The organism is Pseudocitrobacter sp. 2023LY-00077 (assembly GCF_055796175.1).
The window spans coordinates 1-57671 of the sequence record NZ_JBSPEI010000022.1 but is presented as its reverse complement, the minus strand read 5'-3'; the positions used below and the strand labels follow the sequence as shown (position 1 = coordinate 57671).

The 57671-nt window shown below is 55.1% G+C and carries 53 protein-coding genes and 4 tRNA genes (1 of these 57 running past the window's edge); 42 read left to right on the top strand and 15 right to left on the bottom strand.

What is annotated here, in order from left to right; all coding sequences use genetic code 11:
• The 10 genes from rffA to ACWWFX_RS22115 form a co-directional block, all read left to right on the top strand.
• On the top strand, window positions 1-174 hold the 3' portion of the coding sequence (gene rffA, locus ACWWFX_RS22160; protein WP_276223133.1) for a dTDP-4-amino-4,6-dideoxygalactose transaminase. It extends 957 nt beyond the left edge of the window; the window shows 174 of its 1131 coding nt (coding positions 958-1131); its start codon lies beyond the left edge, outside the window; it ends in the stop codon at window positions 172-174.
• Window position 175: 1 nt separating this feature from the next.
• A complete protein-coding gene (gene wzxE / locus ACWWFX_RS22155) occupies window positions 176-1426 on the top strand; it encodes a lipid III flippase WzxE (protein ID WP_473224790.1) in 1251 nt (416 codons plus the stop codon).
• Window positions 1423-2502 (top strand): TDP-N-acetylfucosamine:lipid II N-acetylfucosaminyltransferase, encoded by a 1080-nt coding sequence (locus ACWWFX_RS22150; protein ID WP_473224789.1) that lies wholly within the window; start codon window positions 1423-1425, stop codon window positions 2500-2502. The genes wzxE and ACWWFX_RS22150 overlap by 4 nt, the downstream gene beginning before the upstream one ends.
• On the top strand, window positions 2499-3839 hold the full coding sequence (gene wzyE / locus ACWWFX_RS22145) for an ECA oligosaccharide polymerase (RefSeq protein ID WP_276223127.1): 1341 nt from the start codon (window positions 2499-2501) through the stop codon (window positions 3837-3839). Before ACWWFX_RS22150 ends, wzyE begins: the two co-directional genes overlap by 4 nt.
• Window positions 3840-3850: 11 nt before the next feature.
• The gene (gene wecG / locus ACWWFX_RS22140) at window positions 3851-4591 is read left to right on the top strand and encodes a lipopolysaccharide N-acetylmannosaminouronosyltransferase (protein WP_276223125.1); all 741 of its coding nucleotides are present in this window, start codon (window positions 3851-3853) and stop codon (window positions 4589-4591) included.
• Between the two features lie 215 nt (window positions 4592-4806).
• Entirely contained in the window at window positions 4807-6192 is a 1386-nt protein-coding gene (gene thrP / locus ACWWFX_RS22135) for a bifunctional threonine/serine APC transporter ThrP (RefSeq protein WP_276223123.1), read from the top strand.
• A gap of 102 nt (window positions 6193-6294) precedes the next feature.
• A tRNA-Arg gene (locus tag ACWWFX_RS22130) sits at window positions 6295-6371 on the top strand.
• Between the two features lie 56 nt (window positions 6372-6427).
• Window positions 6428-6503 (top strand) — tRNA-His (locus ACWWFX_RS22125).
• A 21-nt stretch (window positions 6504-6524) separates the two neighbouring features.
• Window positions 6525-6611 (top strand) — tRNA-Leu (locus ACWWFX_RS22120).
• 41 nt (window positions 6612-6652) lie between these two features.
• Window positions 6653-6729, top strand: a tRNA-Pro gene (locus tag ACWWFX_RS22115).
• Between the two features lie 422 nt (window positions 6730-7151).
• Here the strand turns inward: ACWWFX_RS22115 and hemY are convergent.
• Genes hemY through hemC form a run of 4 tightly spaced genes read right to left on the bottom strand, consistent with a single transcriptional unit; the run spans window position 7152 to window position 11240 of the window.
• The gene (gene hemY / locus ACWWFX_RS22110; protein WP_456146699.1) at window positions 7152-8348 is read right to left on the bottom strand and encodes a protoheme IX biogenesis protein HemY; all 1197 of its coding nucleotides are present in this window, start codon (window positions 8346-8348) and stop codon (window positions 7152-7154) included.
• Between the two features lie 2 nt (window positions 8349-8350).
• A complete protein-coding gene (gene hemX / locus ACWWFX_RS22105) occupies window positions 8351-9541 on the bottom strand; it encodes a uroporphyrinogen-III C-methyltransferase (RefSeq protein ID WP_473224788.1) in 1191 nt (396 codons plus the stop codon).
• Between the two features lie 20 nt (window positions 9542-9561).
• On the bottom strand, window positions 9562-10302 hold the full coding sequence (gene hemD / locus ACWWFX_RS22100) for a uroporphyrinogen-III synthase (RefSeq protein ID WP_473224787.1): 741 nt from the start codon (window positions 10300-10302) through the stop codon (window positions 9562-9564).
• Entirely contained in the window at window positions 10299-11240 is a 942-nt protein-coding gene (gene hemC / locus ACWWFX_RS22095) for a hydroxymethylbilane synthase (protein WP_473224786.1), read from the bottom strand. The genes hemD and hemC overlap by 4 nt, the downstream gene beginning before the upstream one ends.
• A 360-nt stretch (window positions 11241-11600) precedes the next feature.
• Here hemC and cyaA point away from each other — a divergent pair, with 360 nt between their 5' ends.
• Both cyaA and ACWWFX_RS22085 read left to right on the top strand, forming a co-directional pair.
• Entirely contained in the window at window positions 11601-14147 is a 2547-nt protein-coding gene (cyaA, locus tag ACWWFX_RS22090; RefSeq protein WP_276223113.1) for a class I adenylate cyclase, read from the top strand.
• Window positions 14148-14251: 104 nt separating this feature from the next.
• A complete protein-coding gene (locus ACWWFX_RS22085) occupies window positions 14252-14602 on the top strand; it encodes a hypothetical protein (RefSeq protein ID WP_473224785.1) in 351 nt (116 codons plus the stop codon).
• A gap of 501 nt (window positions 14603-15103) precedes the next feature.
• Here ACWWFX_RS22085 and cyaY read toward each other — a convergent pair.
• On the bottom strand, window positions 15104-15424 hold the full coding sequence (gene cyaY / locus ACWWFX_RS22080) for an iron donor protein CyaY (protein ID WP_276223111.1): 321 nt from the start codon (window positions 15422-15424) through the stop codon (window positions 15104-15106).
• A 47-nt stretch (window positions 15425-15471) separates the two neighbouring features.
• Window positions 15472-17499, bottom strand: coding sequence for a hypothetical protein (locus ACWWFX_RS22075; RefSeq protein WP_473224802.1), 2028 nt, complete (start codon window positions 17497-17499; stop codon window positions 15472-15474).
• 186 nt (window positions 17500-17685) lie between these two features.
• Between ACWWFX_RS22075 and lptM the strand changes: the two genes are divergently transcribed.
• From lptM to corA, 8 genes are all read left to right on the top strand, one after another.
• The gene (gene lptM, locus ACWWFX_RS22070; protein ID WP_015966433.1) at window positions 17686-17889 is read left to right on the top strand and encodes an LPS translocon maturation chaperone LptM; all 204 of its coding nucleotides are present in this window, start codon (window positions 17686-17688) and stop codon (window positions 17887-17889) included.
• A 35-nt stretch (window positions 17890-17924) separates the two neighbouring features.
• A complete protein-coding gene (dapF, locus tag ACWWFX_RS22065) occupies window positions 17925-18749 on the top strand; it encodes a diaminopimelate epimerase (protein WP_015966432.1) in 825 nt (274 codons plus the stop codon).
• The gene (locus ACWWFX_RS22060; RefSeq protein WP_015966431.1) at window positions 18746-19453 is read left to right on the top strand and encodes a DUF484 domain-containing protein; all 708 of its coding nucleotides are present in this window, start codon (window positions 18746-18748) and stop codon (window positions 19451-19453) included. The genes dapF and ACWWFX_RS22060 overlap by 4 nt, the downstream gene beginning before the upstream one ends.
• Window positions 19450-20352: a tyrosine recombinase XerC gene (gene xerC / locus ACWWFX_RS22055; protein WP_149464884.1), complete on the top strand. Its 903-nt coding sequence runs from the start codon at window positions 19450-19452 to the stop codon at window positions 20350-20352. Before ACWWFX_RS22060 ends, xerC begins: the two co-directional genes overlap by 4 nt.
• Window positions 20352-21068: a 5-amino-6-(5-phospho-D-ribitylamino)uracil phosphatase YigB gene (gene yigB, locus ACWWFX_RS22050; RefSeq protein WP_276223101.1), complete on the top strand. Its 717-nt coding sequence runs from the start codon at window positions 20352-20354 to the stop codon at window positions 21066-21068. Before xerC ends, yigB begins: the two co-directional genes overlap by 1 nt.
• 141 nt (window positions 21069-21209) lie before the next feature.
• A complete protein-coding gene (uvrD, locus tag ACWWFX_RS22045) occupies window positions 21210-23372 on the top strand; it encodes a DNA helicase II (RefSeq protein WP_015966428.1) in 2163 nt (720 codons plus the stop codon).
• A 148-nt stretch (window positions 23373-23520) separates the two neighbouring features.
• Window positions 23521-23577 (top strand): YsgD/CorL family protein, encoded by a 57-nt coding sequence (ysgD, locus tag ACWWFX_RS22040; RefSeq protein ID WP_350435819.1) that lies wholly within the window; start codon window positions 23521-23523, stop codon window positions 23575-23577.
• A 153-nt stretch (window positions 23578-23730) separates the two neighbouring features.
• Window positions 23731-24681, top strand: coding sequence for a magnesium/cobalt transporter CorA (gene corA / locus ACWWFX_RS22035; protein ID WP_015966427.1), 951 nt, complete (start codon window positions 23731-23733; stop codon window positions 24679-24681).
• A 102-nt stretch (window positions 24682-24783) separates the two neighbouring features.
• On the opposite strand, the gene rarD is transcribed toward corA, so the two are convergent.
• Both rarD and yigI read right to left on the bottom strand, forming a co-directional pair.
• Window positions 24784-25677, bottom strand: coding sequence for an EamA family transporter RarD (rarD, locus tag ACWWFX_RS22030; protein ID WP_473224784.1), 894 nt, complete (start codon window positions 25675-25677; stop codon window positions 24784-24786).
• A gap of 50 nt (window positions 25678-25727) precedes the next feature.
• Window positions 25728-26195 (bottom strand): acyl-CoA thioesterase YigI, encoded by a 468-nt coding sequence (gene yigI, locus ACWWFX_RS22025; protein WP_149464887.1) that lies wholly within the window; start codon window positions 26193-26195, stop codon window positions 25728-25730.
• Between the two features lie 161 nt (window positions 26196-26356).
• Between yigI and pldA the strand changes: the two genes are divergently transcribed.
• The 3 genes from pldA (at window position 26357) to rhtC (ending at window position 29853) form a co-directional block, all read left to right on the top strand.
• Entirely contained in the window at window positions 26357-27223 is an 867-nt protein-coding gene (gene pldA, locus ACWWFX_RS22020) for a phospholipase A (RefSeq protein ID WP_015966424.1), read from the top strand.
• A gap of 119 nt (window positions 27224-27342) precedes the next feature.
• Window positions 27343-29172: an ATP-dependent DNA helicase RecQ gene (gene recQ, locus ACWWFX_RS22015; protein ID WP_276223094.1), complete on the top strand. Its 1830-nt coding sequence runs from the start codon at window positions 27343-27345 to the stop codon at window positions 29170-29172.
• 60 nt (window positions 29173-29232) lie between these two features.
• The gene (gene rhtC / locus ACWWFX_RS22010; protein ID WP_015966422.1) at window positions 29233-29853 is read left to right on the top strand and encodes a threonine export protein RhtC; all 621 of its coding nucleotides are present in this window, start codon (window positions 29233-29235) and stop codon (window positions 29851-29853) included.
• Window positions 29854-29894: 41 nt separating this feature from the next.
• On the opposite strand, the gene ACWWFX_RS22005 is transcribed toward rhtC, so the two are convergent.
• A complete protein-coding gene (locus ACWWFX_RS22005) occupies window positions 29895-30791 on the bottom strand; it encodes an Rpn family recombination-promoting nuclease/putative transposase (RefSeq protein ID WP_473224783.1) in 897 nt (298 codons plus the stop codon).
• Between the two features lie 157 nt (window positions 30792-30948).
• Window positions 30949-31569: a homoserine/homoserine lactone efflux protein gene (gene rhtB / locus ACWWFX_RS22000; protein WP_108476899.1), complete on the bottom strand. Its 621-nt coding sequence runs from the start codon at window positions 31567-31569 to the stop codon at window positions 30949-30951.
• A 110-nt stretch (window positions 31570-31679) separates the two neighbouring features.
• Between rhtB and pldB the strand changes: the two genes are divergently transcribed.
• The 3 genes from pldB (at window position 31680) to bioP (ending at window position 34499) form a co-directional block, all read left to right on the top strand.
• Window positions 31680-32672 carry a lysophospholipase L2 gene (gene pldB / locus ACWWFX_RS21995; protein WP_276223088.1) on the top strand — a complete coding sequence of 331 codons (993 nt, stop codon included), beginning with the start codon at window positions 31680-31682 and terminating at the stop codon, window positions 32670-32672.
• Between the two features lie 41 nt (window positions 32673-32713).
• Window positions 32714-33514: a sugar/pyridoxal phosphate phosphatase YigL gene (gene yigL, locus ACWWFX_RS21990; protein ID WP_276223086.1), complete on the top strand. Its 801-nt coding sequence runs from the start codon at window positions 32714-32716 to the stop codon at window positions 33512-33514.
• Window positions 33515-33599: 85 nt separating this feature from the next.
• A complete protein-coding gene (gene bioP, locus ACWWFX_RS21985; protein ID WP_276223084.1) occupies window positions 33600-34499 on the top strand; it encodes a biotin transporter in 900 nt (299 codons plus the stop codon).
• On the opposite strand, the gene metR is transcribed toward bioP, so the two are convergent.
• The gene (gene metR, locus ACWWFX_RS21980) at window positions 34387-35340 is read right to left on the bottom strand and encodes an HTH-type transcriptional regulator MetR (protein WP_015966416.1); all 954 of its coding nucleotides are present in this window, start codon (window positions 35338-35340) and stop codon (window positions 34387-34389) included. The two genes, bioP and metR, sit on opposite strands and share 113 nt — an antisense overlap.
• Before the next feature lie 117 nt (window positions 35341-35457).
• Between metR and metE the strand changes: the two genes are divergently transcribed.
• Window positions 35458-37719 (top strand): 5-methyltetrahydropteroyltriglutamate--homocysteine S-methyltransferase, encoded by a 2262-nt coding sequence (metE, locus tag ACWWFX_RS21975; protein ID WP_473224782.1) that lies wholly within the window; start codon window positions 35458-35460, stop codon window positions 37717-37719.
• Between the two features lie 43 nt (window positions 37720-37762).
• Here metE and ACWWFX_RS21970 read toward each other — a convergent pair whose 3' ends face one another.
• On the bottom strand, window positions 37763-38572 hold the full coding sequence (locus ACWWFX_RS21970) for a dienelactone hydrolase family protein (RefSeq protein ID WP_473224781.1): 810 nt from the start codon (window positions 38570-38572) through the stop codon (window positions 37763-37765).
• A 261-nt stretch (window positions 38573-38833) separates the two neighbouring features.
• Here ACWWFX_RS21970 and udp point away from each other — a divergent pair, with 261 nt between their 5' ends.
• The 9 genes from udp (at window position 38834) to tatD (ending at window position 46729) form a co-directional block, all read left to right on the top strand.
• Window positions 38834-39595, top strand: a complete 762-nt coding sequence (gene udp, locus ACWWFX_RS21965) for a uridine phosphorylase (RefSeq protein ID WP_015966413.1) — start codon at window positions 38834-38836, stop codon at window positions 39593-39595.
• 137 nt (window positions 39596-39732) lie between these two features.
• On the top strand, window positions 39733-41142 hold the full coding sequence (gene rmuC, locus ACWWFX_RS21960) for a DNA recombination protein RmuC (RefSeq protein WP_473224780.1): 1410 nt from the start codon (window positions 39733-39735) through the stop codon (window positions 41140-41142).
• Window positions 41143-41237: 95 nt separating this feature from the next.
• The gene (gene ubiE / locus ACWWFX_RS21955) at window positions 41238-41993 is read left to right on the top strand and encodes a bifunctional demethylmenaquinone methyltransferase/2-methoxy-6-polyprenyl-1,4-benzoquinol methylase UbiE (RefSeq protein ID WP_015966411.1); all 756 of its coding nucleotides are present in this window, start codon (window positions 41238-41240) and stop codon (window positions 41991-41993) included.
• 12 nt (window positions 41994-42005) lie between these two features.
• On the top strand, window positions 42006-42611 hold the full coding sequence (gene ubiJ / locus ACWWFX_RS21950; RefSeq protein ID WP_276223073.1) for a ubiquinone biosynthesis protein UbiJ: 606 nt from the start codon (window positions 42006-42008) through the stop codon (window positions 42609-42611).
• Window positions 42608-44248, top strand: a complete 1641-nt coding sequence (gene ubiB, locus ACWWFX_RS21945; protein ID WP_231825699.1) for a ubiquinone biosynthesis regulatory protein kinase UbiB — start codon at window positions 42608-42610, stop codon at window positions 44246-44248. The genes ubiJ and ubiB overlap by 4 nt, the downstream gene beginning before the upstream one ends.
• Window positions 44249-44327: 79 nt before the next feature.
• Entirely contained in the window at window positions 44328-44582 is a 255-nt protein-coding gene (gene tatA, locus ACWWFX_RS21940) for a Sec-independent protein translocase subunit TatA (protein WP_015966408.1), read from the top strand.
• A 3-nt stretch (window positions 44583-44585) separates the two neighbouring features.
• Window positions 44586-45122, top strand: a complete 537-nt coding sequence (gene tatB, locus ACWWFX_RS21935; protein WP_015966407.1) for a Sec-independent protein translocase protein TatB — start codon at window positions 44586-44588, stop codon at window positions 45120-45122.
• 2 nt (window positions 45123-45124) lie between these two features.
• Window positions 45125-45907: a Sec-independent protein translocase subunit TatC gene (gene tatC / locus ACWWFX_RS21930; protein WP_473224779.1), complete on the top strand. Its 783-nt coding sequence runs from the start codon at window positions 45125-45127 to the stop codon at window positions 45905-45907.
• Between the two features lie 39 nt (window positions 45908-45946).
• Window positions 45947-46729 (top strand): 3'-5' ssDNA/RNA exonuclease TatD, encoded by a 783-nt coding sequence (gene tatD / locus ACWWFX_RS21925; RefSeq protein WP_276223068.1) that lies wholly within the window; start codon window positions 45947-45949, stop codon window positions 46727-46729.
• Here tatD and rfaH read toward each other — a convergent pair.
• Window positions 46726-47223, bottom strand: coding sequence for a transcription/translation regulatory transformer protein RfaH (gene rfaH, locus ACWWFX_RS21920; protein ID WP_276223066.1), 498 nt, complete (start codon window positions 47221-47223; stop codon window positions 46726-46728). The genes tatD and rfaH overlap by 4 nt on opposite strands.
• Before the next feature lie 175 nt (window positions 47224-47398).
• On the opposite strand from rfaH, the gene ubiD reads away from it, so the two are divergent.
• Window positions 47399-48883 (top strand): 4-hydroxy-3-polyprenylbenzoate decarboxylase, encoded by a 1485-nt coding sequence (ubiD, locus tag ACWWFX_RS21915; protein ID WP_015966403.1) that lies wholly within the window; start codon window positions 47399-47401, stop codon window positions 48881-48883.
• A gap of 85 nt (window positions 48884-48968) precedes the next feature.
• Entirely contained in the window at window positions 48969-49670 is a 702-nt protein-coding gene (gene fre / locus ACWWFX_RS21910; RefSeq protein ID WP_108476882.1) for an NAD(P)H-flavin reductase, read from the top strand.
• A 95-nt stretch (window positions 49671-49765) separates the two neighbouring features.
• Here the strand turns inward: fre and fadA are convergent, their stop codons facing one another.
• Together fadA and fadB are read right to left on the bottom strand one after the other, a co-directional pair.
• Window positions 49766-50929 (bottom strand): acetyl-CoA C-acyltransferase FadA, encoded by a 1164-nt coding sequence (gene fadA / locus ACWWFX_RS21905; RefSeq protein WP_473224778.1) that lies wholly within the window; start codon window positions 50927-50929, stop codon window positions 49766-49768.
• A gap of 9 nt (window positions 50930-50938) precedes the next feature.
• Window positions 50939-53128, bottom strand: a complete 2190-nt coding sequence (fadB, locus tag ACWWFX_RS21900; protein ID WP_456146683.1) for a fatty acid oxidation complex subunit alpha FadB — start codon at window positions 53126-53128, stop codon at window positions 50939-50941.
• Between the two features lie 190 nt (window positions 53129-53318).
• On the opposite strand from fadB, the gene pepQ reads away from it, so the two are divergent.
• From pepQ to hemG, 4 genes are read left to right on the top strand one after another with little or no spacing between them, the layout of a single operon-like run.
• On the top strand, window positions 53319-54650 hold the full coding sequence (gene pepQ / locus ACWWFX_RS21895) for a Xaa-Pro dipeptidase (protein WP_276223059.1): 1332 nt from the start codon (window positions 53319-53321) through the stop codon (window positions 54648-54650).
• Window positions 54650-55264 carry an IMPACT family protein gene (locus ACWWFX_RS21890; RefSeq protein ID WP_276223057.1) on the top strand — a complete coding sequence of 205 codons (615 nt, stop codon included), beginning with the start codon at window positions 54650-54652 and terminating at the stop codon, window positions 55262-55264. Before pepQ ends, ACWWFX_RS21890 begins: the two co-directional genes overlap by 1 nt.
• Before the next feature lie 38 nt (window positions 55265-55302).
• Window positions 55303-56754 carry a Trk system potassium transporter TrkH gene (gene trkH / locus ACWWFX_RS21885; protein ID WP_276223055.1) on the top strand — a complete coding sequence of 484 codons (1452 nt, stop codon included), beginning with the start codon at window positions 55303-55305 and terminating at the stop codon, window positions 56752-56754.
• Between the two features lie 12 nt (window positions 56755-56766).
• A complete protein-coding gene (gene hemG, locus ACWWFX_RS21880) occupies window positions 56767-57300 on the top strand; it encodes a menaquinone-dependent protoporphyrinogen IX dehydrogenase (RefSeq protein WP_253899081.1) in 534 nt (177 codons plus the stop codon).
• Window positions 57301-57671 lie beyond the last annotated feature (371 nt).

Genomic DNA, 57671 nt, shown 5'->3' with positions numbered 1-57671 from the left:
CATTACATTCCGCTGCATGCTTGCCCGGCAGGTGAGAAGTTTGGTGAATTCCATGGGGAAGATCGTTTCACCACCCAGGAAAGCGAGCGTTTGCTCCGTCTGCCGCTGTTCTACAATCTGGCGGCGGTCAATCAGCGTACGGTGATCAATACGCTGCTGAATTACTTCGCCTGATATGTCGCTGGCTAAAGCTTCCGTGTGGACCGCCGCGTCCACGCTGGTAAAAATTGGCGTCGGCCTGCTGGTGGTCAAACTGCTGGCGGTGTCATTCGGGCCGTCGGGCGTGGGGCAGGCGGGCAACTTCCGTCAGATGGTTACCGTACTTGGCGTGCTGGCGGGCGCAGGGATTTTTAACGGCGTTACGAAATTTGTTGCCCAACATCATGACGACCCGGCGCAGCTGCGTAAAGTGGTTGGTACCTCGTCGGCGATGGTGCTGGGTTTTTCCACGTTGCTCGCCATCGTTTTCCTGCTGGCTGCCGCACCTATCAGCCAGGGCCTATTTGGTCACACGGATTATCAGGGGTTGGTGCGTCTGGTTGCGCTGGTGCAGATGGGCATCGCGTGGGCGAACCTGCTACTGGCATTGATGAAAGGCTTTCGCGATGCGGCGGGCAATGCGCTTTCGCTGATTGCCGGGAGCGTTATCGGCGTCGTGGCCTATTACGCGTGTTATCGCTTTGGCGGCTATCAGGGCGCGCTGCTTGGCCTGGCGCTGGTGCCGGCGCTGATTGTTATTCCGGCGGCGGTAATGTTGACGCATCGCGCTACCCTTCCGTGGGGATATCTGAAGCCGCAGTGGGATAAGTGGCTTGCCGGGCAATTAGGTAAATTCACCCTGATGGCGCTCATCACCTCGGTCACGCTCCCCGTGGCGTATGTGATGATGCGAAACCTGATGGCGGCGCATTACAGCTGGGATGAAGTGGGGATCTGGCAAGGGGTGAGCAGTATCTCCGACGCCTATCTGCAATTTATTACCGCGTCTTTTAGCGTCTATCTGCTGCCCACGTTATCGCGCTTAACGGGCAAATCGGAGATCACCCGCGAAATTCTTCGCTCGCTGAAGTTTGTCTTACCCGCTGTTGCGGCGGCGAGCTTTACCGTCTGGTTACTGCGCGATTTTGCTATCTGGCTGCTCTTCTCCGCGAAGTTTGCCGCCATGCGCGATCTTTTCGCGTGGCAGCTGGTGGGCGATGTGCTGAAAGTCGGCGCTTATGTATTCGGTTATCTGGTGATTGCCAAAGCGTCGCTGCGCCTGTATATCCTTGCGGAAATCAGCCAGTTCACGCTACTTACCGCGTTTTCACACTGGCTGATCCCGGCGCACGGTGCGCTGGGCGCGGCACAAGCCTATATGGCAACCTACATTGTTTATTTCGCCCTTTGTTGCGGCGCGTTTTTAATCTGGCGTAAACGGCTATGACAGCACTGATACATGTACTGGGATCGGATATCCCTCACCACAACCAGACCGTACTGCGTTTCTTTGCCGAAGAACTGGCGAGCGTAAGTGAACATGCGCGTCGGTTTATGGTGGTGAGTCGCGACGAAAGCCTTGCGGCGGCATTTCCCGCCCTGGCCATCGAGTGTTACCCCGATAAAGCGACGCTGGCGAAAGCGGTAGTGGCGCGGGCGAAAGCGTCACGCGCGCAGCATTTCTTTTTCCACGGTCAGTTCAATACTGGCCTGTGGTTGGCGCTGCTGAGCGGCGGTATCAAACCCGCACAGGTTAGCTGGCACATCTGGGGAGCGGATCTCTACGAGGTCTCTCAGGGGCTGAAGTTCCGTCTGTTCTATCCGTTACGCCGCATGGCGCAAGGGCGGGTGGGGCGCGTGTTCGCGACGCGCGGCGATCTCAGCTATTTTTCCCGTTTGCACCCACGCGTGCCCGGCGAGCTGCTCTACTTCCCGACGCGCATGGACCCGGCGTTAAACACGCTGGCGTCGGATGCGCTGCGTAGCGGGAAACTCACCATTCTGGTGGGGAACTCTGGCGATCGCAGTAACGAGCATGTCGCCGCGTTAAAGGCGGTTCATCAGCAGTTTGGCGACACGGTCACGGTGATTGTGCCGATGGGATATCCGGCCAATAACGACGCGTACATTAACGAAGTTCGTGCCGCTGGCCTGGCGCTGTTCAGCGAAGAAAATCTGCAAATCCTCAGCGAAAAGCTGGAATTTAACGACTATCTGGCGTTATTACGCCGCTGCGACCTGGGCTATTTCATTTTTGCCCGCCAGCAGGGCATTGGCACGCTGTGTCTGTTGATCCAGGCGGGTGTACCCTGCGTGCTCAACCGGCAGAATCCCTTCTGGCAGGATATGACCGAGCAGCACATCCCGGTGCTGTTTACCGAAGATGCGCTGGATGAAGCGGTCGTGCGCGAAGCCCAGCGCCAGCTGGCGCTGGTCGATAAAAGCGCGATCGCTTTCTTCCGCCCGAACTATCTTGAGCCCTGGCATCGTGCCCTGCGTTTAGCCGCTGGAGAGCCGACATGACGGAAATGCAATTCACCGGTCTGTTTGTCGTCTGGCTGCTGTCATCGCTGTTTATCGGCACGCTCACGTGGTTTGAATTCCGCCGGGTGCGTTTTAACTTCAACGTTTTCTTCTCGTTGCTGTTTTTACTGACGTTCTTCTTCGGCTTCCCGCTCACCTGCACGCTGGTGTTCCGCTTCGACGTTGGCGTTGCGCCCCCGGAAGTTCTGCTGCAAACGCTGCTGGCCTCGGTCTGTTTCTACGCCGTGTACTACGTCAGTTACAAAACCCGTCTGCGTCCGGCTGCGTCCCGCGCACCGCGCAGGCCGCTGTTTACCATGAACCGGGTGGAAACTAATCTGACATGGGTCCTGCTGATGGGGCTGGCGTTGCTGACGGTCGGCATCTTCTTTATGCATAACGGCTTCCTGCTGTTCAAGCTGCGTTCCTATAGCCAGATTTTTTCCAGCGAAGTTTCCGGCGTGGCACTGAAGCGTTTCTTCTACTTCTTTATCCCGGCGATGCTGGTGGTTTACTTCCTGCGCCCTGGCTGGAAAGCGTGGATCTTCTTCCTGCTAAGCACCGTGGCATTTGGTTTACTGACTTACGCCATCGTCGGCGGCACGCGCGCGAACATTATTATCGCCTTCGCCATCTTCCTGTTTATTGGCATTATTCGCGGCTGGATCTCTCTGTGGATGCTGGCGGCGGCGGGCGTGATGGGGATTGTCGGCATGTTCTGGCTGGCGCTGAAGCGCTATGGCATGAACGTGAGCGGCGATGAAGCGTTCTACACGTTCCTTTATCTGACGCGTGATACCTTCTCGCCGTGGGAAAACCTGGCGCTGTTGTTGCAGAACTACGACAAAATTGATTTCCAGGGGCTGGCGCCGATTGCGCGCGACTTCTATGTTTTCATCCCGACCTGGCTTTGGCCTGATCGCCCTGGCATTGTGCTTAATACCGCTAACTACTTCACCTGGGAAGTCCTGAATAACCACTCCGGGCTGGCGATTTCGCCGACGCTGATTGGTTCGCTGGTGGTGATGGGCGGCGTTTGGTTTATCCCGCTGGGTGCGGTCGTGGTCGGGCTTATCATTAAGTGGTTCGACTGGCTCTACATGCTCGGCAATGAAGAGACCAACCGCTATAAAGCCGCCATTCTTCACAGTTTCTGTTTTGGCGCTATCTTCAATATGATTGTGTTGGCAAGGGAAGGGCTGGATTCATTCGTTTCGCGCGTGGTCTTTTTCCTGGTTGTTTTCGGCCTCTGTTTACTGGTGGCAAAATTGTTGTACTGGCTGTTTGAAAGTGCGGGGCTGGTTCACCAGCGATTTAAACAGTTTAAGCATGTTTGAAAAGGATACTCATGACTGATTCACATACCGCGCCAACCTACGAGCTGCGCGGTCTGAAGCTTGTCGGCTGGCGCAACATGCAGCATGCGCTGGACTTTCTGTATGCCGATGGGCAGCTCAAAAGCGGCACGCTGGTAGCGATTAACGCCGAGAAGATGCTAACGGCGGAAGATAACGCCGAAGTTCGCGCGCTGATTAACGCGGCGGAATATAAATATGCCGATGGCATTAGCGTGGTGCGCTCGGTACGCAAAAAATACCCGCAGGCGGACGTGTCGCGCGTGGCTGGCGCCGATCTCTGGGAAGCCTTGATGGAACGCGCGGGCAGAGAAGGTACGCCGGTCTTTCTGGTGGGCGGCAAACCGGAAGTGATGGCTCAGACGGAAGCGAAGCTGCGTCAGCAGTGGAATGTAAATCTGGTCGGCACGCAGGACGGCTACTTTAAACCGGAACAACGGCAGGCGCTGTTTGAGCGCATTCGCGACAGCGGGGCGAAAATCGTCACTGTTGCCATGGGCTCGCCTAAGCAGGAGATCCTGATGCGCGACTGTCGCGAAATCTATCCGGATGCGCTCTATATGGGCGTGGGCGGCACCTACGATGTCTTTACCGGCCACGTGAAGCGCGCGCCGAAGTTCTGGCAGAATCTGGGGCTGGAGTGGCTTTACCGCCTGCTTTCACAGCCAAGCCGCATTACCCGCCAGCTTCGCCTGCTGCGCTATCTGCGCTGGCACTACACCAATCAGCTGTAATCCCTTCCTGAAAATGTGAATGGTTGCGCAATATTTGCGCGATTCATTCACATATTTAATACTTTATTTGCCATTTATCAAAAATTGTTAAACCATTCGCCCCCTTGATGGAAAATCCGTCTGTTTTTTGATATCCCCCTACCTGTAAGCGTTATGCGTTTTACACATAAAAATAACCGGCAATGACCGGAAATCATGCAAACACAAGAGGATTTATGGCAGAGAAAAAACCGGAGCTCCAGCGCGGTCTGGAAGCCCGTCACATCGAATTAATCGCCCTTGGCGGCACCATTGGTGTCGGCCTGTTTATGGGCGCCGCAAGCACGCTGAAGTGGGCAGGTCCGTCCGTACTGCTGGCCTATATTCTGGCTGGCGTATTTGTCTTCTTCATCATGCGATCAATGGGTGAAATGCTGTTTATCGAGCCGGTCACCGGGTCGTTCGCTGTTTACGCACACCGCTATATGAGCCCGTTCTTTGGTTATCTCACGGCCTGGTCCTACTGGTTTATGTGGATGGCAGTGGGGATCTCGGAAATTACCGCTATTGGCGTCTACGTACAGTTCTGGTTCCCGGATATGGCGCAGTGGATCCCGGCGCTGATTGCTGTCGGGCTGGTGGCGCTGGCGAACCTGGCGGCGGTGCGTCTGTACGGCGAAATCGAATTCTGGTTCGCGATGATCAAAGTCACCACCATCATTGTAATGATTGTGATTGGCCTCGGCGTGATCTTCTTCGGCTTCGGTAACGGTGGCCATTCGATTGGTTTTGAAAACCTGACGGCACACGGCGGCTTCTTTGCGGGCGGCTGGAAAGGCTTCCTGACGGCGCTCTGTATCGTGGTCGCCTCGTATCAGGGCGTTGAATTGATCGGTATGACAGCGGGTGAAGCGAAAAACCCGCAGGTCACACTGCGCAGTGCGGTAGGTAAAGTGCTGTGGCGCATCCTGATTTTCTATGTTGGCGCTATCTTTGTCATTGTCACCATCTTCCCGTGGAATGAAATCGGCACCAATGGCAGCCCGTTTGTTCTGACCTTCGCCAAGATTGGTATTACCGCGGCGGCGGGGATTATTAACTTTGTGGTGCTGACGGCGGCGCTCTCAGGCTGTAACAGCGGGATGTATAGCTGTGGGCGTATGCTCTACGCGCTGGCGAAGAACCGTCAGCTTCCGGCGGCGATGGCGAAAGTATCGCGCAGCGGTGTTCCGGCGGCGGGCGTGGCGCTTTCTATTGTGATTCTGCTGATTGGCTCCTGCCTCAACTACATTATTCCTAATCCGCAGCGCGTGTTCGTTTACGTGTATAGCGCCAGCGTCCTGCCGGGGATGGTACCGTGGTTTGTCATTCTGATTAGCCAGATTCGCTTCCGTCGTGCGCACAAAGAAGCGATTGCCAGCCATCCGTTCCGCTCGTTGCTCTTCCCGTGGGCCAACTATTTAACGATGGCGTTCCTGGTTTGTGTGCTGATCGGCATGGGAATCAACGAAGATACCCGCATGTCGCTATTTGTCGGCATTCTCTTTTTGGCGCTTGTCACGCTGGTTTATAAAGTTTTTGGCCTGAATCGGGGCGTAGATCTGCAAAAAGTGGAGAAATAAGCGACAAAACGCACAAACCCTGAGCAAACGATAATTTTCTTTAAAAAGGCACTAGACAGCGGGGTAGGAAGTCCGTAATATCCGACCCCGCAACGGCGCTAAGCGCCCGTAGCTCAGCTGGATAGAGCGCTGCCCTCCGGAGGCAGAGGTCTCAGGTTCGAATCCTGTCGGGCGCACCACTTACCCGGTGCTGGAGCTGCGGTGGTTTTGATAACCGCGTAAAAGATTTGCAGTGGTGGCTATAGCTCAGTTGGTAGAGCCCTGGATTGTGATTCCAGTTGTCGTGGGTTCGAATCCCATTAGCCACCCCATTATTTAAAAGTTGTGACAATGCGAAGGTGGCGGAATTGGTAGACGCGCTAGCTTCAGGTGTTAGTGTTCTTACGGACGTGGGGGTTCAAGTCCCCCCCCTCGCACCACGACTTTAAAGATTGAACTAAAAATTCAAAAAGCAGTATTTCGGCGAGTAGCGCAGCTTGGTAGCGCAACTGGTTTGGGACCAGTGGGTCGGAGGTTCGAATCCTCTCTCGCCGACCAATTTTGAACCCCGCTTCGGCGGGGTTTTTTGTTTTCTGCGCCTCTGTACTTCCCTCGTTTTCCTTCAATACCCTGATTACTATGATGTAAATCTGCCTGCTGACAGTTTGAGCAGAAAATTCCCAATCCTTAATAAAGTAGATGTCTTTGTGTCAAAGTGTGTGCAATAATGCGCGCCGTAGATGCTCATTCCATCTCTTATGCTCGCCTTCTGGCCTCATAAACTCAGGAATGACGCAGAGCCGTTTACGGTGCTTATCGTCCGATGACAGATGTCGCTCAGGCCTCATCAGACACCATGGACATAACGTTGAGTGAAGCACCCATTGTTGTCATAAAGACCTGTTTTAACGCCTGCTCCTGTGAGCAGGCGTTTTTTTATGGATAAAAAAAGGGGGCCCGATGGCCCCCTGAAGCAGTGATTATTGCGGCGGGTTATTTTGCAACGTCAGCATCAACCCATCGCGGCGCATGGCCGCTGCCTCTTCCGGTTTTTTCAGACGGTCAAGCGTGTCGGCAAGCCAGGCGTAGTCGAAGGCATCGGGACGTTGTTTAAGCGCGGCGCGGAATGCAATGCTGGCTTCCTGCCACTCGCCGTGTTTCATCAGCGACTGGCCCAGCGTGCTCCACAGCAGCGGGCGATCGCCCACGCTCTTGATCTGCTGGCGCAGCATTTTTTCCAGCTGTTCCGGGTTATTGGTACGCAGGCGAGGAATCAGCATCACCAGGCGGTCGTCATACTGACGTTTCAGCCCGTCGATGATGATCTGCTGCGCGGTATCATGATCGTCACACTCAATTAAGTGCTCCGCCATGGCCACCTGAAGCGGCACTTCGTGGCGAGTTTTACGGCTCTGATTTTTCCACCAGTTCCGCAACCCTTCGCTTCCTTCGTCAGCACGCGCTTTATCCATTAAGCCAATCCACGCCTGTTGCTCCAGCGCCGCGCGATGAGCTTCATCGCCCACGTTCGCTTTCGCCATCGACGGGATGATGTCCAGCAGCGAGCTCCAGGCGCCGGTACGGATGTAAGCCTGCTCGGCGAGACGTAGGACTTCCGGATGACGCGGCGTAATTTCCAGTAACTTATCGATGCCGTGGCGAGCGGCGTGATCTTCATTACGTGCCAGCTGTAAACGCACGCGGGTGATTTCGACCGGAATCAAATCGTTGCCGGCATTCTCTTCCGCGCGTTGCAGATGCTGGTTGGCACGCGCTTCATCACCGCGCTGTTGAGCGGCCTCGGCGGCCAGCAGATAGTTAACCACCGGCTGTTCTGCGTGATCGGCATTTTTCGCCATCAGCTTCTCAACCTGCTGATAATCACCTTCTGCCAGTTTGAGCAGCGCCTGTTCCGTTTGCTTACGCGCGCGGCGACGTTTGCGGCCCACGAACCAGCCGCGCGTATGCGCACCGGTGCGGAAAATGCGGCGCAGCACCCATTCGAGGGCAAACAGCACCACCATGATAAGGATCATGATGATCACTAACCCGGTGACGCTGGTTTCTACGTTGTAGTTATCCGTTTGGATCAGGACGTAACCCTGGTGCCCGGCGATCATCGGGCCGACGACGATCCCGGCGATCAACAGTGCGAAGAGTAATAAGACTTTCAACATAATTACTCTCCTTGAGGCGCGGCAGGGGCGGGCGCGGGCGTTTCAGCCTGTGGAGCCGGTGCCGCCGCAGCGGGCTGCGCCATCAGATTACGCACGCGCGTCTGCATCAGTTTTTCCAGAATCGGCTGGCTTTGCAGTGTTTCCGGCACGTTCATGGTGATGCTCTGCTGGCTGAGTTTGTCCACGTCATCGAGGAAGCTTTTGGTGGTGGCATCGTCGGTGTCGTAGTAGGCGCGAACCCACGTCGAGACGTTATCCAGCGCCTGTTTGTAAGTCTCTTCCTGATGACGCGGTACAGCCTGTGCTGCAACCAACAGACGCGAGCGAATGTTTTCGCGCAGGTAAACGTCCTGATTGGGCGCTAACAGCGGCACGGCGGTTTCATCACGACGGCGGATGGTGATAAAGCTGTCCATAAAGTTCTGCCAGCTTTTTTGCAGATTTACCCGCCACTCGCCAATTGAGCTGGAGAGCTCATCGCTATCGGAATCCATCGGGGAATCATCGGTGTTGTTATCCGCCAGACGCAGGTTATCCACCTGATTCGCCAGCTGATTCACTTTCAGGATGATGCCATCGTAGTCCACCTGAGAAACCGCGCCCAGGCTGGCGATATCTTCGGTGATGGCGCGACGGGCGCTAATCAGACTTGGGTCGTTCATGTCGGCCAGACTGGCGTCGGCGCTTTTCAGCAGCGCGGCGGAGGTGGTGACATCCTGATCGCTCCACAGCTTGCGGCCAGCCAGCTTCACGAGGAAGTCGGACTGTGCCAGCAGCCAGGTTTTCGCATCGGTACCGGAGATGGCCGCTACCTTTTGCTGCACTTCATCCAGCTGCTTCGCCAGCGTATCGCGTTGGTTCTGCGCCTCGGCAAGCTGTGCGGCCTGCTGTTTCAGCAGAGTGTCGAATTGCGTTTTCTGGTCGTCCTGCGCTTTTTGCAGCGCGACGAGTTGATTCGCCAGCGTGTCATTGGCGGTGGTTTGATTTACGGCCTGCTGTTTTCCCCAGCCATACAGACCCACGCCCGCCGCCAGCGCAATAGCGATCGCCACGGCGCTCAGCACCAGGCTGGTTTTCGCGCCGCCGGTTTTCTTTTCGGCGTCAGTGGGTTTTTGTGCTTCTGGCTGTGGCATGGTCTCCACGGCCTCCCTGGTCTCTTCAACCACGGCGGAGTTTTCTTTTTGATCCGTCATTATGGCTTCCAGTTTTGAAGTTATTGTAGTGCGCGCAGCAGCGCATCGTTGTCAGCGCTATCGGCAACCTGAATTTCCTGCCAGCCCAGCTCCCGGGCCAGTTGTGCAAGACGCTCACTGACAACCAGCAAACGGCAGCGCAGCAGCCAGTGCTCGCGATACCATTGCGGAATGAGTGCCCAAAGTTGGTGTAACATTTCCCCGCTGGTGACGACGAGAGTCGACACCTCACGTTTCTGCCAGCGCATGGCTTCTTCCGCGCCATCATAATGGACAGCGCTGCGTTGATAACATTCACAGAATGTGACTTCAGCGCCGCGTGCGGCCAGCGTTTCGCCTAACAGTTCACGCCCGCCATTGCCACGTAAGATGAGCGCTTTCTTACCCGCAATATTTTGTAATTCAGGTAATTGTAGCAAGACTTCGCTGATTTCCCGATCCAAAGGATACCGTACCTGGCAGCCGCTCACCTGATGCAACGCCAGCGCGGTGCTGCGCCCAATGGCGAAACAGGCCGCCTGCTGCGGCCAGCGCTGGCCCTGTTGCTGCAATTGAGACTGGGCAAATGACACAGCGTGCGGCGATAACGCGAAGAGCAAATCGTCAGAGCTTAGGGCGTTCAGTGCGGGAGAGAGGCGCGCAAGTTCGCGACCGGGGGTGATTTCAATCAGTGGAAAGCTCCAGGCCACTCGCCCCAGTGCGCGCAAACGGCTCACTAATTCTTCTCCTTTTGGAGACGGGCGGGTGACCAGGATACTCATTCGGGCTTCTCTCCGTTGTAGACGGCGGTGAGGATCTCGCGCGCACCGTTGTTCAACAGTTCCTCAGCGAGCTCAACGCCCATGCGTTCAGCGTCTTCCGGCTTGCCGCGTCGTTCGCCGCGCACCATCTGTGAACCATCCGGCGCGCCAACCAGCGCACGCAGCCACAGTTCGCCGTCAGTCAGTTCGGCGTAGCTGCCAATCGGCACCTGACAGCCGCCTTCCAGACGCGTGTTCATGGCGCGTTCCGCCTGTACGCGCGTGGCCGTTTGCGCATCGTTAAGCGGTGCCAGCAGCGTCCGCGTAACGTCATCATCCAGGCGACATTCGATGCCGACGGCACCCTGGCCGACAGCCGGTAATGATTGCTCAGGCGGCATCGCCTGTCGAATGCGATCGTCAAGTTTCAGACGTTTCAGACCGGCGACGGCCAGAATAATGGCGTCGTAATCGCCGTTATCCAGTTTTCCAAGACGCGTGCCGACGTTACCGCGCAGCGAACGAATCTCTAAATCGGGACGATATTCCGCAATCTGGCACTGGCGACGCAGGCTGGAGGTGCCGACGATGCTGCCTGTCGGTAAATCGTCCAGCGAGGCATAGTGGTTAGAGACGAATGCATCGCGCGGATCTTCACGCTCGCAAATGGTCACCAGCCCCAGGCCTTCAGGGAAATCGACGGGAACATCTTTCATGGAGTGAACGGCGATATCGGCCCGGTTTTCCAGCAATGCCAGCTCAAGCTCTTTTACAAAGAGCCCTTTACCGCCCACTTTTGCCAGCGGGGTATCAAGGATCACATCGCCGCGCGTCACCAGCGGCACGAGTTCAACCGTCAGCCCTGGATGACAGGCCATCAGGCGGTCTTTAACATAGTGTGCCTGCCAAAGTGCAAGAGGACTTTGGCGTGTGGCAATTCTCAAAACTTTGTCTAACATGCTTGTTACCGTCATTGTCGTCCACGGCCCATCCTAACATTGTTGCTTTAATGATGTTAGTTTTCACGGTGTTTGCGCAATGTCTGGGTTGCCCGTATTTTCTGGAAGTTTCCAATATAGACCTAAACGTATTGTGGAATTTACAGATAACAAACGGTGCTACACTTGTATGTAGTGCAACTTTCTTTACGGTCAACCAGCAAGGTGTTAAATTGATCACGTTTTAAACCATTTGTTCGTCCGCACCACCATAATCATAAGGACGGGCGACAAAGGCCACGATTCTTGTTGAAATTCTAAAAACCTCCGTACTTCCCTTCACGGGCGCTACGCCAGGTTTTGAACATCAGGCGATATGTCTTGTACCTCTATATTGAGACACTGAAACAGAGACTGGATGCCATCAATCAACTGCGTGTGGATCGCGCGCTTGCTGCCATGGGACCTGCTTTCCAACAGGTTTACAGTCTGCTGCCGACATTATTACATTATCATCACCCACTGATGCCGGGTTACCTCGACGGTAACGTTCCCAAAGGCATTTGCCTCTACACGCCTGATGAAACCCAACGCCACTACCTCGACGAACTTGAACTGCACCGTGGTATGCCGCCGCAGGCCTCGCCAAAAGGCGAGCTGCCGATAACCGGCGTCTACTCAATGGGCAGCACCTCGTCCGTTGGGCAAAGCTGCTCTTCTGACCTCGATATCTGGGTTTGTCACCAGTCCTGGCTCGATAACGACGAACGTCAACTTCTGCAACGCAAATGCAGCCTGCTGGAAAGCTGGGCCGCTTCGCTGGGCGTGGAAGTCAGCTTCTTCCTGATCGACGAAAACCGCTTCCGTCATAACGAAAGCGGCAGCCTGGGCGGCGAAGACTGCGGCTCCACGCAGCACATCTTGCTGCTGGACGAATTTTATCGCACTGCCGTGCGCCTCGCGGGGAAACGTATTCTGTGGAATATGGTGCCGTGCGAAGAAGAAGAGCATTACGACGACTACGTCATGACGCTCTACGCGCAGGGCGTGCTGACGCCGAACGAGTGGCTCGACCTTGGCGGGTTGAGTTCGCTGTCGGCGGAAGAGTACTTTGGCGCCAGCCTGTGGCAGCTGTATAAGAGTATCGACTCACCGTACAAAGCGGTGCTGAAAACTCTGCTGCTGGAAGCCTACTCCTGGGAATATCCCAATACGCGCCTGCTGGCGAAAGATATCAAACAGCGCCTGCATGATGGCGAGATCGTTTCATTTGGTCTCGACTCCTACTGCATGATGCTGGAACGCGTTACCGACTATCTCAAAGCGATTGACGATGATACGCGTCTTGACCTTGTACGCCGCTGCTTCTATCTGAAAGTGTGCGAAAAGCTGAGCCGCGAACGCGCGTGCGTCGGCTGGCGTCGTGAAGTGGTCAGCCAACTGGTGAAAGAGTGGGGCTGGGACGAAGCGCGTCTCGCCATGCTGGATAACCGGGCAAACTGGAAAATCGATCAGGTGCGCGAAGCGCACAACGAATTGCTCGACGCGATGATGCAGAGCTACCGTAACCTGATCCGTTTCGCGCGTCGCAACAACCTGAGCGTCTCCGCCAGCCCGCAGGATATCGGGGTACTGACCCGTAAACTGTACGCGGCGTTTGAAGCGCTGCCGGGCAAAGTGACGCTGGTGAACCCGCAGATTTCACCGGATCTTTCCGAGCCGAACCTGACCTTCATCCACGTGCCGCCGGGCCGTGCCAACCGTACCGGTTGGTATCTCTACAACCGCGCGCCGAATATGGAATCGATTGTCAGCCATCAGCCGCTGGAATATAACCGCTATCTTAATAAGCTGGTGGCATGGGCCTGGTTTAACGGCCTGCTGACCTCACGCACCCGCCTGTTTATTAAGGGCAACGGTATTGTCGACCTGGCAAAATTGCAGGAGATGGTGGCGGATGTTTCCCATCATTTCCCATTACGCCTGCCTGCGCCGACACCAAAAGCGCTTTACAGCCCGTGTGAAATTCGCCATCTGGCGATTATCGTTAACCTGGAATATGACCCAACGGCGGCTTTCCGCAATCAGGTCGTCCATTTCGACTTCCGTAAGCTCGATGTCTTCAGCTTTGGCGAAGAACAAAACTGCCTCGTCGGCAGCGTTGACCTGCTGTATCGCAACTCGTGGAACGAGGTGCGTACGCTGCACTTCAACGGCGAGCAGGCGATGATTGAAGCGCTGAAAACGATTCTCGGCAAAATGCACCAGGACGCCGCTCCGCCGGATAGCGTGGAAGTTTTCTGTTACAGCCAACATCTGCGCGGCCTGATTCGTACCCGCGTCCAGCAGCTGGTTTCGGAATGTATCGACCTGCGCCTTTCCAGCACGCGCCAGGAAACCGGGCGCTTCAAAGCGCTACGCGTCTCCGGCCAAACCTGGGGCCTGTTCTTCGAACGCCTGAACGTCTCGGTGCAGAAACTGGAAAACGCCATCGAATTCTATGGCGCTATCTCGCACAACAAACTGCATGGTTTGTCGGTGCAGGTGGAAACCAACCACGTCAAACTGCCGCAGGTGGTGGATGGCTTTGCCAGCGAAGGGATCATTCAGTTCTTCTTTGAAGATTCCGGCGAAGAGCAGGGCTTTAACATCTATATCCTGGATGAAACCAACCGCGCGGAAGTGTATCACCACTGTGAAGGTAGCAAAGAGGAGCTGGTGCGCGACGTCAGCCGCTTCTACTCGTCTTCGCACGATCGCTTTACCTACGGCTCAAGCTTTATCAACTTCAACCTGCCGCAGTTCTACCAGATTGTGAAAGTTGATGGCCGCGCGCAGGTTATTCCTTACCGCAGCCAGGAGATTGGCACGATCCCGCCGAGTAATCAGGATAACGACGCGCCGCTGTTGCAGCAGTATTTTTCGTAATACCGGATAGCAATACCTGTCGGTTTTCCCGCCACGCACTTCACGCAGACTTCATTTTACCACCCTAAAGTTACTCTCTGTGATTTAACCACGGAGAGGGCTTTATGGGGCGCGAGTTATTTTTTGTCTGGCTGGGGATGCTGGCGGTGTTGACCAGCCTTATTTATCTATTCTCTGGCGGACGGTTTCGGATCTTGTGGGGAGGATGTTTATTCTCTTTTTGCGTTAGTTTGGTGCTCTTTATGATATGGCCGCAATCCTTTTTTTGGAGCAATCTGTTCTGGAATAGCAAACCCAATGAGTGTTCTGATTTGGCCATCGTTGATGGGAGTAGCCCGCTTCATTGTGAATTGGGCTGGTGGTTTATTGAGGCAGGTTTGTTCTTTTTTATTCTTGCTGTGCTCACAGGCTTTATTGCTGCCACGATAAAATATTACGCCCGATTACGAGGCTAGCCAATTTATCGCCACGCACTTCACGCAGACTTCATTTTTCCGCATTACTGTCACTCTGAAACGGATCGGGAGGATAGAATAATGCGTAACGGTTTCGGCGGTGACGCGCTATGCGCCATTCTGGGGGTTATCGTCGTGATAATCTGCTTTTATCTTGTATGCTTTGATAAACGTTTCCGCTTTGTATGGGGTGGGCTTTTGTTATTGTTTTGCGCCAGTGTGGTGAGCTTTGGCATATGGGACGCATCTTACTGGGGACGGTGGGGGGAAGAATGTCTCGGCTTAGATGTGATAATCTCCTGCGACAATTACCATTTTCTATACACATTGGGTTGGTGGCTTTATTGTATCGCGATTCTGCTTTTTATTGCCTCAGGGTGGGTCAGAATCGTTTTTGCTGTCGTGAGCGCATGCGCCGGATGGCGACGCTAGCGCGTCTTATCCGGCCTACGGATCGCATTGGTGGGCCGGATAAGACGCAGCCGCATCCGGCAATAAAACTCAGCGGAAACTCACTGCTTCACCCGCCTGATGCGTCGCCGCCTGCTCCAGTAAATCCCAGAAGGTTTCGCCGCTGCGATCGCAAATCCACTCATCGCCTTTCAGGTCAAAATGGTAGCCGCCCTGCTTGGTCGCCAGCCACACCTGATGCAGCGGCTCCTGACGGTTGATAATGATTTTGCTGCCGTTCTCAAAACTGATGGTCAGCACGCCGCCGTTGATTTCGCAGTCGATATCGCTGTCGCCATCCCAGTCGTCCAGACGCTCTTCAATGGTCATCCACAGGGTGTCGGCAAGGCGATGAAATTCACTGTCGTTCATTGTTGTATCCTGTTTTTAAGTGATGGCGGCAGTATAGCGGCATGGGGTCAGGGCTTCAAAGTTTGCTCAATGTCTGGTGTTTTGCGGCACTCTTCCTCCGTCTTCAAGATGATGATGTCATCATTGGATGAAAACATGTTCTGATTCAAATTACGTGTCTTTGCCGGACAGGGCGATGCGGTTCGATAAAGTTGGCTGCCGATCCAGGTATAAACATAGCGATTGTCATAAGCGAAACGTTCGGTGGTCTTCAATGGTCCATCAATAGCAAAAATTTGAATATCGTCGCGTAAACGGGAAGAGCGCATAAAGTAGCCATGGTCTTTCCCGGCGTTAATTCGTTGGTTCAGGAAAGGTGCAGAAGAGTCGAGCGTTAGAGTTTCCAGTGTGTCTTCACCAAAAGGAGACAATTTTGCAATGTACAGATGATTTTTGTACTGCGCGACACGATCGGTGATGGGAAGAAATGCTTTTGGGTCAATATCGGGGAGTTTCTCCCATTGACTCCATTGCTGGTCTGTAGAGCGAAGCTTACGCCAGCTAACATCGGTTTCGCCGACGAGAAAAGCGCTTTCGCCATCAGAATATTGAGCAATGTTAACGGATGAGTTATAGGGGATTCCCGTTGGAATAAACGCACCATCTTCAAGAAGTCTGCCGTCCAACTCTCCACTACGGTAGTCTGCCCAGTAGCCATAACCTGAATGTTCGATTTCCCATTTCACCCGCACGGCTTTGGTATTGGGTGTTGGGTAGCGCCACAGCTGTGAGCCATCGAATGCGTAAACATAACGATCGTCGTGTGCATACCATTTCTTGTAATGGGGGCTATCGCTAAGGTGAGCCTCATGCTCGTCAGGAACACGATAATCCATCAGGATAAGCGGCCCGGAAGACTCGAATACCTGGAGGCCATCTTCTTCTTCACCATTAGCTGGTAATTTGGTCAATAAATAGCCGTGAGTTCTTCCCGCGTTAAAGCGTTTATCTATCACCAAACCAGGATTATCCAGCGTGACGATATCCAGCCTATTTTCGCCAAATTCCGTTTTTTTGATGGTGTACAGCTTGTCCTGATACTGCGCGACGGTATTACTAAGAGGGTGAAATTGTTCTGGATCGAGGCCGGGTAGGACTTCTTGCTGGCATTCTGGCCCTTTGCGCCATGAAACATAGTGTTCCTGTAAATTGAACGCTGCGCAGCTATTTGCCCTATCTTTGTCCAGATTTCCCTGACTCAGCACCTCTCGGTGCAGGCCGCTTTTATCTCGCCAGCTCAATAACGAACCGGGCATCCAGCGCACGACAGTAAATGTCTCTGGGTCGGCTTTAAGCTGTTCGCCATTGATTATGATTTTGGTCCGTGTACGGGCTAATGTATCCCAGGGGCCAAATGGTACAGCAACGCAGGGGTTAAACTCGGCGTAAAACTTTCCTCGCCGATCCCTGGACTTCTGCGCCAGCACGCGGAAACTCTCGGGGTCAGCGAGGCGATGCCCATCAACATATAAGAAATTAGCGTCACGTAATATCAGCCCCAGAAAGTCAGGTTTCCAGGGGGAACGGAATTTAACCTTCTGCAGCGTATTGATATCTAAACTATTTTCTCCGCCATTGTCATCGGTGCGCTTGCCTTCGAAATAGAGACTGTGTTTATCCGCGGCAAAATCACCCCATGCCTTGAACGAGGCGACATCGACGGGAGGTTTGTCTGGCGGGTTTTGCACAACTTTACCCGCATAGAGAATATTGCGACCATCGCTATGCCAGGAATAATGAGGATACCAGGCCTGTGCGCCCTCATAGAGGTAGTCGGTTGTCAGATCGGTCAGAGGCGGTTCTATATACCATTCGTCCAGTGTTGCCGGGTCTATTAATAAATTGGGTAACCGACGCAATCTCTTGTAATTCACGCCAGGAAGAGAAAGATTTGTTTCCTGATAAGGGCGCAGGTAAACCACGCCTTTGCCTTGTTTCTGGTAAATATTATGCTCAGGCGCGGAAAGTTTACATCCCCATGCCGATGATAAGAACAATGAACAAGACAACAAACAAACCACGTTTAGATATCGCATAAAGCCATCCTGGCGAGGCACACCACCCACAAAACCCCAAGTAAACCCTATTCCCCAACCTGAATACGTTACAATCATGACAATCCGCTGCTTTTCGGATTCCATAAAGAGATGCTAAACGCTTGCTTTTACGCCTTCTCCTGCGATGATAGAAAGCAGAAAGTCTTGAACTACAGGTACCCTGGAATGAAGAACATTTTCCGACCGCTGGCCGTGTTGGCTGTGCTGTTTAGCCTTACCGGTTGCGGCCTTAAAGGCCCGCTCTATTTCCCACCGGCTGATAAAACGGCGCCAACGCCGACTAAACCCGTGGATAGCCAGATCCAAACGGATTCGCCGGATCGTAACGATCGCGGTGACGACGGCGGCCCGACGCAAGTCAACTATTGATATCACCGTTCTGTTCCGCGTAACTGGAGTAGATAATGCAGTTCTCTAAAATGCATGGCCTTGGCAACGATTTTATGGTCGTCGACGCGGTGACGCAGAATGTGTTTTTCTCGCCGGAATTGATTCGTCGTCTGGCGGACAGGCATCTGGGCGTCGGCTTCGACCAACTGCTGGTCGTCGAGCCGCCTTACGATCCCGATCTCGATTTCCACTATCGCATCTTTAATGCCGACGGCAGCGAAGTGTCGCAATGTGGCAACGGGGCGCGCTGCTTTGCGCGTTTCGTGCGTCTGAAAGGCCTGACCAATAAACGTGATATTCGCGTCAGCACCGCCAACGGGCGTATGGTATTAAGTGTGACAGATGACGATCTGGTTCGCGTGAATATGGGCGAGCCGAACTTCGAACCTTCGCAGGTGCCGTTCCGCGCCAACAAAGCGGAAAAGACCTATATTATGCGAGCGGCCGAGCAGACAGTATTGTGCGGCGTGGTCTCAATGGGTAACCCGCACTGCGTGATTCAGGTCGATGATGTTGAAACGGCGGCGGTTGAGTCGCTGGGCCCGGTGATGGAAAGCCACGATCGCTTTCCGGAACGCGCCAACATCGGTTTTATGCAGGTGGTTAAACGCGATCACATCCGTTTGCGCGTCTATGAGCGCGGCGCGGGTGAGACGCAGGCTTGCGGCAGCGGCGCTTGTGCGGCGGTGGCTGTGGGTATCCAGCAGGGGCTACTGGACGAAGAGGTTCGCGTGGAGTTACCGGGCGGACGTCTGGATATCGCCTGGAGAGGCCCGGGTCAACCGTTGTATATGACTGGCCCGGCGGCACACGTCTATGACGGATTTATTCACTTATGAAACAAGTCGGGGAAGAACAGCAGGAAGCATTAAGCGCGCTCGACGATCGCGCCGTCGTGGATTATCTGTTGCAACATCCTGAATTCTTTATACGTAATGCCGCGGTTGTGGAACAGATGCGTGTTCCACACCCGGTGCGCGGTACGGTGTCGCTGGTTGAGTGGCACATGGCGCGCGCGCGTAATCATATTCATACGCTTGAAGAGAACATGTCGCTGCTGATGGAGCAGGCCACGGCCAACGAAGGGCTGTTCTACCGTTTGCTGCATCTGCAAAATCGCCTGGCGAGCGCGGAAAGTCTCGACGATTTGCTGTTGCGCTTTCACCGCTGGGCGCGCGATCTGGGCCTTGCGGGCGCATCAATACGTCTCTTTGCCGATCGCTGGCGTTTGGGCGCGCCGTCGAAATACACCCAACTGGTGCTGTCGCGCCAGGCGTTTGAACCGCTGCGTATTCAGCGTCTTGGTCAGGAGCGCCACTATCTGGGCACGCTGAACGGCCCTGAGCTGCTGGTGGTGCTGCCGGAAGCGAAAGCCGTTGGGTCGGTGGCGATGTCGATGATGGGCAGCGACGCTGACCTCGGCGTGATTCTGTTTACCAGCCGCGATGCGCATCACTATGAAGCCGGGCAGGGTACGCAGCTTCTGCAGGAAGTGGCGCTGATGCTGCCAGGTCTGCTGGAGCGCTGGATTGAGCGCGCATGAATGACGAACTTCTCTCTGCGGCAGTAACGCGTTTTCTGCGTTATCTGGGCGTCGAGCGCCAGCTTAGCCCGATTACGCTTCTCAATTATCAGCGTCAGCTTGATGCCATCATTGAACTGGCCCAGCAGATGGGCCTGAAGCGCTGGCAACAATGTGATGCTGCCATGGTGCGCAGCTTTGCCACCCGCAGCCGCCGAAAAGGGCTGGGGGCGGCCAGCCTGGCGTTACGCTTGTCGGCGTTGCGCAGCTTTTTTGACTGGATGGTGAGCCAGGGCGAGCTGCCCGCGAATCCGGCAAAAGGGATCTCCGCGCCAAAAGCCCCGCGCCATCTGCCGAAAAATATCGACGTTGATGACGTCAATCGCCTGCTGGATATCGATATTAACGATCCGCTGGCGGTACGCGACCGCGCGATGCTGGAAGTGATGTACGGCGCCGGTCTGCGTCTTTCTGAACTGGTGAACCTGGATATCAAACATCTCGACCTCGACACCGGGGAAGTGTGGGTGATGGGCAAAGGCAGCAAAGAGCGCCGCCTGCCCATTGGCCGCAACGCGGTGGCGTGGATTGAGCATTGGCTCGATTTACGTGGGCTGTTTGGTAGCGACGATGACGCGCTGTTTCTTTCCAAACTGGGGAAACGTATCTCGGCGCGTAACGTCCAAAAGCGGTTTGCCGAGTGGGGTATCAAGCAGGGCCTGAACAGTCACGTGCATCCGCACAAACTGCGTCACTCATTTGCGACCCACATGCTGGAGTCGAGCGGCGATCTGCGCGGTGTGCAGGAGCTGTTGGGGCACGCCAATCTCTCGACCACCCAAATCTATACCCATCTTGATTTTCAACACCTCGCCTCGGTGTACGATGCCGCGCATCCACGCGCTAAACGGGGGAAATAATGCGTTTTTACCGACCACTGGGCCACATCGCCGCACTGACGTTTGACCTGGACGACACCCTGTACGACAACCATCCGGTGATTGATCGCACCCAGCAGGAATCGCTGGCATTTGTGCGCAGCTATCATCCGGCACTGCGCCATTTCGAAAACCGCGATTTACAGCAACTACGCGACGCGCTGCGCAAAGCGGAGCCGGAAATTTATCACGATGTCACCGAATGGCGTCGCCGCGCACTGGAACTGGGCATGCTCAACGCGGGCTTAACCGCGCAGGAAGCGGCGATTGGCGCAAATGCGGCGATGGCCAATTTCGCGCAATGGCGCAGCCGAATTGATGTTCCGCAGGAAACGCACGATACGCTGGCAAAGCTTGCGGAAAAATGGCCGCTGGTGGCGATCACCAATGGTAATGCCCAGCCGGAGCTGTTTGGCCTGAACGATTATTTTAAGTTTGTGCTGCGCGCCGGGCCAGATGGGCGCTCGAAGCCGTTTGCCGATATGTATCATCTGGCCGCTGAAAAGCTGGATGTGCCGCTTAGCGCCATTCTGCATGTGGGCGATGACCTGACGACGGACGTCGCGGGCGCGATTCGCAGCGGGTTACAGGCATGCTGGATCAAACCGCAAGATGCAGACCTGATGCAGGTGGCTGATAGCCGTTTACTGCCGCATATCGAAATTTCCCGGTTGGCATCGCTGACCTCGCTGATATAATCCTCAATAGTTCTGTATAAAATTCCAGGGGTTTTGGCGGATGGCGCTACGCTTATCCGCCCTACGGTAACGTAGGCCCGGTAAGCGAAGCGCCACCGGGCATTTCGCAGTTTATCTATTCTTAACGCGGCGGTGCCATCAATGGACGTTTCTTACCTGCTCGACAGCCTTAATGACAAACAGCGCGAAGCCGTCGCCGCTTCGCGCACCAACATGCTGGTGCTGGCTGGGGCGGGCAGTGGTAAGACGCGCGTACTGGTTCACCGTATCGCCTGGTTGATGACCGTGGAAAACTGCTCGCCGTATTCCATTATGGCGGTAACGTTTACCAACAAAGCGGCGGCGGAGATGCGTCACCGTATCGGGCAACTGATGGGCACTACGCAGGGCGGCATGTGGGTCGGCACCTTCCACGGGCTGGCGCACCGCTTACTGCGCGCGCACCACCTGGACGCCAATCTGCCGCAGGATTTTCAAATCCTTGATAGCGAAGACCAACTGCGCCTGCTGAAACGCCTGATCAAAGCGATGAACCTCGATGAGAAGCAGTGGCCGCCGCGTCAGGCGATGTGGTACATCAACAGCCAGAAAGACGAAGGGCTGCGTCCGCACCACATCCAAAGCTACGGCAACCCGGTTGAACAAACCTGGCAGAAAGTTTATCAGGCTTATCAGGAAGCGTGCGACCGCGCAGGGCTGGTGGATTTCGCCGAACTGCTGCTGCGCGCGCATGAACTGTGGCTTAACAAGCCGCACATTCTTCAGCACTATCGCGAGCGCTTCACGAATATCCTGGTGGACGAATTCCAGGATACCAACAACATTCAATACGCGTGGATCCGCCTGCTGGCGGGCGACACCGGTAAAGTGATGATCGTCGGCGATGACGACCAGTCAATCTACGGCTGGCGTGGTGCGCAGGTGGAAAATATCCAGCGCTTCCTCAACGATTTCCCCGGTGCCGAAACTATCCGTCTGGAGCAGAACTACCGTTCTACCAGCAATATTCTGAGCGCGGCGAACGCCCTGATTGAGAACAATAACGGTCGTCTCGGTAAAAAACTGTGGACTGACGGTGCCGACGGCGAACCTATCTCGCTCTATTGCGCCTTCAACGAACTCGACGAAGCGCGTTTTGTGGTTAACCGTATCAAAACCTGGCAGGACAACGGCGGCGCGCTGGATCAGTGTGCCATTCTCTATCGTAGCAACGCCCAGTCGCGCGTGCTGGAAGAGGCGTTACTGCAGGCGAGCATGCCGTACCGTATTTACGGCGGTATGCGCTTCTTCGAACGTCAGGAAATCAAAGATGCGCTCTCGTATCTGCGCCTGATTGCCAACCGCAACGACGACGCGGCGTTTGAGCGCGTGGTGAACACGCCGACGCGCGGCATCGGCGATCGCACGCTGGATGTGGTGCGCCAGACCTCGCGCGATCGTCAGCTTACGCTGTGGCAGTCGTGCCGCGAGCTGTTGCAGGAAAAAGCGCTGGCAGGACGCGCGGCGAGCGCATTGCAGCGCTTTATGGAACTGATTGACGCGCTGGCCCAGGAAACGGCGGATATGCCGCTGCACGTGCAGACAGACCGCGTGGTGAAAGACTCCGGCCTGCGCATGATGTACGAGCAGGAAAAGGGCGAGAAGGGACAGACGCGAATCGAAAACTTAGACGAACTGGTGACGGCGACGCGCCAGTTCGCGTACAACGAAGAAGACGAAGATTTAATGCCGTTGCAGGCGTTTCTGTCTCATGCCGCGCTGGAAGCGGGCGAAGGGCAGGCGGACACCTGGCAGGACGCGGTGCAGCTGATGACGCTGCACTCGGCGAAAGGGCTGGAATTCCCGCAGGTGTTTATCGTCGGCATGGAAGAGGGCATGTTCCCGAGCCAGATGTCGCTGGAAGAAGGTGGGCGTCTGGAAGAGGAGCGCCGTCTGGCCTACGTTGGCGTGACGCGTGCGATGCAGAAACTGACGCTGACCTACGCCGAAACGCGCCGCTTGTACGGTAAAGAGGTCTATCACCGTCCGTCGCGCTTTATCGGCGAGCTGCCGGAGAACTGCGTGGAAGAGGTACGCCTGCGCGCCACCGTCAGCCGCCCGGTAAGCCATCAGCGCATGGGGACGCCAATTTCCGAAAATGACACCGGTTATAAACTCGGCCAGCGCGTGCGCCACGCTAAGTTTGGCGAAGGTACTATCGTCAATCTTGAAGGCAGCGGCGAGCACAGCCGCTTGCAGGTCGCGTTCCAGGGGCAGGGGATCAAATGGCTGGTTGCGGCATACGCCAAGCTGGAAACAGTCTAACTGTCCGAAAAGTATCGTTATTTTCTGAGAGTCTGCTAGCCTTACAGTGAATGAGGTAAATCTTACCATTTAGCATTCCGTTGCGTGTTGACGCGGTTTTTTTGCTGGCGTAACATGCGCGCACGATTACGCTAAGAGGACAAATGCCTTGGACACACCCAGTAGATGCTGGCTCACTCTCCTGTCATTCAGGAACAACTCCTAAGGCTATCCTCTTATGCTGATAGCCTTAGCGGTTGTCGGCGACTCGTGTCATTTCCCCGTCGCAATGAGTCAGGCTGTTTAATGGTCTGAAACCCAATTTGTTTCTGTGTGCCCACCGGCTGTCCGATAATTTTTTGCATTGGGAGTCCCGGTCATGCTGAGCGCATTTCAACTGGAAAAAAATCGTTTAACGCGTCTTGAAGCGGACGAAATCAGCCATCTCGCCAGCTCGGTGTGGGTTGATTTAGTCGAACCCGACGATGAAGAACGAAACCGTGTGCAAAAGGAATTGGGCCAGAACCTGGCCACGCGCCCTGAACTGGAAGACATCGAAGCATCCGCGCGTTTCTTTGAAGACGAAGACGGTTTGCACATCCACTCCTTCTTCTTCTATGAAGATGCAGACGATCACGCAGGTAACTCCACCGTGGCGTTCACCATCCGCGAAGGGCGACTCTTCACCCTGCGCGAACGTGAGCTGCCGGCGTTTCGTCTTTATCGCATGCGTGCCCGTAACCAGTCGATGGTTGACGGGAATGCTTATGAGCTGCTGCTCGATCTCTTTGAAACTAAGATTGAACAGCTGGCGGATGAAATTGAAAACATCTACAGCGATCTGGAAAAACTCAGCCGTGTCATCATGGAAGGTCATCAGGGCGATGAATATGACGAGGCGCTTTCCACGCTGGCAGAACTGGAAGATATCGGCTGGAAGGTGCGTTTGTGTCTGATGGATACCCAGCGCGCGCTTAACTTCCTGGTGCGTAAAGCGCGTTTACCGGCGGTGCAGCTGGAGCAGGCGCGTGAAATTCTGCGAGATATCGAATCCCTGCTGCCGCACAACGAATCACTGTTCCAGAAGGTCAACTTCCTGATGCAGGCGGCGATGGGCTTTATTAACATCGAGCAGAACCGCATCATTAAGATCTTCTCGGTGGTTTCCGTGGTCTTCCTGCCGCCGACGCTGGTAGCCTCCAGCTATGGGATGAACTTCGAGTTTATGCCGGAGCTGAAGTGGAGCTTCGGCTACCCAGGCGCGATTATCTTTATGATGCTCGCCGGGCTGGCGCCATATCTGTACTTTAAACGCAAGAACTGGCTGTAAGTTCGTTGCCTGATGGCGCTGCGCTTATCAGGCCTACTTCCCCGTTCAAACATAACGCCAAAACCCAGGCCGGATAAGGCGAAGCCGCCATCCGGCACACGGTTATCCCCGACGTCCCCGCCGCTGCGTATACACCGCATCCATAATAAAGATCGCCAGTGCTACCCAGATAAAGGCAAATGTCACCATTTTATCGGCACCCGGCGTTTCACCGTAGAAGGTCACCGCCAGGATAAACATCAGGGTTGGGCCGATATACTGGAAGAAGCCCAGCGTCGATAAGCGTAAACGGGTTGCCGCACCAGTGAAACAGAGCAACGGAATCGTCGTCACCACGCCTGCGGCAATCAGCAGCAGATTCAGCGACAAACTGTTGCTGCCCATATGGCTGGTCGCGCTGTCGGCAATGCCAAACAGATAAATGGCCGCGACCGGCAGCAGCCACAGGGTTTCAAATAGCATGCCGGTTTGCGCATCGACAGCGATTTTTTTGCGCACCAGGCCATAGAAGGCGAAGCTGAATGCCAGACCCAGAGCGATGATTGGCAGTGAGCCGAACGTCCAGAGCTGTACCAGCACGCCGCAGGCAGCGAGGGCCACAGCCAGCCACTGCATCCGGCGGAAGCGCTCACCGAGGAACAGCATCCCCAGTAGAATATTCACCAGCGGGTTAATAAAGTAACCCAGGCTCGCTTCCAGCATATGGTGATTGTTCACCGACCAGATAAACAGCAGCCAGTTACCGCCAATCAGCACGGCGGAGAGCGCCAGCATGAAGATTTTCTTCGGCGTTTGCAGCAGCGCTTTCACCGCCGACCACTGACGGCTGATGCTGATCAGCGCCACCATGAAGAAGAAGGACCAGATCACGCGGTGCGTCAGAATCTCATCGGCAGGCACATAGTAGATAAGTTTGAAGTACGCCGGAGCGATACCCCAAATAAAATAGGCGGCGAGGGCGAGAAGCACGCCCTGCCGCGTCTGTTTGGCATCCATCGGAGTCATCCGTTACAAAAAAGTAAACTGATTTTACCCGATTTTACTGTTTATCCCACCATATATGTCGCGGTCGCGCTGGCGATGTGGACCTGCTCTTCGTTGTGCAGCTCCACGCGCGCGACGGCGACTTTGTTGCCTGCGCGCAGCAGGGTGCTGGTGGCGGTGAAGCGGTTGCCGCGCCCCGGCCGTAAATAATCAACGCGTAAATCGATGGTACCCATCCGTGAGAGACGCTGACGCAGCTCTTCTTCGTTGATGGTGTCGTGGCGCGTCAATGTACTGCCGACGCAGACCAGGCCTGCCGCGACATCCAGCGCTGAAGCGATCACACCGCCGTGCAGAATACTTTGCGCCCAGTTACCCACCATCATCGGCTGGTTATTAAAGTTGAGTTTGGCGAAGTCTTTTTCATAACGTTCCAGCTCCAGGCCAAGCGCCCGGTTGAACGGCATGTGATAAACAAAGATTTCACCGACCAGCTTCAGCGCGGCATCGGCAGTGAGTTCAGAAGACATAACAACCCTTTCATTCGTTAACGAAATGTTGATTTTATGCCTATGAAATGTTGTTTTCTACATTAGGAATGGATTACTGAGCATTAAATGCTTAAGTATGTAAAATGAATGACATTCAAGCATTCACTATATGAATTTATTTGTTCAGGAGAACATGACTGATGCAGCTCACCCGGAGTTGGTTATTGGCGGCAGTGCTGCCTGTTTCAGCGTTCGCGCAGGAAGCGACAATTAAATCGGTTCACGACACGCCTGCTGTAAAAGGCAGTATCATGGCTAACCTGCTGCAGGAACATGATAATCCCTTCACGCTTTATCCTTATGAAAGCAACTACCTGCTTTACACCTGGACCAGCGATCTCAATAAAGAAGCGATCAGTTCCTACGATTGGGCCGAGCACGCGCGCAAAGATGAAGTGAAGTTTCAGCTCAGCCTGGCCTTCCCGTTATGGCGCGGCATTCTGGGTGATAACTCGGTGCTGGGCGCATCGTATACCCAGCGTTCCTGGTGGCAGTTGTCGAACAGTGGTGAATCTTCGCCGTTTCGCGAAACCAACTATGAACCGCAGCTGTTCCTTGGCTTTGCCACCGATTACTCATGGGAAGGCTGGACGTTGCGCGACGTGGAATTTGGTTTCAACCATGATTCAAATGGTCGCTCAGACCCCACGTCTCGTAGCTGGAACCGTCTCTATACGCGCCTGATGGCGCAAAATGGCAACTGGCTGGTCGAGGTGAAACCCTGGTATGTGGTGGGGAACTCCAACGATAACCCGGATATCACCAAATATATGGGCTACTATCGTCTGAAAGTCGGTTATCAACTGGGTGACGCGGTACTGAGCGCGCAGGGCCAGTACAACTGGAACACCGGTTACGGCGGCGCGGAAGTGGGCGTCAGCTATCCTATCAGCAAGCACGTTCGCCTTTATACCCAGGTTTATAGCGGCTACGGCGAATCGCTGATTGACTACAATTTCAATCAAACGCGTGTGGGCGTGGGTGTCATGCTTAACGATCTGTTTTAACGCGGGCTTTCCCATGATGTTGCGAGCATGGCCGAAGGAATTCGTCTAAAACGTTGCAGTTTAGAACGCAGGCGCTGAAAATAGCGCCTGTTTTTATTTTTTCGGTAAACGGAATCAATGTGGCACAGGCGGAAGTATTGAATCAGGAATCGCTGGCTAAACAGGTTTTGCAGGAAACCTTTGGCTACCAGCAGTTCCGCCCGGGCCAGGAAAACATTATTGATACCGTGCTGGAAGGGCGCGATTGTCTGGTGGTTATGCCGACAGGCGGCGGCAAGTCGCTCTGTTATCAAATCCCGGCGCTGGTGCTGAATGGCCTGACGGTGGTGGTATCGCCGCTGATCTCGCTGATGAAAGACCAGGTCGATCAGCTTACCGCCAACGGCGTGGCGGCGGCCTGCATCAACTCAACGCAGAGCCGCGAGCAGCAGCAGGAAGTGATGGCGGGCTGTCGTAGCGGGCAGATTCGCCTGCTCTACATCGCTCCGGAACGCCTGATGCTGGATAACTTCCTGGAGCATCTCGCCCACTGGAATCCGGTGATGCTGGCGGTCGATGAAGCGCACTGTATTTCGCAATGGGGCCATGATTTCCGCCCGGAATATGCGGCATTAGGCCAGCTGCGTCAGCGCTTCCCGGCGCTGCCGTTTATGGCGCTTACCGCCACGGCTGACGACACGACGCGTCGCGACATTGTTCGCCTGCTGGGGCTGAACGACCCGCTTATTCAAATCAGCAGTTTCGACCGCCCCAACATTCGCTACATGCTGATGGAGAAGTTCAAGCCGCTCGATCAACTGATGCGTTACGTGCAGGAGCAACGCGGCAAGTCCGGCATTATCTACTGTAACAGCCGCGCGAAGGTGGAAGACACCGCCGCACGCCTGCAAAGCCGGGGTATTAGCGCCGGCGCGTATCACGCCGGGCTGGATAACGCCGTGCGGGCAGAGGTGCAGGAAAAATTCCAGCGTGATGACCTGCAAATCGTGGTTGCCACCGTGGCGTTCGGGATGGGGATCAACAAACCCAACGTGCGCTTTGTCGTGCACTTCGACATTCCGCGTAATATTGAATCCTACTATCAGGAAACGGGCCGCGCCGGGCGCGATGGCCTGCCTGCGGAAGCGATGCTGTTTTACGATCCGGCAGATATGGCATGGCTGCGCCGTTGCCTTGAAGAGAAACCCGCCGGGCCACTACAGGATATCGAACGGCATAAGCTCAACGCGATGGGCGCGTTTGCCGAGGCGCAAACCTGCCGCCGTTTGGTGTTGCTGAACTATTTTGGCGAAGGGCGTCAGGAGCCGTGCGGTAACTGCGATATCTGCCTCGACCCGCCAAAGCAGTACGATGGGTTGAATGACGCACAGATCGCGCTCTCGACGATTTATCGGGTGAATCAACGCTTCGGGATGGGGTACGTGGTGGAAGTGATTCGCGGCGCCAACAACCAGCGTATTCGCGAGTTTGGCCACGATAAACTCAAGGTCTACGGCATGGGGCGTGAAAAGAGTCATGAGCATTGGGTGAGCGTGATTCGCCAGTTGATTCATATGGGCTTTGCGATGCAGAACATCGCCCAGCACTCCGCCTTACAGCTCACCGACGCCGCGCGGCCCATTGTTCGTGGTGAGATGCCGCTGATGCTGGCGGTACCGCGCATTGTCGCCCTGAAACCGCGCGTGATGCAGAAAGCCGCAGTGGGCAATTATGACCGTAAACTGTTTTCCAAACTGCGCAAGCTGCGTAAAGCCATCGCCGATGAAGAGAACATCCCGCCTTACGTGGTCTTCAACGATGCGACACTGATTGAAATGGCGGAGCAGATGCCGGTTTCCGCCAGCGAAATGCTCAGCGTCAACGGCGTGGGGATGCGTAAACTGGAGCGCTTTGGTAAAGAGTTTATGGCGTTGATCCGCGCACATGTGGATGGCGACGATGATGAGTAGTCAACCGCGCTAAAAAGTGCCAATATGGTTACTCACTGAATTATTCCCCGCGAGTACGTTATGTTAACTCTGTTTCTGACAGTGGCGCTGGTGCACATCATTGCGTTGATGAGCCCGGGCCCGGACTTCTTTTTCGTGTCGCAGACCGCGATCAGTCGCTCCCGCAAAGAAGCGATGATGGGCGTACTCGGCATTACCTGTGGCGTGATGGTCTGGGCGGGCGTGGCGCTGCTTGGTCTGAACCTGATCATCGAAAAAATGGCGTGGCTGCACACCATTATTATGGTCGGTGGTGGCCTGTACCTGTGCTGGATGGGTTACCAGATGCTGCGCGGTGCGCTGAAAAAAGAGAATCACGCCGCACCGGAACCGCAGGTTGAGCTGGCGAAAAGTGGCCGCAGTTTTATGAAAGGGCTGCTGACCAACCTGGCGAACCCGAAAGCGATTATCTATTTTGGCTCTGTGTTTTCACTGTTCGTTGGTGACAATGTCGGTGCAGACGCACGCTGGGGGATTTTCCTGATGATTATCCTCGAAACCCTCGCCTGGTTTACCGTGGTGGCGAGCCTGTTCGCGCTGCCGACCATGCGTCGTGGCTACCAGAAAGCAGCGAAGTGGATCGACGGCTTTGCCGGCACGCTGTTCGCGGGCTTCGGCATTCATTTGATTATTTCGCGCTAACCCATTGACCCACTCCGAACCTATCGGGGTGGGTTACCGCTTTAGTGCTGAAGCTGCTTAAGGTCATCCTGCGAAAGGCCAGTCATTTCCATGATGGTCTGAAAATCAAACCCGCGTTGCAGCATGGTTTTCGCGACGTCGAGAAGGGCGAGTTGCTTACCTTCTTTACGGCCTTCCCGTATTCCATCACTCAATAATTTTTCCGCCAGAGTCATCAGTTCTTCTCCATGTTGCGGCACGCGCTGTGCCAGCCCATACAGTAATGTTTGAACGTCTTTTTCTTCACCTGCCAGCATCATGTATTTTACCAGGGTGCGGATTTGTTGTCCGCTCATCTGCTCTAACGTCAATAGCTGCGCCAGTTTATCCAGCAACGTCGCCATGTCGCGCTGGCGGATATGCTTCTGAACCAGCGTCAGAGCCGCCATGCTGCGGTGCTGCATGATTTCGTCATCGGGGATCAGGGTGATGTCGACCAGGGGAAATGCGTGAAAATAGAGCTCGCGCGCGGTGTCCGGATCCGGAAAAGCATCGAGCCAGTTCATTGACCAGGGGTAAGGGCTGCGCTTGCCCTGATAAAACAGAATCGGGATCACCAGCGGCAGGGTTTTGTTCCCGGCTTCCAGATGACGCTGCATGGTGGCAATGGCATAGCGCAGCAAACGAAAGGCCATGTTCTCATCTGGTGAGCTTTGGTGCTCAATCAGAACATACACATACCCGCTTCCCTTACTGGTTTCCAGCGAATAGAGCACGTCGTTGTAATACTGGCGGAGATTCTCTTCTACAAAACTGCTGGCTTCCAGATGGAGCGTGTCGAGGCGGCAGAGGTTTACCAGCGCAGGGGGCAGGTGAATTTCCATAAAGTCGCGCGCCGTTTCTGGCCGGGATAAGAATGCTTTAAAGACTGCATCATGAGGAGTGGTTGCATCCGCCATTTTTCATCATCCATGTGTGAAATCTGGCGGCATTCTGGCACTGAGATGAGCGCGGTAACAGCGCGAAAATAAAGTTTCAGCGCAGGTTCCGAGCTTTCTCGAATGCGGGTGTTAACGTCTTTTCCCGTTCACTAAAATTTGCGGGCACGCTTCCATTTCACGCATGCCTCGCCGATGCCAGCAGCGCGCCAACCAGCATAAACAACGAACCAAAGACTTTGTTCAGCGCCTTCATCTGGCGTGGGCCTTTAATCCAGCTCGCGATTCGCTGGGCGAGGGTGGCATAGCCAATCATCACAATAATATCGACCACAATGGTGGTGATGCCGAGCACCACATACTGCATCACCTGCGGTTGATGGGGCACGATAAACTGCGGGAACAGCGCCGCCAAAAAGACGATGCTTTTCGGGTTGGTCAGATTCACAAACACCGCGCGTCGATAGAGTTTTGAGCGTGACTGCGATTGCGCGAGGGTGTTGAGGTCAATTGCCCCCGCCGCGCGCCATTGCTGGATGCCGAGCCAGATAAGATAGGCTGCGCCCGCCCATTTCAGCACTTCGAAAGCGAGCACGGAACGGGAGAACAGCGTCCCCAGGCCAACGCCAACCAGCACGATATGAATCGCGAGCCCGGTCTGTAACCCGGCGATGGAGGCGACCGCGCCGCGATAGCCGTGGCTGATGGATGTGGTCATGGTATTGATCGCGCCGGACCCCGGCGAAAGGCTGAGAATTATGGATGTCAGCAGGTAGGCGAACCACCACTCAAAGGTCATGAGAATCTCCCTGGTTATCTGTTTTTTATGCCACAATACGCTATTGTATGAGTGTTGTGTCAGGCCTCACAAAAAAACGATTTTCAGCGGTTAGCAGGGGTGGAAGCCCGATGTTTCAGCAGCAAAAGGACTGGGAAACAAGAGAAAACGCGTTTGCCGCGTTTGCGATGGGGCCGCTGACGGATTTCTGGCGTCAGCGCGAAGAAGCGGAATTTCGCGGCGTGGATAACGTTGCGGTGCGCTTCGTGCGTTTTTGCTCTGCGCATCACGATCGCGTGGTGGTCATTTGCCCAGGCCGTATCGAAAGCTACGTGAAGTATGCCGAACTGGCCTACGACCTCTTCCACAGTGGGTTTGATGTATTAATTATCGACCACCGTGGGCAGGGGCGTTCAGGCCGAATGCTGTCGGATACCCATCGCGGTCATGTGGTAAAATTCAGCGACTACGTTGACGATCTGGCGGCATTCTGGGAACAGGAGGTCGCGCCCGGTCATTGGCGTAAGCGGTTTATTCTCGCGCACTCAATGGGCGGCGCGATTGCCACGCTTTTTTTGCAGCGTTATCCGCATCAGTGTGACGCACTCGCGCTTTGTGCGCCGATGTTCGGTATTATCATGCGCCTGCCGGAATGGATGATCCGTCATATTCTCGATTGGGCTGAGGGCCATCAGCGTCTACGGGAAGGGTATGCCATTGGCACCGGGCGCTGGCGAGCGCTGCCGTTTAGCCTTAACGTTCTGACGCACAGCCGTCAGCGTTATCGGCGTAACCTGCGCTTTTATGCCGATGAGCCGCGTCTGCGCGTGGGCGGTCCCACCTATCACTGGGTTCGCGAGGGGATTATTGCCGGTGAGCAAATCATCGCCGGTGCGCCCCACGATACGCTACCGACGCTTATCATTCAGGCGGAAGAAGAGCGTGTGGTGGATAACCGCATGCATGACCGTTATTGTGAACTTCGCTCCATGGCGGGGCATCCCTGTGAAGGGGGTAAACCGCTTGTCATACAGGGCGCGTACCATGAGATCCTTTTTGAAAAGGACGCCATGCGCTCGGTCGCACTCAATGCTATCGTCGATTTTTTCTATCGACACACTTAAACCGGCATTTATGCCGCCAGGCTTAAAGGTAGAATTCTCTTATGTACCAGGTTGTTGCATCTGATTTAGATGGCACGCTCCTCGCTCCCGACCACCGCTTAACGCCGTATGCGAAAGAGACGCTGAAATTATTGACCCAAAAAGGGCTTAATTTTGTGTTCGCGACGGGGCGTCATCATATCGACGTAGGGCAGATCCGCGATAATCTCGGGATTGAGGCCTATATGATCACCTCTAACGGCGCGCGCGTGCACGATACTGACGGCAATCTGCTGTTTGCTCACAATCTCGATCGCGATATTGCCGCCGATCTCTTTGGCGTAATGCACAGCAGCCCCGATATCATCACCAACGTTTATCGCGACGACGAGTGGTTTATGAACCGCCATCGTCCGGAAGAGATGCGTTTTTTCAAAGAGGCCGTGTTCAACTATCAGCTTTTTGAGCCAGGCCTGCTGGAGCCGGAAGGCGTCAGCAAAGTCTTCTTCACCAGCAGTAACCATGAAGTCTTACTGCCGCTGGAGCAGGCGATTAACGCGCGCTGGGGCGATCGCGTGAATGTGAGTTTCTCCACGCTCACCTGTCTGGAAGTGATGGCAGGCGGGGTCTCCAAAGGTCATGCGTTGGAAGCGGTTGCCAAAAAGCTGGGTTATAGCCTGAAAGACTGTATCGCGTTTGGCGACGGGATGAACGATGCCGAAATGCTGTCGATGGCGGGTAAAGGCTGCATCATGGCCGGGGCGCATCAGCGTCTGAAAGATCTGCATCCGGAACTGGAAGTGATTGGCTCAAACGCGGATGACGCGGTGCCGCACTACCTGCGTAAGCTCTATCTTGATTAAAAAATGACGACTGAGTATTTATTGCTCAGTCGTCAACCGTTCTCTTCGCTACAATGCGTGTTCATCTTCCTGAGAGACATTCATTGTGGCGCTACTCATTATCACCACTATTCTGTGGGCCTTCTCTTTTAGCTTTTACGGTGAGTACCTTGCCGGTCACGTTGACAGCTATTTTGCCGTACTGGTGCGCGTTGGTCTGGCTGCACTCGTATTTCTGCCGTTTCTGCGTACCCGTGGCAACAGCCTGAAAACGGTCGGCTTGTATATGCTGGTGGGCGCGATGCAGCTTGGCGTGATGTATATGCTCAGCTTCCGCGCGTATCTCTACCTGACGGTGTCCGAACTGTTGCTGTTTACCGTGTTGACGCCGCTCTATATCACCCTGATTTATGACCTGATGAGCAAGCGTCGCCTGCGCTGGGGCTATGCGTTCAGCGCGTTGCTGGCGGTGATTGGCGCCGGGATTATCCGTTACGATCAGGTGACGGACCATTTCTGGACCGGCCTGCTGCTGGTGCAACTCTCCAATATCACCTTTGCGATTGGCATGGTGGGTTACAAACGTCTGATGGAAACCCGCCCAATGCCGCAGCATAACGCTTTTGCGTGGTTCTATCTTGGCGCGTTTTTGGTGGCGATTGTGGCGTGGTCGCTGCTGGGCAACACCCAGAAGATGCCGGAGACCACGCTGCAATGGAGCATTCTGGTCTTTCTTGGCGTGGTGGCTTCCGGGATTGGTTACTTCATGTGGAACTACGGCGCGACCCAGGTGGATGCCGGAACGCTGGGCATTATGAACAATATGCACGTGCCGGCGGGGCTATTGGTTAACCTGGCTATCTGGCATCAACAGCCGCACTGGCCGACATTCATCACAGGCGCGCTGGTGATCCTGGCGTCGCTGTGGGTACATCGAAAGTGGGTCGCTCCGCGCTCTTCACGAACGGAAGATGATCGCACGCGTGGTTCCGCGCTGAACGAATAAACGCCTCCGTGACCGGCTGACGCTGCTCGCCATCGCGTACGGCGGCGTACAGTCGGCTCCACAAGCCTTCACCCAGGGTTTTGGTGACCACCAGACCCTGGCGTTCGAAACTCTCTACCACCCAATGCGGCAGCGCGGCAATCCCCATGCGGGCGGCAACCATCTGAATCAACAATAACGTGTTATCGACGCTTTTCAGCGATGGGCTGATGCCCGCCGGCTGCAGGAAGTGACGCCAGATATCCAGGCGCGAGCGCTGCACCGGATAAATTAGCAGCGTTTCGCTGGCGAGATCTTCCGGCGTAATGCGCGTTTTTGCCGCCAGTGGATGGTCAGGCGCGATAACCAGACGCACCTCATAATCAAACATCGGCGAATAATGCAGCCCGCTGCGCGGCAGAATATCGGAGGTCATGACCAGATCCAGCTCGCCCTGCTGAAGTGCGGGTTGTGGGTCAAACGTGACGCCGGATTTAAAATCCATCTCAACCTGCGGCCAGTTTTTATGGAAGTTTTCCAGTGCAGGCGTCAGCCATTGAATGCAGCTATGACACTCAATGGCAATGCGCAGACGCGTTTGCTGCGGCTCGTTGCAGGCCTGAAGCGCCTGACTGATTTGCGGCAGCACCTGGTTTGCCAACTGGAGCAGGATCTCGCCCTGCGGCGTAAAGCGCAGCGGCTGGCTCTTACGTACAAATAGCCGAAAGCCAAGGCGCTGTTCCAGATCGCTGAACTGGTGGGAAAGGGCGGATTGGGTCTGATGCAGCGTGGCCGCCGCAGCGGCGAGCGACCCGCAGTTCCGCAACGCTTGTAGCGTCTTCAGATGTTTAACTTCGATCATGAAAGTCCTTCACTTCGGCATGAACAATTTGCGCTTGAGGAATATACAGTAACCGCCAATTATGGATGTGTAAACATCTGGACGTCTAAATCATGAAAATTCCATAAGGGGCATACCATGACAATTCTCAATCACACCCTCGGTTTCCCTCGCGTTGGCCTGCGCCGCGAGCTGAAAAAAGCGCAAGAAAGCTACTGGGCGGGGAACTCGACTCAGGAAGCGCTGTTGTCAGTTGGGCGTGAACTACGCGCGCGTCACTGGGAGCAGCAAAAACAGGCCGGTATCGACCTGCTGCCGGTGGGCGATTTTGCCTGGTACGACCATGTTCTGACGACCAGCCTGATGCTGGGCAACGTTCCGGCTCGTCATCAGAACAGCGATGGATCGGTGGATATCGACACCCTGTTCCGTATTGGCCGTGGGCGTGCCCCCACCGGCGAACCAGCGGCGGCAGCGGAAATGACCAAATGGTTTAATACCAACTATCACTACATGGTGCCGGAGTTCGTGAAAGGCCAGCAGTTCAAACTGACCTGGACACAGCTGCTGGAGGAAGTGGATGAAGCGCTGGCGTTGGGCCACCAGGTGAAGCCCGTTCTGCTGGGGCCGGTGACCTATCTGTGGTTGGGTAAGGTCAAAGGCGAGGCATTTGACCGTCTGAACCTGCTCAAAGACATTCTGCCGGTTTATCAGCATGTGCTGAGTGCGCTGGCAAAACGCGGTATTGAGTGGGTACAGATTGATGAACCGGCGCTGGTGCTGGAACTGCCGCAGGCGTGGCGGGAAGCTTATCAATCCGCCTATGACGCTCTTCAGGGGCAGGTGAAATTGCTGCTGACGACTTACTTTGAAGGCGTCACACCTAACCTGGATACCCTTACTGCTCTGCCGATCCAGGGCCTGCATGTTGACCTGGTTCATGGCAAAGATGATGTTGCCGAACTGCATAAGCGCTTGCCTGCCGACTGGCTACTCTCCGCCGGGTTGATTAACGGACGTAACGTCTGGCGCGCCGATCTTACGGAAAAATATGCACAAATTCGCGAAATCGTCGGCAAACGCTCGCTATGGGTGGCATCGTCCTGCTCATTGCTGCACAGCCCAATCGATCTGAGCGTGGAGACGCGTCTGGATGCGGAGGTGAAAAGCTGGTTTGCCTTCGCTCTGCAAAAATGTGAAGAACTGGCGCTGTTGCGCGATGCGCTCAATAGCGGTGATACGTCTGCGCTGGCAGCGTGGAGCGCCCCGATTCAGGCGCGTCGTCACTCAACCCGCGTTCATAATGCGGCGGTAGCAAAACGTCTGGCGGCCATTACCACGCAGGATAGCCAGCGTGCAAATGCTTATGACGTGCGGGCGCAAGCCCAGCGCGCGCGTTTTAACCTGCCTGCCTGGCCGACCACCACGATTGGTTCCTTCCCGCAAACCACGGAAATTCGCACCCTGCGCCTGGATTTCAAAAAGGGTAATCTTGATGCCAACAACTACCGCACGGGCATTGCGGAACAGATTAAACAGGCCATTGTGGAGCAGGAACGTTTAGGGCTTGATGTGCTGGTCCACGGCGAAGCTGAGCGTAATGACATGGTGGAATACTTTGGCGAACATCTGGACGGTTTTGTCTTTACGCAAAACGGCTGGGTGCAGAGCTACGGTTCCCGCTGTGTGAAACCGCCGATTGTTATTGGTGACGTCAGCCGCCCGGCTCCGATCACCGTGGAGTGGGCGAAATACGCGCAGTCGCTGACCGACAAGCCAGTGAAAGGGATGCTCACGGGGCCGGTGACGATTCTCTGCTGGTCCTTCCCGCGTGAAGACGTGAGCCGTGAAACCATCGCCAAACAGATTGCGCTGGCGCTGCGTGATGAAGTGGCGGACCTGGAAGCCGCTGGAATTGGCATCATCCAGATTGACGAACCGGCACTGCGCGAAGGCTTACCGCTGCGCCGCAGCGACTGGGACGCGTATCTCCAGTGGGGCGTGGAAGCCTTCCGTATCAACGCCGCCGTGGCGAAAGATGACACGCAAATCCACACGCATATGTGTTACTGCGAGTTCAACGACATCATGGATTCGATTGCGGCGCTGGATGCAGACGTCATCACTATCGAAACCTCGCGTTCCGATATGGAGTTGCTGGAATCATTTGAAGAGTTTGATTACCCGAACGAAATCGGGCCTGGCGTGTATGACATTCATTCACCGAACGTGCCGAGCGTGGAGTGGATTGAAGCGCTGCTGAAGAAAGCCGAACAGCGCATCCCGGCGGAACGCCTGTGGGTCAACCCGGACTGTGGCCTGAAAACCCGCGGCTGGCCAGAGACCCGCGCGGCGCTGGCGAACATGGTGCAGGCGGCGCAGAATTTGCGTAAGGGGTAAAGTGTACTGGCCCGGTAAGCGAACGCATTACCGGGCAAAATCCTTATTTTTTCCCACCATACTGCTTAAACCACTCCAGCATGCGCTGCCAGCCATCTTTCGCCGATTCTTCATGATAACTTGGACGATAATCCGCATTGAACGCATGCCCGGCGTCCGGGTAAACAATAATATCCGCTTTGGCATTGGCGGCGCGCAGTGCGTGGCGCATGGTTTCTACGGTATCAACCGGAATGCCAGTATCCTGACCGCCGTATAAACCCAGTACCGGTGCATTGAGATCGACGGCGATATCGACAGGATGTTTCGGTGAATTCAGTGATTTATCGCCCAGCAATTTTCCATACCATGCGACGGCGGCTTTTAACTGCGGGTTATGTGCAGCATACAGCCAGGCGATGCGGCCACCCCAGCAGAAGCCGGTGATCATCAGGCGACTGGCATCCCCACCATTGCGTGATGCCCAGTTGGCAACGTGGTCAAGATCGGCCAGCACCTGTGCGTCAGGTACTTTCGTGACCAGGTTATTAAAGAGGGTCGGGATATCGGCATAGTCGTTCGGATCGCCCTGACGGAAATAGAGCTCTGGCGCGATGGCCAGATAGCCTTCTAAGGCCAGGCGGCGACAAATATCGCGAATGTGTTCATGGACGCCAAAAATCTCCTGCACTACGATTACCACCGGAAGCGGGCCATCGCTGTGTTTTGGGCGTGCGTGATACGCGGGTAGCTGATCGCCCTGAGAGGGGATCGATGTTTCGCCAGCGGTTATTTCGGCCTCTGATGTGCGAACAGTGGTCGTTGCGTGAGGTGATGCGGCAGGTGCAAACCCAGGTTGGTTGTTGGTGGTCATGGCATTCTCCGTACCTTTAAATGAGCTTTTAGCGCTTCTGTAATGTTCTTTAATATAGACAAATCACAGTGCCTGAATACGGGCGATTTTTGTGCAACAACGGAAGATATAACTTGTTAATGTGATGTGAATCACTTTTTGCGTGGAATCTTATGCAATATTTTTGGTTCCTGGTGACGGTGGTCACGAAATGTTGTCTTCGTCTTCTGTAAAGTGGCTTTTTGCTTCTTCTGACAAAACCGATCCACAGAGGAGTTTTCTATGTCTAAGTCTGATGTTTTTCATCTCGGCCTCACTAAAAACGATTTACAAGGGGCTACGCTGGCTATCGTCCCTGGCGATCCGGAGCGTGTGGAAAAGATCGCCGCGCTGATGGAAAAGCCGGTCAAACTGGCATCCCATCGCGAATTTACCTCCTGGCGTGCTGAGCTTGATGGCAAGCCGGTGATTGTGTGCTCTACCGGTATCGGCGGCCCGTCTACTTCTATTGCCGTTGAAGAGCTGGCGCAGCTGGGCATCCGCACTTTCCTGCGCGTCGGTACTACCGGCGCGATTCAGCCGCATATCAACGTAGGCGACGTGCTGGTCACCACCGCATCCGTTCGTCTGGACGGTGCGAGTCTGCACTTTGCGCCGATGGAATATCCGGCTGTGGCTGATTTCGACTGCACCACCGCGCTGGTTGCGGCGGCCAAAGAGATTGGCGCGACCACGCACGTTGGCGTAACCGCGTCCTCCGACACCTTCTATCCGGGTCAGGAACGCTACGATACCTTCTCTGGCCGCGTGGTTAGCCGCTTCAAAGGCTCCATGGAAGAGTGGCAGTCGATGGGCGTGATGAACTACGAGATGGAATCCGCGACGCTGCTGACCATGTGTTCCAGCCAGGGGCTGCGCGCAGGGATGGTCGCGGGCGTGATTGTGAACCGTACTCAGCAGGAGATCCCGAACGCTGAGACGATGAAACAAACCGAAAGCCACGCGGTGAAAATCGTTGTGGAAGCGGCTCGCCGCCTGCTGTAAACCTTCTTCTCTTCTTAAAGGCCGACACGTTCGGCCTTTTTCATTTTGCGTACCTCCTCGCAGGAAAAACCTTTTCAACTGGACATCTATACAGCACAATTCTATTTTTGCCGTAAGTCGTTCATGCAGGGGGCATTGTGGATATCGCCATTCTTATTTATTTTCTGGTTGCACTGGCGGGCGTTGCGCTGGGTTGGCTGGCCGCGAGCTATCGCGTCGCGCAGCAGCGGGCGGAACAACTGGCCGAAGAGCGTGATATCTACGGCGAGCTGAGCGCTGCGAAGCAACAGCTGGCTCAGAACGCGCACTGGCGCGAGGAGTGCGAGCTGCTGAACAATGAACTGCGTAGCCTGCGTGAAATCAATACCTCGCTGGAAGCCGATTTGCGTGAAGTGACCACGCGGCTGGAAGCCACGCAGCATCATGCGGAAGACAAAATTCGCCAGATGATCAACAGCGAGCAGCGCCTGAGCGAGCAGTTCGAAAACCTGGCCAACCGTATCTTTGAACACAGCAATCGTCGGGTGGATGAGCAAAACCGTCAAAGCCTCAACAGTTTACTTACCCCGTTGCGCGAGCAGCTTGACGGCTTTCGCCGCCAGGTGCAGGACAGTTTTGGCCAGGAAGCAAAAGAGCGCCACACGCTGGCCCATGAAATTCGTAATCTGCAACAGCTGAATGAACAGATGACGCGTGAAGCCGTCAACCTGACGCGCGCGTTAAAAGGCGACAATAAAACTCAGGGCAACTGGGGCGAAGTGGTGCTGACGCGCGTGCTGGAAGCCTCTGGCCTGCGTGAAGGTTACGAATACGAAACTCAGGTTAGTATCGAAACCGATACCCGCGCCCGCATGCAGCCGGACGTCATCGTTCGCCTGCCACAGGGAAAAGATGTGGTGGTCGATGCCAAAATGACGCTGGTGGCTTATGAACGCTACTTCAATGCCGAAGATGACGTCACCCGCGAACTGGCATTGCAGGAGCACATCGCCGCTGTGCGAAACCATATTCGCCTGCTGGGGCGCAAAGATTATCAGCAGCTTCCGGGGCTGCGAACGCTGGACTACGTCCTGATGTTTATCCCTGTTGAACCCGCCTTTTTGCTGGCATTAGACCGACAGCCCGAACTGATCAATGAAGCTTTAAAAAATAACATTATGCTGGTAAGTCCTACCACTTTGTTGGTAGCGCTACGCACCATTGCTAATCTCTGGCGCTATGAACACCAGAGCCGCAATGCGCAGCAAATCGCCGAACGGGCCAGCCGTCTGTACGACAAAATGCGCCTGTTTATTGATGATATGTCTGCTATCGGGCAGAGCCTGGATAAAGCGCAGGACAACTATCGTCAGGCGATGAAGAAACTCTCTTCCGGGCGCGGGAATCTGCTGGCGCAAACGGAAGCGTTCCGTCACCTCGGTGTCGAGGTGAAACGCGAGATTAATCCGGATTTAGTCGAGCAGGCTACGGCGCAGGATGATGAGTTTCGTTTACGGCAAGGGGCTGATTCTGACGATGATGATCCTCTAGCCGTGGAAAACGGTTAACCCCGTTTGAGGGAGTGTGACGGGGTTGAATCGTAGGGCAATTGCGCCCAATCTGTTACACTCCATGAACATTTTCTTTATAAGCAGGCTTAGAGATGGCTGAGGAATCACAAGACACGACGCACTTTGGCTTTAAGACAATCGCCAAATCCCAGAAGGAAGACATGGTCGCTCACGTTTTCCACTCTGTGGCCGCAAAATACGATGTGATGAACGACTTAATGTCGTTTGGTATTCACCGTTTATGGAAGCGTTTTACCATTGACTGTAGCGGCGTACGTCGTGGGCAAACCGTCCTCGATTTGGCAGGCGGTACGGGCGATTTAACGGCGAAATTCTCCCGCATGGTGGGTGAAACCGGTCGCGTCGTGTTGGCTGATATCAACGACTCTATGCTGAAAATGGGGCGCGAAAAGCTGCGCAACCACGGTGTTATCGGCAACGTGGAATATGTACAGGCGAACGCCGAAGCGCTGCCGTTCCCGGATAACACCTTCGACTGCATTACTATCTCTTTCGGTCTGCGTAACGTCACCGACAAAGAGAAAGCGCTGCGTTCGATGTATCGCGTCCTGAAACCCGGTGGCCGCCTGCTGGTGCTTGAGTTCTCAAAACCGATTATCGAACCGCTGAGCAAAGCCTACGATGCTTACTCCTTCCATATCCTGCCGCGCATTGGTGAAATGGTAGCGAATGATGCAGAAAGCTACCGCTATCTGGCGGAATCCATCCGTATGCACCCCGATCAGGAAACCCTGAAAGCGATGATGCAGGATGCCGGGATGGACAGCGTTGAGTACTTCAACCTGACGGCAGGCATCGTAGCGCTGCATCGCGGTTATAAGTTCTGACAGGAGGGCCTGATGCCTTTAAAACCCTTAGTGACTGCCGGCGTCGAAACGGCACTGAATACTTTTCTGTGGCGTGAGCGGGCGCTTAAGCCTGCCCGGCAACGTCTGGTGGGAAAAGTGCTGCGCGTTGAACTCAAAGAGTTCACGTCGCCGCTGGTGCTGGTGTTTAGCGAGCGGCAGGTCGATGTGCTGGGGGCGTGGGAAGGCGAGGCCGACTGTACTGTCGCGACGCGTATCGGCGTACTGCCGCAACTGCGTAATCGTCAGCAACTGACGGCGCTCATCCGCAACGGTGACCTGGAAGTGCAGGGCGACATCCAGGTCGTGCAAAACCTTGTCGCACTGGCCGACCTGGCCGAGTTTGACCCGGCAGAACTGCTGGCACCCTATACCGGCGATATCGCCGCTGAAGGCGTCAGTAAAGTTCTGCGCGGCGGCGCGAAGTTCCTGCAGCAAGGTCTGGCTCGCCAACAGCATTACGTGGCGGAGGCCGTCACCGAAGAGTGGCGGCTGGCGCCCGGCGCGCTGGAATTAGCCTGGTTCGCTGAAGAGACAATGGCCGTGGAACGCGCCGTTGAAGCGCTGACGAAGCGGCTGGAAAAACTGGAGGGGAAATGACGCCAGGAGAATTACGGCGCCTGTATTTTATCATCCACACCTTTTTGAGTTACGGGCTTGATGAGCTCATTCCCAAAATGCGCATCACTCTGCCGCTGCGAATCTGGCGTCGGATGCTGTTCTGGATGCCAAATCGCCACAAAGACCGCCCGCTGGGTGAACGCATGCGTCTGGCATTGCAGGAGCTGGGCCCGGTCTGGATCAAACTCGGCCAGATGCTCTCTACCCGCCGCGATCTCTTCCCGCCGCATATTGCCGACCAGCTCAGTATGTTGCAGGACCGCGTTGCGCCGTTTGACGGCTTACAGGCGCAAAAGCTGATGGAAAAAGCGATGGGGGATATCCCTATCGAAAGCTGGTTTGACGATTTCGATATTAACCCGCTGGCATCCGCGTCGATTGCCCAGGTGCATACCGCGCGCCTGAAAGAGAACGGCAAAGAGGTGGTGATCAAGGTCATCCGCCCGGACATCCTGCCGGTTATCAAAGCGGACATGAAACTTATCTACCGTCTGGCGCGTTGGGTTCCTCGCCTGCTGCCGGATGGTCGTCGCCTGCGCCCGGTTGAAGTGGTGCGCGACTATGAAAAAACGCTGATTGATGAACTGAATTTGCTGCGCGAAGCGGCGAACGCCATTCAGCTGCGGCGCAATTTCGAAGACAGCCCGATGCTCTATGTGCCGGAAGTGTACTCCGACTATTGCAGCGAAAACATGATGGTGATGGAGCGCATTTACGGTATTCCGGTGTCAGACACCGAAGCGTTACTGAAGCAAAACACCAACATGAAACTGCTGGCCGAGCGTGGCGTGCAGGTCTTCTTCACCCAGGTATTCCGCGACAGCTTTTTCCATGCGGACATGCACCCGGGCAATATTTTCGTCAGCTACGAGCACCCGGAAGATCCGCAATACATCGGCATCGACTGCGGGATTGTCGGCTCGCTGAACAAAGAAGATAAGCGCTATCTGGCGGAGAACTTCATCGCCTTCTTTAACCGCGACTATCGCAAAGTGGCCGAGCTGCACGTTGATTCTGGCTGGGTACCGCCGGACACCAACGTCGAAGATTTCGAGTTCGCGATTCGTACCGTGTGTGAACCTATCTTCGAGAAACCGCTGGCGGAAATTTCCTTCGGGCATGTGTTGCTAAACTTATTCAACACCGCGCGCCGTTTCAACATGGAAGTTCAGCCACAGCTGGTGCTGCTGCAAAAAACGCTGCTTTATGTGGAAGGCGTCGGGCGACAGCTCTATCCGCAGCTCGATTTATGGCAAACGGCGAAGCCGTTCCTTGAATCCTGGCTGAAAGATCAGATAGGCATTCCGGCGCTGGTTCGCGCGCTGAAAGCAAAAGCGCCGTTCTGGATCGAAAAAATGCCTGAATTACCGGAACTGGTGTACGACAGTTTGCGCCAGAGCAAACATTTACAGAGCAGTTTGGATAAGCTTGCCGGCGACATCACCGTGCATCGTACCCGTCAGGGTCAGTCACGGTATCTCTTTGGTATAGGTGCTGTTTTATTATTGAGCGGTACACTACTGCTAATAAATCGCCCGGAATGGGGCTTCATGCCCGCGTGGCTCATGGGCGCGGGGCTGGTGGTATGGTTCGCCGGCTGGCGTAAAACGCGCTGAATTTTGCATCGCTATCACGAGGGCGCATAACGTATAATGCGTCAATGGTTATTTCATCATCTATCACAGAGGAAGATGTATGGGTGGTATTAGTATTTGGCAGTTGCTGATTATCGTCGTTATCGTGGTTCTGCTTTTCGGGACTAAAAAGCTGAGCTCACTGGGGTCTGATTTGGGCGCGTCCATCAAGGGCTTTAAGAAAGCCATGGGTGATGAAGACGACAAGAAAGACAAGTCGACTCAGGATGCGGACTTCACTGCAAAATCAATCACTGACAAGCAGGAAGACGCCAAAAAAGACGAAGCGAAACGCCACGACAACGAGCAGGTGTAATTCGTGTTTGATATTGGTTTCAGTGAACTGCTGCTGGTATTCGTGATTGGCCTTGTTGTATTGGGGCCAAAACGTCTGCCGGTCGCGGTTAAAACGGTTGTTGGCTGGATTCGCGCGCTGCGCTCGCTGGCGACAACGGTGCAAAACGAGCTGACCCAGGAGCTTAAACTTCAGGAATTTCAGGACAGCCTGAAAAAAGTGGAGAAAGCGAGCCTGGATACCCTATCGCCAGAGCTGAAGGCGTCGATGGACGAGCTGCGTGAAGCGGCGGAATCCATGAAGCGCTCTTACTCCGTTCACGATCCTGAAAAGGCGAGTGATGAAGCCAACACTATCCATAATCCGATAGTGAAGGACAGCGAGGAGCAGCGCGCCGGGGTTACCCCGTCGACGGCCGAACATCAGGCCAGTACCGACGAGCAGGTTCCATCCCCCGCTGAAACCCACACGCCAGAAGCGGCGGCGGTTAGCGACTCTGAAAAAGAGAAAAAAACCGCTTCCGTTCCTGATTCATCCCCTGCATCAAGTGATAAATCGTAAACATGGGCGTAGAAGATACTCAACCGCTGGTGTCGCACCTGATTGAACTGCGTAAGCGTCTGCTTAACAGCATCATGGCGGTGTTCATCATTTTTCTGGCGTTAGTCTATTTCGCCAACGATATCTATCAACTGGTCTCTGCGCCGCTGATCCGGCAGATGCCCGTTGGGGCGACGATGATTGCGACCGATGTCGCGTCACCGTTCTTTACCCCCATCAAGCTGACCTTCATGGTGTCGATTATCCTGTCGGCGCCGGTGATTCTTTATCAGGTGTGGGCCTTTGTTGCGCCTGCGCTGTATAAGCATGAACGCCGCCTGGTGGTGCCGCTGCTGGTTTCCAGTACGCTGCTGTTCTATACCGGTATGGCTTTTGCCTATTTCGTGGTGTTCCCTCTGGCTTTCGGCTTCCTGACGCATGCCGCGCCTGCGGGCGTGCTGGTCTCGACCGATATCAAGAGCTACCTCGATTTTGTGATGTCGTTGTTCATCGCTTTCGGGGTCTCCTTCGAAGTGCCGGTGGCGATTGTGCTGCTTTGCTGGGTGGGCGTGACCACCCCGGAAGACTTGCGCAAAAAACGTCCGTATGTACTGGTTGGCGCATTTGTGGTTGGCATGCTGCTGACCCCGCCGGATGTTTTCTCGCAAACGCTGTTGGCGATACCGATGTACTGTTTGTTTGAGGTTGGCGTCTTCTTCGCCCGCTTCTATACCGGCAAGCGAGCGACGCGTGACGAAGACGCGGAAGCCGAAGCTGAAGCTGAAGCCGATAAAAACGAAGAATAAAATCACCGCCCGTCAGGGCGGTTTTTGTATGGAGCCGAGATGTTTGATATTGGCGTAAACCTTACCAGCTCGCAGTTTTCCCACGATCGTGACGATGTTATCGCCCGCGCTCAGGCCGCAGGCGTCAGCGGGATGCTGCTGACCGGAACCAATCGACATGAGAGCGAAGAAGCGCAACAGCTCGCACAGCGGTTTGCCGGGTGCTGGTCTACTGCGGGTGTGCATCCGCACGATAGTAGCAGCTGGAACACGGAGGTGGATGCGAGCATCCGTAAACTGGCGCAGCAGCCGGAAGTGGTGGCGATTGGCGAATGCGGGCTGGACTTCAACCGCAATTTCTCCACCCCAGCAGAGCAGGAGGCGGCGTTTAGCGCGCAGCTGGCACTGGCGGCGGAGCTGTCGATGCCGGTCTTTATGCACTGTCGCGATGCCCACGCGCGTTTTCTGGACTTGCTCGACCCGTGGCTGGATAAGCTGCCTGGCGGGGTTTTACACTGCTTCACCGGTACGCGCGAAGAGATGCAGGCCTGCGTCGATCGCGGCCTGTATATCGGCATTACCGGCTGGGTTTGCGATGAGCGTCGCGGGCTGGAACTGCGTGAGTTGCTGCCATTTATTCCGGCAGAGCGATTGATGATTGAAACGGATGCGCCTTATTTGCTGCCGCGCGACCTGTCGCCAAAACCGAAATCACGACGTAACGAGCCCGCCTTCGTGACGCACATCCTGACGCAAATTGCCCACTGGCGCGGCGAAGAGGCGCAGTGGCTGGCGTCCGTCACTGACAATAACGTTAAGACACTGTTTAATATTACGTTTTAGTTGCTGTCGGTTTTGCGAAAGTCGGTGTTCTTCACGCTTTGCATGACCTGCTTGTTGAGCAGATTGAGCAGCAACATTGAGCGGGCTTCGCCGTCAGGCTCAGAGAAAATCGCCTGCAAGCCTTCAAACGCGCCCTCGGTGATCACCACGCTGTCGCCGGGGAACGGTGTGCTGGGGTCGGTAACGCCTTCGGGTTTATACACCGAAAGCTGATGAATAACGCTGGAAGGAACCGTCGCCGGATGCATACCAAAACGCACAAAATGGCTGACGCCACGGGTCGCATTAATGGTAGTGGTATGAATCACTTCCGGGTCAAACTCAACAAAAAGGTAGTTGGGGAAAAGCGGTTCACTGACTGAAGTACGCTTACCGCGTACGATTTTCTCCAGGGTGATCATCGGCGTCAGGCAACTCACTGCCTGCCGTTCGAGATGTTCCTGAGCGCGCTGAAGTTGACCGCGTTTGCAGTACAGTAAATACCAGGCTTGCATAATGACTCGTTTCCACAATGTAGCGTGCAAGCATATCAAAAGAGTGATGCGATCGCGATTATAACTGATAGTGATAAGTCGAGCGTATTGGTTCACGTGATTTTAACAAAAATACAGCATCACAGCCGCATTCGCCGTATAATGAGGCGCTTACCAGGAGGCCATTAATTTCCCCATGAAATACCACGATCTACGCGACTTTCTGACATTGCTGGAGCAACAGGGTGAACTGAAACGTATTACGTTACCTGTTGACCCTCACCTGGAAATCACCGAAATTGCCGATCGCACCCTGCGTGCTGGCGGCCCGGCGTTACTGTTTGAGAACCCAACGGGTTACGACATGCCGGTGCTGTGTAACCTGTTCGGTACGCCAAAGCGCGTGGCGATGGGGATGGGGCAGGAAGATGTCAGCGCACTGCGCGAAGTGGGGAAACTGCTGGCTTTTCTGAAGGAGCCTGAACCGCCGAAAGGGTTCCGCGATCTCTTCGATAAACTCCCTCATTTCAAGCAAGTGCTTAACATGCCGACTAAGCGTCTGCGTGGCGCGCCGTGCCAGCAAAAAATCATCTCCGGTGATGACGTCGATTTATCGCGTATTCCGGTGATGACCTGCTGGCCGGAAGATGCGGCACCGTTAATCACCTGGGGGCTGACGGTAACGCGCGGCCCGCACAAAGAGCGACAGAACCTGGGTATCTATCGCCAACAGGTGATCGGCAAAAACAAACTGATTATGCGCTGGCTGTCGCATCGCGGCGGCGCGCTCGATTTTCAGGAGTGGTGCGCGGCGCATCCGGGCGAGCGATTCCCGGTATCCGTGGCGCTGGGTGCCGATCCTGCGACGATTCTCGGCGCGGTCACGCCGGTGCCGGATACGCTGTCGGAATACGCGTTCGCGGGTTTGCTGCGCGGCACAAAAACCGAAGTGGTGAAGTGCGTTTCCAACGACCTGGAAGTGCCTGCCAGCGCGGAAATCGTGCTGGAAGGGTATATCGAAATCGGTGAGATGGCACCGGAAGGCCCATATGGCGACCACACCGGTTACTACAACGAAGTGGATAACTTCCCGGTGTTTACCGTCACGCATATTACCCAGCGCGATGATGCTATTTATCACTCGACCTACACCGGACGTCCGCCTGATGAGCCGGCGGTGCTGGGTGTGGCGTTAAACGAAGTCTTCGTACCGATTCTGCAAAAGCAGTTCCCCGAAATCGTCGATTTCTATCTGCCGCCGGAAGGGTGTTCTTACCGTCTGGCGGTTGTTACGATGAAAAAACAGTACGCCGGGCACGCGAAACGGGTGATGATGGGCGTATGGTCGTTTTTACGCCAGTTTATGTACACCAAGTTTGTTATCGTCTGCGATGACGATGTGAATGCGCGTGACTGGAATGATGTTATCTGGGCGATTACCACCCGTATGGACCCCGCGCGGGACACGGTTCTGGTGGAAAACACGCCAATAGATTATCTGGATTTTGCCTCGCCGGTTTCCGGTCTGGGGTCAAAAATGGGGCTGGATGCCACCAATAAATGGCCAGGAGAAACCCAACGTGAATGGGGGCGTCCGATCAAAAAAGATCCGGCGGTCACGGCGCGTATCGACGCTATCTGGGATGAGCTGGCCATTTTTAGCGACAGCAAACGCGATTAACGCGGCTGTTCTGCCTGTTCAGGCACTGACGATTGGGGCAGTATTCAGACCCTGAAATGACTATAAGATCCGACAGAGGGAGCGCATGACAATTTTAAGCTGTAAAGTGACCTCGGTAGATGCCATCACCGACACTGTATATCGCGTCCGTTTAGTACCCGAAGCCCCATTCTCGTTCCAGGCGGGTCAGTATTTAATGGTCGTGATGGATGAGCGTGATAAACGCCCGTTCTCCATGGCCTCCACGCCGGATCAGCAGGACTATATCGAACTGCATATTGGCGCATCGGAGCTCAATCTGTACGCGATGGCGGTTATGGATCGCATTCTGAAGGATCGCGAAATTGTCGTTGATATTCCTCATGGCGAAGCCTGGCTGCGCGACGATGAAGAACGTCCGCTGATTTTAATCGCGGGCGGTACTGGCTTCTCCTACGTGCGCTCCATTCTGCTGACTGCGCTGAAGCGTAACCCTAACCGTGATGTCACCATTTACTGGGGCGGTCGTGAAGAGAAACATCTGTATGACCTTGCCGAGCTGGAAGCGTTAACGGTTAATCATCCGAAGCTGAATGTTATCCCGGTTGTTGAGCAGCCCGATGATGAGTGGCGTGGCCGCTCCGGTACCGTGCTGACGGCAGTATTGCAGGATTACGGTACGCTGGCGGAGCACGATATCTATATTGCCGGCCGTTTCGAAATGGCGAAAATCGCCCGTGACCTGTTCTGCAACGAACGTCAGGCGCGTGAAGACCGCCTGTTTGGCGATGCGTTTGCGTTTATTTAAGCAATAAAAAACCCGCCCCTGACAGGCGGGAAGAACGGCAACTAATCTTTTAATTTATCGGCCGGGGGCGCTATGCTTGCCCGGCCGACTTGCACTTATACGCGTTCAAATACGGTCGCAATCCCCTGACCTAACCCGATACACATTGTCGCCAGGCCGAACTGGGCGTCTTTGCGTTCCATCAGGTTCAGCAGCGTGGTACTGATACGCGCACCTGAACATCCCAACGGATGACCCAGGGCGATCGCCCCGCCGTTGAGGTTGATCTTCTCGTCGATCTGTTCTGTCAGCCCCAGATCTTTAATACATGGCAAGATCTGCGCGGCAAACGCTTCGTTCATTTCAAACAGGTCGATATCGCTTACCGACAGGCCCGCTTTTTTCAGCGCCAGCTTAGACGACGGAACCGGGCCATAACCCATGATAGACGGATCGCAGCCGACAACCGCCATTGAGCGAATGCGCGCGCGCGGTGTGAAGCCCAGTTCGCGGGCGCGGCTTTCGCTCATGACCAGCATGGCGGAAGCGCCATCGGAAAGCGCGGAAGAGGAACCGGCGGTAACCGTGCCGGTGACCGGATCGAATGCCGGTTTCAGCGTCGCGAGCGCTTCAACGGTGGTTTCCGGTCGAATCACCTCATCGTAGTTAAACTGCTTCAGAACGCCGTCGGCATCGTGACCCCCTGTTGGGACTATCTCATTTTTAAACGCGCCGGACTGGGTTGCGGCCCAGGCACGCGCGTGAGAGCGGGCAGCAAAGGCGTCCTGCATCTCGCGGCTGATGCCGTGCATCCGCGCCAGCATTTCGGCGGTTAAGCCCATCATGCCCGCCGCTTTGGCGACGTTACGGCTTAAACCTGGGTGGAAATCGACGCCGTGGCTCATCGGCACGTGACCCATATGTTCAACACCGCCGATAAGGCAGGCGTGCGCATCGCCGGTCATGATCATACGTGCGGCGTCGTGCAACGCCTGCATCGATGAACCACACAGGCGGTTAACGGTGTTTGCAGGCACCGAGTGCGGTACTTCCGCCAACAGGGCGGCGTTACGCGCAATGTTAAAACCCTGCTCCAGCGTCTGCTGCACGCAGCCCCAGTAAATATCATCAAGAGACGCCGCTTCCAGCGCCGGGTTGCGCGCCAGCAGGCTACGCATCAGGTGCGCGGAGAGGTCTTCTGCACGCACGTGACGGAAGGCGCCGCCTTTTGAACGGCCCATCGGGGTACGAATTGCATCGACAATGACAACCTGTTCCATTGTGACTCCTTAAGCCGTTTTCAGTGCGCCAACCGGACGGGCGGGCTCCACTGCGGGATAATACGGTTCGTTATGACGCGCTTTATTGCGCAGACCTTCCGGCACGTCATACAACGGACCGAGGTGCTGATACTGCTGCGCCATATCGAGATATTTCGCGCTACCCAGCGTATCCAGCCAGCGGAATGCGCCGCCGTGGAACGGAGGGAAGCCCAGGCCGTAAACCAGCGCCATGTCTGCTTCTGCCGGGCTGGCAATGATGCCCTCTTCCAGGCAGCGCACCACTTCGTTGACCATCGGGATCATCATGCGGGCGATGATCTCTTCGTCGCTGAAGTCGCGCTTCGGCTGGGAAACATCGGCCAGCAGGCTGTCGGTTTGTGCGTCTTCTTCTTTTTTCGGTTTGCCTTTGCTGTCTTCTTTATAGCGCCAGAAGCCAAGACCATTTTTCTGCCCGAAGCGGCTGGCATCAAACAGGGCGTCGATCGCGTCGCGATAATCTTTCTGCATGCGCTGCGGGAAACCTGCTGCCATCACCGCCTGGGCGTGATGTGCGGTGTCGATACCGACCACGTCCAGCAGATAAGCCGGGCCCATCGGCCAGCCGAACTGTTTCTCCATTACTTTGTCGACTTTGCGGAAATCCGCGCCGTCGCGCAGCAGCTGGCTGAAACCGGCGAAGTAGGGGAACAGCACGCGGTTAACGAAGAAGCCGGGGCAGTCGTTGACCACAATCGGCGTTTTGCCCATCTGGCTGGCCCAGGAAACCACTTTGGCGATGGTTTGCTCGCTGGTCTTTTTACCGCGAATGATTTCAACCAGCGGCATGCGGTGCACCGGGTTGAAGAAGTGCATGCCGCAGAAGTTTTCCGGGCGTTCCAGCGCGTCGGCCAGTTCGCCGATCGGGATTGTTGAAGTGTTGGAGGCCAGCACAGCATCCGGGCGGACTTTTTGCTCGGTTTCCGCCAGCACTGCTTTTTTCACCTTCGGATTTTCAACAACCGCTTCCACAACGACGTCTACACGGTCGAACCCGGCGTAATCCAGTGTGGGCTGGATGGTGGAAATGACGCCTGCCAGTTTCAGACCATCAATTTTGCCGCGCTCCAGCTGCTTATTGAGCAGTTTGCTGGCTTCCGTCATGCCAAGCGTCAGCGATTTCTCATTGATATCTTTCATGATCACCGGCACGCCTTTCCAGGCCGACTGATACGCGATGCCGCCGCCCATAATGCCTGCGCCCAGAACCGCCGCGTGTTTCGGCGCATCGGTGGTCTTGGCGAGTTTTTTCGCCAGACCTTTTACATATTGATCGTTAAGGAAGATGCCAACCAGCGCGCGCGCTTCGTTGGTGTGCGCCAGCGGGACAAAGCTTTGGTTTTCCAGCTTCAGCGCGTCATCGCGCCCCAGACGGGCAGCGGCTTCAATGGTTTTCACCGCCGTAATCGGCGCCGGATAGTGTTTACCCGCCGTCTGCATCACCATGCCTTTGGCGATAGTGAAGCTCATGGTGGCTTCCACTTTACTGAGCTTCAGCGGTTCCAGTTTCGGACGACGCTTCGCGCGCCAGTCGAGATCGCCGTTTATCGCCTGGCGCAATACGGCCAGCGCACCGTCGATCAGTTTCTCGTGTTTAACAACGCCATCCACCAGACCGATTTTCAGCGCGTGTTCAGCACCAACATCTTTCCCGGCAGCGATAATTTCCAGCGCGCTGTCCGCGCCCAAAAGGCGAGGCATACGCACGGAACCGCCAAAACCGGGCATGATCCCCAGTTTGGTTTCCGGCAGGCCGATGCGCAGGTCTGGCGTGGCTAAACGGTAATCGGTCGCCAGTACGCATTCGCAGCCGCCGCCCAGCGCATAGCCGTTCACGGCGGCGATGGTCGGAACCGGTAAATCTTCCAGACGGTTGAAGACGCTGTTGGCGAAATGCAGCCATTCGCTGAGTTGCTCTTCCGGCACCAGGAACAGCGAGAGGAATTCGGTAATGTCTGCGCCGACGATAAACGCCGCTTTTTCAGAGCGCAGCAGCAGCCCTTTCAGCTCTTTTTGTTTTTCGAGGACATCGAGCGCGTGACCGAGGCTGGCTACGGTCGCCGTATCTAATTTATTCACCGAGCCGGGGGCATCGAACACCAGTTCGGCAATGCCATCTTCCAGCCAGTTGAGGTACAGGGTATCGCCTTTGTAGAGCATGTCAGTCTCCTGAATCCAGCAGTGTAATCTGGTCGTACCAGATGAGGCTGAGTGTGGTTTTTATGTTAATAAAATGCAAATTACTCTTTAAATATTTGCTGGGGAGATCACGACTGGTGGAGATCACGCAGGTTCGGCGAGGTGTGCTAAGATGCGAAAACTTGAGGGCAAAAATGTACAAGGACTAAAAATGGAATCACTGGCTGCACTCTACAAAAATCATATCGCCACCCTGCAGGAACGTGCGCGTAACGCGCTGGACCGCTTCAAGCTGGATGCGCTGTTAATTCATTCCGGCGAACTGATGAATGTGTTCCTCGATGACCACGCGTATCCGTTCAAGGTCAACCCGCAGTTTAAAGCCTGGGTGCCCGTGACGCAGGTGCCAAACTGCTGGCTGCTGGTGGATGGCGTCAACAAACCGAAGCTGTGGTTCTACCTGCCGGTCGATTACTGGCACAACGTTGAGCCGTTGCCGACCTCCTTCTGGACCGAGGAAGTTGAGGTGATTGCGCTGCCGAAAGCAGACGGCATTGCCAGCCAGCTGCCAGCGGCTCGTGGAAATATTGGCTATATCGGTCCGGTTCCGGAGCGCGCGATTGGCCTGGGCATTGCTGCCGATAAGATCAACCCGAAAGGCGTGATTGATTACCTGCACTACTATCGTTCTTATAAAACGGATTACGAACTGGCCTGTATGCGCGAAGCGCAGAAAACAGCGGTCAACGGCCATCGCGCAGCGGAAGAAGCTTTCCGTTCCGGGATGAGCGAGTTCGACATCAATCAGGCGTACCTGACGGCGACCGGCCATCGCGATACCGATGTACCGTATGGCAACATCGTGGCACTGAATGAACACGCCTCTGTATTGCACTACACCAAACTGGATCACCGCGTGCCGTCTGAAGTGCGTAGCTTCCTGCTGGACGCTGGCGCGGAATATAACGGTTATGCCGCTGATCTCACCCGCACCTGGGCGGCGCACAGCGACAATGATTTCGCCCATCTGATCAAAGACGTGAATGACGAGCAGCTGGCGCTGATCGCCACCATGAAAGCGGGTGTCAGCTACGTGGATTACCATATCCAGTTCCATCAGCGCATCGCAAAAATCCTGCGTAAACATCAAATCCTCACCGATATGAGCGAAGAGGCGATGGTTGAAAATGACCTGACCGGGCCATTTATGCCGCACGGTATTGGTCACCCGTTGGGATTACAGGTTCATGATGTCGCGGGCTTTATGCAGGATGACACCGGCACGCACCTGGCAGCGCCGTCGAAATATCCGTACCTGCGCTGCACCCGCGTGTTGCAACCGCGCATGGTGCTGACCATCGAGCCGGGCATTTACTTCATTGAATCTCTGCTGGCGCCGTGGCGTGAAGGGCAGTTCAGCAAGCACTTCAACTGGCAGAAAATTGAAGCACTGAAACCGTTCGGCGGGATTCGCATCGAAGATAACGTCGTGATCCACGAAAATAACGTTGAGAACATGACGCGCGATCTGAAACTGGCGTAATGGAAAGTTGGCCGATACCGGCGTCGCCGGTCACGTTTACTGAAGAGATTAAAAAGAGCCGTTTCATCACCCTGCTGGCGCATACCGACGGGGTGGAGGCGGCGAAAGCGTTTGTTGAGTCGGTGAGGGCGGAACATCCTGATGCCCGTCACCACTGTGTCGCCTGGGTTGCCGGGCGGCCAGATGACTCACAGCAGCTTGGCTTTTCAGATGATGGTGAACCGGCGGGAACGGCGGGTAAGCCCATGCTGGCGCAGCTTATGGGAAGCGGCGTCGGCGAAATTACCGCCGTGGTGGTTCGCTACTACGGCGGCGTGCTGTTGGGAACGGGCGGCCTGGTGAAAGCCTATGGCGGCGGTGTCCAGCAGGCGCTAAATCAACTCACAACACAAATCAAAACGCCATTAACCGAATATACTCTGTTGTGTGAATACGGTCAGTTGTCGGGGATAGAAACGCTGCTGGGGCAATTCTCTGGCGTGATTGTGGCCAGTGACTATCAGGCATCGGTACAGCTACGCGTGGCGCTTCCGCAAGCGAAAGTGGATGCTTTTACAGCAAAACTGGCTGATTTTAGTCGTGGTTCATTGCAATTGTTAGCGATTGAAGAATAATCCCCCTCCTTACTTTTATACCAAAGGAAGCGCCAGAGATGCATTTTCGTGCCATAACCCGAATCGTCGGACTTCTGGTCATCTTGTTTTCGGGAACCATGATCCTTCCCGGCCTGGTGGCATTGATTTACCGCGATGGCGCCGGGCGGGCATTTACCCAAACCTTTTTTGTCGCGCTGGTGATTGGCTCGTTACTGTGGTGGCCGAACCGCCGCGAGAAGGGCGAACTCAAATCGCGCGAAGGGTTTTTGATTGTGGTCCTGTTCTGGACCGTACTGGGCAGCGTGGGTGCGCTTCCCTTTATCTTCTCTGAGCAGCCAAACCTCACGATAACCGATGCTTTTTTTGAATCCTTTTCCGGGCTGACAACGACCGGCGCGACGACGCTGGTGGGCCTCGATTCACTTCCGCATGCGATTCTCTTTTATCGACAGATGCTGCAATGGTTCGGCGGTATGGGGATCATTGTGTTAGCCGTGGCGATTCTGCCTATCCTCGGCGTCGGGGGGATGCAGCTTTATCGTGCCGAGATGCCGGGGCCGTTGAAAGATAACAAGATGCGGCCGCGTATTGCGGAAACGGCAAAAACCCTGTGGCTCATCTATGTATTGCTGACCGTCGCCTGTGCGCTGGCGCTGTGGTTTGCGGGTATGCCGGCGTTCGACGCCATCGGTCACAGCTTCGCGACTATCGCGATTGGCGGTTTTTCGACGCATGATGCCAGCGTGGGCTACTTCGACAGCCCAACGATTAACACCATTATTGCTATCTTCTTACTGATCTCCGGGTGTAACTACGGTCTGCACTTCTCGTTACTGAGCGGGCGGAGCCTGAAGGTTTACTGGCGCGATCCGGAATTCCGGATGTTTATTGGCGTTCAGTTGACGCTGGTCTTTATCTGTACGCTGGTGCTCTATTTCCATAACGTTTACAGCTCTGCGCTGACGACGCTAAACCAGGCCTTCTTCCAGGTGGTGTCGATGGCGACGACGGCGGGCTTTACGACGGACAGCATCGCTCGCTGGCCGCTCTTCCTGCCGGTGCTGTTACTCTGCTCGGCGTTTATCGGCGGTTGCGCCGGGTCGACGGGCGGTGGTCTGAAGGTGATTCGTATCCTGCTGCTGTTCAAGCAGGGGAACCGCGAACTAAAACGTCTGGTGCATCCGAATGCGGTGTATAGCATCAAGCTGGGCAACCGTGCGCTGCCGGAACGTATTCTCGAAGCGGTATGGGGATTCTTCTCTGCGTATGCGCTGGTGTTCATTATCAGTATGCTGGCGATTATCGCGACCGGCGTGGATGACTTCTCCGCGTTTGCCTCGGTAGTGGCAACGCTGAATAACCTGGGGCCAGGGCTTGGCGTGGTGGCGGATAACTTTGCCAGCATGAACCCGGTGGCGAAGTGGATCCTGATTGCGAACATGCTGTTTGGTCGTCTGGAAGTCTTTACGCTGCTGGTGTTGTTTACCCCAACCTTCTGGCGCGAATAAGTGGAGCTTGCGTTGAAAACATTAATTCTCTTCTCTACCCGTGATGGTCAGACGCGTGAAATTGCCGCGTACCTCTCTTCCGAGCTCAAAGAGCTGGGTATTGATTCCGAGCTGGTGAATCTGAATCGCACTCAGGACGTTGAGTGGGAACAGTATGACCGCGTTGTGGTGGGAGCGTCGATTCGCTATGGGCACTTCCATTCAGCGGTCGATCGTTTTGTGAAAAAGCATGCCGCGCAGATGCAGGCATTACCGAGCGCTTTCTTCTCGGTGAACCTGGTGGCGCGTAAACCCGAGAAGCGATCGCCGCAGACCAATAACTACACGCGTAAGTTTCTGCTTGCCTCTCCATGGCAGCCGGATGCCTGCGCCGTTTTTGCCGGGGCGCTGCGTTACCCGCGTTATCGCTGGTATGACCGCTTTATGATCCGCCTGATTATGAAGATGACGGGCGGCGAAACGGATACCCGTAAAGAAGTGGTTTATACGGACTGGCAGCAGGTAGCCCATTTCGCCCGCGAAATTGCGCATATTCCGCGCAAATAGCGCACGAATGTAGCGCATTGCCTGGAAAATGAGCGAACGAAAAGTTTTTTGTATTTTATGCTTGCGAGATCTCAATTACTCCCTATAATGCGCCTCCACTGACACGGAACAACGGCCTCTAAGCCGCCGGGTTAGCAGGCTTCCTTCGGGAACGCCGCCAGAGAAAAGCGAAAATAAGCGCTTGACTCTGAAGGAGGAAAGCGTAATATGCGCCACCTCGCAACGGTGAGCTTCACGCCGCGTTGCACTGCTCTTTAACAATTTATCAGACAATCTGTGTGGGCACTCAATGATACGGATTCTTAACGTCGCAAGACGATAAATGAATACCAAGTCTCTGAGTGAACACGTAATTCATTACGAAGTTTAAT

Coding starts and splice junctions, on each gene's coding strand:
- wzxE (WP_473224790.1), top strand. CDS start 176: ATGTCGCTGGCTAAAGCTTCCGTGTGGACCGCCGCGTCCACGCTGGTA.
- ACWWFX_RS22150 (WP_473224789.1), top strand. CDS start 1,423: ATGACAGCACTGATACATGTACTGGGATCGGATATCCCTCACCACAAC.
- wzyE (WP_276223127.1), top strand. CDS start 2,499: ATGACGGAAATGCAATTCACCGGTCTGTTTGTCGTCTGGCTGCTGTCA.
- wecG (WP_276223125.1), top strand. CDS start 3,851: ATGACTGATTCACATACCGCGCCAACCTACGAGCTGCGCGGTCTGAAG.
- thrP (WP_276223123.1), top strand. CDS start 4,807: ATGGCAGAGAAAAAACCGGAGCTCCAGCGCGGTCTGGAAGCCCGTCAC.
- hemY (WP_456146699.1), bottom strand. CDS start 8,348: ATGTTGAAAGTCTTATTACTCTTCGCACTGTTGATCGCCGGGATCGTC.
- hemX (WP_473224788.1), bottom strand. CDS start 9,541: ATGACGGATCAAAAAGAAAACTCCGCCGTGGTTGAAGAGACCAGGGAG.
- hemD (WP_473224787.1), bottom strand. CDS start 10,302: ATGAGTATCCTGGTCACCCGCCCGTCTCCAAAAGGAGAAGAATTAGTG.
- hemC (WP_473224786.1), bottom strand. CDS start 11,240: ATGTTAGACAAAGTTTTGAGAATTGCCACACGCCAAAGTCCTCTTGCA.
- ACWWFX_RS22085 (WP_473224785.1), top strand. CDS start 14,252: ATGGGGCGCGAGTTATTTTTTGTCTGGCTGGGGATGCTGGCGGTGTTG.
- cyaY (WP_276223111.1), bottom strand. CDS start 15,424: ATGAACGACAGTGAATTTCATCGCCTTGCCGACACCCTGTGGATGACC.
- ACWWFX_RS22075 (WP_473224802.1), bottom strand. CDS start 17,499: ATGCGATATCTAAACGTGGTTTGTTTGTTGTCTTGTTCATTGTTCTTA.
- lptM (WP_015966433.1), top strand. CDS start 17,686: ATGAAGAACATTTTCCGACCGCTGGCCGTGTTGGCTGTGCTGTTTAGC.
- dapF (WP_015966432.1), top strand. CDS start 17,925: ATGCAGTTCTCTAAAATGCATGGCCTTGGCAACGATTTTATGGTCGTC.
- ACWWFX_RS22060 (WP_015966431.1), top strand. CDS start 18,746: ATGAAACAAGTCGGGGAAGAACAGCAGGAAGCATTAAGCGCGCTCGAC.
- xerC (WP_149464884.1), top strand. CDS start 19,450: ATGAATGACGAACTTCTCTCTGCGGCAGTAACGCGTTTTCTGCGTTAT.
- yigB (WP_276223101.1), top strand. CDS start 20,352: ATGCGTTTTTACCGACCACTGGGCCACATCGCCGCACTGACGTTTGAC.
- uvrD (WP_015966428.1), top strand. CDS start 21,210: ATGGACGTTTCTTACCTGCTCGACAGCCTTAATGACAAACAGCGCGAA.
- corA (WP_015966427.1), top strand. CDS start 23,731: ATGCTGAGCGCATTTCAACTGGAAAAAAATCGTTTAACGCGTCTTGAA.
- rarD (WP_473224784.1), bottom strand. CDS start 25,677: ATGGATGCCAAACAGACGCGGCAGGGCGTGCTTCTCGCCCTCGCCGCC.
- yigI (WP_149464887.1), bottom strand. CDS start 26,195: ATGTCTTCTGAACTCACTGCCGATGCCGCGCTGAAGCTGGTCGGTGAA.
- pldA (WP_015966424.1), top strand. CDS start 26,357: ATGCAGCTCACCCGGAGTTGGTTATTGGCGGCAGTGCTGCCTGTTTCA.
- rhtC (WP_015966422.1), top strand. CDS start 29,233: ATGTTAACTCTGTTTCTGACAGTGGCGCTGGTGCACATCATTGCGTTG.
- ACWWFX_RS22005 (WP_473224783.1), bottom strand. CDS start 30,791: ATGGCGGATGCAACCACTCCTCATGATGCAGTCTTTAAAGCATTCTTA.
- rhtB (WP_108476899.1), bottom strand. CDS start 31,569: ATGACCTTTGAGTGGTGGTTCGCCTACCTGCTGACATCCATAATTCTC.
- pldB (WP_276223088.1), top strand. CDS start 31,680: ATGTTTCAGCAGCAAAAGGACTGGGAAACAAGAGAAAACGCGTTTGCC.
- yigL (WP_276223086.1), top strand. CDS start 32,714: ATGTACCAGGTTGTTGCATCTGATTTAGATGGCACGCTCCTCGCTCCC.
- metR (WP_015966416.1), bottom strand. CDS start 35,340: ATGATCGAAGTTAAACATCTGAAGACGCTACAAGCGTTGCGGAACTGC.
- metE (WP_473224782.1), top strand. CDS start 35,458: ATGACAATTCTCAATCACACCCTCGGTTTCCCTCGCGTTGGCCTGCGC.
- ACWWFX_RS21970 (WP_473224781.1), bottom strand. CDS start 38,572: ATGACCACCAACAACCAACCTGGGTTTGCACCTGCCGCATCACCTCAC.
- udp (WP_015966413.1), top strand. CDS start 38,834: ATGTCTAAGTCTGATGTTTTTCATCTCGGCCTCACTAAAAACGATTTA.
- ubiE (WP_015966411.1), top strand. CDS start 41,238: ATGGCTGAGGAATCACAAGACACGACGCACTTTGGCTTTAAGACAATC.
- ubiJ (WP_276223073.1), top strand. CDS start 42,006: ATGCCTTTAAAACCCTTAGTGACTGCCGGCGTCGAAACGGCACTGAAT.
- ubiB (WP_231825699.1), top strand. CDS start 42,608: ATGACGCCAGGAGAATTACGGCGCCTGTATTTTATCATCCACACCTTT.
- tatA (WP_015966408.1), top strand. CDS start 44,328: ATGGGTGGTATTAGTATTTGGCAGTTGCTGATTATCGTCGTTATCGTG.
- tatC (WP_473224779.1), top strand. CDS start 45,125: ATGGGCGTAGAAGATACTCAACCGCTGGTGTCGCACCTGATTGAACTG.
- tatD (WP_276223068.1), top strand. CDS start 45,947: ATGTTTGATATTGGCGTAAACCTTACCAGCTCGCAGTTTTCCCACGAT.
- rfaH (WP_276223066.1), bottom strand. CDS start 47,223: ATGCAAGCCTGGTATTTACTGTACTGCAAACGCGGTCAACTTCAGCGC.
- ubiD (WP_015966403.1), top strand. CDS start 47,399: ATGAAATACCACGATCTACGCGACTTTCTGACATTGCTGGAGCAACAG.
- fre (WP_108476882.1), top strand. CDS start 48,969: ATGACAATTTTAAGCTGTAAAGTGACCTCGGTAGATGCCATCACCGAC.
- fadA (WP_473224778.1), bottom strand. CDS start 50,929: ATGGAACAGGTTGTCATTGTCGATGCAATTCGTACCCCGATGGGCCGT.
- fadB (WP_456146683.1), bottom strand. CDS start 53,128: ATGCTCTACAAAGGCGATACCCTGTACCTCAACTGGCTGGAAGATGGC.
- pepQ (WP_276223059.1), top strand. CDS start 53,319: ATGGAATCACTGGCTGCACTCTACAAAAATCATATCGCCACCCTGCAG.
- ACWWFX_RS21890 (WP_276223057.1), top strand. CDS start 54,650: ATGGAAAGTTGGCCGATACCGGCGTCGCCGGTCACGTTTACTGAAGAG.
- trkH (WP_276223055.1), top strand. CDS start 55,303: ATGCATTTTCGTGCCATAACCCGAATCGTCGGACTTCTGGTCATCTTG.